The sequence below is a fragment of the Nostoc sp. genome, assembly GCF_036919675.1.
In the GTDB taxonomy this organism is placed as follows: domain Bacteria; phylum Cyanobacteriota; class Cyanobacteriia; order Cyanobacteriales; family Nostocaceae; genus Nostoc.
The window spans coordinates 1-57,671 of sequence record NZ_JBALCP010000102.1; the positions used below are offsets into that span (position 1 = coordinate 1).

The following is a 57,671-nucleotide window of genomic DNA, read 5'->3' on the forward strand; positions in this document are numbered from 1 at the left end:
TCTTACCCTAGCCTGGATAGTGCCACTTTGTTTCTAACTTGATTGCTGATCAGGTAAGTCCGCTTGTCAATAGGGTTTGAGACGCGCTAACCCTGTAACGTAGCTGACTCTAAATTAATATTTACTTTCTAAACAACTATTAACTATTGACTAATAGGTGAGGGTAACAAAAATATGGCTGCAAAAAAACTTTTGATGCTTATTGGGGACTATGTAGAAGATTATGAAGTAATGGTTCCTTTCCAGGCATTGCAAATGGTGGGACACACTGTCCATGCAGTTTGCCCCGACAAAAAAGCTGGAGACAAGGTGCGGACAGCAGTTCACGACTTTGAAGGAGACCAGACTTACAGCGAAAAACCCGGTCACAATTTCACTTTAAATGCTACGTTTGCAGAAGTAGAAGCGGCAACCTATGATGCTTTAGTCATTCCTGGAGGACGAGCACCAGAATATATCCGTCTGAATCAGCAGGTGCTAGAAATCACCCGTCACTTTGCCCAAACTAATAAACCTATTGCTGCCATCTGCCACGGCTTGCAGTTATTGGCAGCTGCTGATGTACTGCAAGGCAAGAGATGTACTGGTTACCCTGCTTGTAGCCCAGATGTCAAGAGTGCTGGAGGTATCTACGTTGATATCCCTGCTGATCAGGCAATAGTTGACGGTAACTTGGTGACAGCACCAGCTTGGCCTGCTCACCCCCATTGGCTGGCAGAATTCCTCACAGTACTTGGAACTAAGATTGAACACCCAGAACTGGCTACAGTTGCTTGAGGCAAGATACCGAAAATCTTTTGGTTCGATCTTCAGGGCAGTTTCTTTCCCTACTCCCTGCCCCGAGGGAGCTTAGTCAATTATCAGTGGCAAAAACAACTCACAACAGACAACCGAAAATTATATAGTTTTTTGATAAAACTAAATGCAATAAAAACTACTATTTTTTGATAAATTGCCGTGGGTTTAATTTGCAACTAGTACGCCACGGCGTAAATAGAGCAACCATTTAAAATCCCTAAAGAGCTTATTCCATAATACTTTTGACTTTTGACTTTTGACTTTTGACTTCCGCCTTGCGGTACTAGGATGTCAAGAGTACAGCACCGATACAATCTGATTTATCCGCCTAGCAAGCCAGGTTTAGGACAAACTCTCAGCAAATCGAATGCTTATTTACATTAGGTGAAACAATTTGAAATTTTGCATCGGAAATTTTAAATTTCTTAGCAGGAAGTGAAGCTATAGTGGATTTAGCAATGCTGCTGTTAATGTGGCTAAGGTTAGTCCTGCTGCCAAATTATATGAAGAAGAATTAGTTTAGAAACGCACTCTAACTCGATGACAGGCAAAAACGCAAGACATAATGCATTTCTGCGGCTAGTGTCTGGTAATGGGGCAGCTTTTGGAGCAGAATCTCGCTACTCGCTGCCCCCCAGTAAAGAGATGGTAATTGGACGCGACCCCAGCTGCCAAGTTGTCTTGGATGCCATGACGTATCGAATGGTATCTCGTCGTCATGCAGTGGTTCGTCCCCTCTCTGTATCCCCAGATAACAAATTCAGCTGGGTGCTTTGTGATTTAAATAGCGCTAATGGCACTTATTTGAATGGACAACGCTTGTATGAATGTCAGGAATTGCACCCAGGCGATCGCTTTTCTCTAGGTGCTGATGGTCCACAATACGTTTTTGAGTACGAGTTTACCTACCAAACCCCGGCCACAACAGTTAACCAAGTTACACCATTACCTTCGGCAACAAACTACCATAACCACACGCAATTAAAGCAGCCAGATTCTGTTAGCTTCACCCAGCTTTTTCCGATTATTTCTACTGGTAAAGATTTAACTCGTAAAGCTTACCTCATACCGGGAATACTGACCGTAATTTTTGTAGTGCTAATGTTTGCTACAGTTGGTCAGCCCCGAGCTAATCAAGTGATCGTAGCAAGTTACATCGCCTTCGCTGCCTACTATTTTGTTTACCAACTTTGCGGTAAACAGAAGCCTTGGTGGGTGCTAATGAGTGCGGCATTGGGTACAACGCTGATTTTACTCAGTCCGTTGTTGGATTTATTTATCTTTGTGTTTCGCATCCTACCTAGAAGCTTGCCCTTACCCCAAGAATCTATTACCTTCACAGAGTTGCTGGTGCGGATGTTTTTTGGGGCTGGGTTGATGGAGGAATTACTCAAGGCATTGCCTGTATTAGCGGCGTTTGCCATCGGTAGAATGTTGTCTTCACCTTGGCGGGAACGGATAGGCGTCTGGGAACCTCTAGATGGTATTCTCCTGGGAACAGCTTCTGCTGTGGGTTTCACTCTATTGGAAACTCTCGGTCAATATGTACCGGATATCACTCAAAATGTCGCGCAACAAGTGGGTACAGGCTCTGCTGGTCAACTGGCGGGTTTACAGCTGCTAATTCCGCGAATTTTAGGCTCTGTAGCCGGACACATGGCTTATAGTGGCTACCTGGGTTATTTTATCGGGTTGGCTGTCCTCAAACCCAGTAGAAGTTGGCAAATTCTTTCTATTGGTTATCTTAGTGCCTCTGCTCTCCATGCCCTGTGGAATGCTACAGGATCAATCAATGCCTTGCTGTTGGTAGTTGTAGGGGTGTTATCTTACGCCTTTTTGATGGCGGCAATTCTCAAGGCACGGGCGCTGTCACCGACGCGATCGCAAAATTTTGCTACCCGATTTCTGGGCCCAAAATAAGAGGGGAGGGAGGGAGGGAGGGAGGGAGTGAGGAAGAAATAATCAATGTCTAATGATTATTGAATATTTATCTCTTGGGATAGATGGCCTAGTTTGAAAATCAGCCCACTGTAAATTTATACTGGCATAACTCTACCTAAAAAATAAAAATCATTAAACTTCTTACAAAAGTCTTGATTTTCGACTCTTTCTTTGCGCCTCTGCGTAAGACAAACCAACATCTTTCCAAGAGACGCCTCTGAACAGAGTGAGTACAAAGGGCGGGCTACGCGAATACAGCGCCCGATGAAAAAAATTTAGCTTTCTCTACTTTTCTATTCCCTGTCACCTGTCACCTGTTCCCTATTTATGGTTCAGACTGAGACTTGTTGAGTTGAGTAAAAGCATAGTAAGCGATCGCTAAACTAATCTTTGCTTTTTCTACTTCTGATAAAGCTGTCCACTCACTATTGTTAAGATTACTAATCGCAGATGACGCGTTTTGTGATTCGCTACTCCGCATCGCGTAAGCAAAAGGACGAGCCAAAACTAAAAGATCCTCTGTTCCCCAAGTTGGTAGTACTGTCTGAACGCACTCAACCAGTTGCTCACCCATTGATTGCTGGGCAGCAAAAATTTCAGCAGCTTTGGTGGCGATGGTGTTGAGCAATCCTTGGGGGATACAGGCGGCAAAAGTAGTGCGTAATGTTTCTTGAAGATTAAGCACTACTATCTGTTGTAGGTTGCTATTGTAGTCTGGGGTAGAAGCAATACCAGACCAAAGTGTGTCTAGATGGCTATAAAAATCTTGCGATCGCGTTGTCAGTTCTTCCTCAAGCAAATCTTGCATTCCAAACTGTTGTTCTAACTCGTGAAAATAAGCTTCTGACTCTTCATCCGCTGGATTCCAGGGATAAGTAGCATCGTCTGGTTCCAGTAACGCTTCCAATAACTCTAAATCTATTTGAGACGGCAAGGAAGAGTAAGTGTCTGAGCCGTTACTTTTATTAGCCATTTTTTCTTACCTCACAAATATTTGGTGGTATTGACAGCTACAATTCCCAAGAGGAGATTTCCGCAAAAACAATTGATTTTTTATCTATTAAAAATAGATTATTTTAAAGGCTGATGCTAAAGACCAAAATGCATTTATGCAATAGCTCTGCTAGGAGTTTTCAATAATAAACTCCCAGATTTCACCTCTAGCACTTCCAAACTTTAACTGCATTCCTGATTTCAAAGGGACTTCCTCTCGGAGGATTTGTTGCCAGCCATTAGATCCTAAAAACCAGGTTGTCCCGTAGGTGGAAAAATCCTGCAAGTAATAAGTTCGCACCAGTGTAGCATCAGTAAGAGTGTTGCGGCAGAAGATTTCGGCGTGTCGTTTAGATACTGATGGTTCGGGGATGACAATCTCATTATCTCTCGTGCGGCCGATGCGGGTGACTCCATAAGGCAGTAACCAGGTTTTACCTTGTGAGGTGAGCGATCGCAAAGAAGCAGTCAAAAGCGCGGAACCTACATCAGGAATGGCTGTGTCTGGTAGTTCGGTAATCCCTTCATCCAGATTTTTAATGAGTTCGCCGTCAAAATCTGGATGCAGGTAGAGAACAGGCAAAGTCCAAGCAGGTTGATTAAATTTATACAATGTTAATAACTCTTGCCTAGCCTGTGCTACGGCTTCATCAATTGGTTTGTGCGATCGCAAAGCTTCGGTAAAGGCTTGAATAAAACTGTGGCTTTCGTGGTCAGCGATTTCATCGCGCATCCCCAAAACCGCAGGCACACCATGACGAATCAGTACTTCTGCTAAACTGCTAGCAGGTATAGCTTGATGATTGATAGCAGCTGGTTGTGCGCCCCAACAGGCGTTGAAAACCGCTAATTTCACACCTGTACGGGTCAATACTTGCGCCAATTCTATCCCATTCAGGGGCATGTCTGACCGCAAAAATAGTAACCCCCCGTCTGGGTCTGGCAAACCATGTCCAGCATAAAAGAAAACATTGTATGCTCTGGTTTCTAATTCTTGAATCAACTCCTGTGGAGTTGGTTGTATGAGTTGATTCACTATACAAGGTGCATATCTTTGGGAATTACCACCCACAGGCGTATCTGCAAGAGTTTGCTGTAAGATAGCAGCTTCTTGTTGCAGTTCCAGGTTTTCATCATGACCTAAAACCAGCAGGATACTTAAAGCCTGGTCAGTTCGCAAATACGGTAATGCATCAACTTCACTGCTGGTGCGACTAAATAGCAAATCTGGGGAGAGAGACATAGCCGATTGACCAGGCTGACGCTGCATAATTTCCCAAGGCAGAGCAATCAGATCCGGGTCACGAATTTCTAGTCGAAAGCGCAAACGTGTATGCTGACCCATAGCAATACCGCGACTGCGTTCCAGGCTACCAAGAATTTGCCCGTCGAATACCCAGCGCCATAAATTCATTCCCAAGTATTGCATCAGACGACTGCTGTAGGGGCCAGTGATTTGACCTGAAGGTGGTGAAATCCAATCTATGGGGAATGGGTTGGACTTTTGAGATGTTGAGTTTGGGGAAATATCTAGGCGACTATGACCAGCAAACATCTGCTGCCATTCTTGCCAGACTTGATTGACTTCAACAGGCCATACACAGTCACGTAAAACGTAGCCACTGGGATAGGGAGCCTTGACCACCCAAATGGCGAAGTTGTCAGTGCCAGTGTTTAGGAGACGGGCGATCGCCAAATTCAGGGATGGCATGGATTCATTAAACTAAAAGCTAAAACAAATAATTTAAAATAACAATTCTTCAAGATGAAAATTTTCTACTTTTTGACCTTGTAAGTTTTTATTTTGGTAGTTACCTGTTATTATTCCAGGTTTTTACCAGTTTATCGAGTATTTGACTAAGTTGGACTAGTGTCAGGTGCAGGTGATGGAATCGCTGGCGGTTGGGTGACGGTTCTACATGGATTTGGTGCGTCTGATTGTAAAACTAAGACCCCAGAGCGTTTCAGTTGGGATAAGTCCAGCAATACTGTTTTCTCTGTTGACGGCAAAGGTTTTGAATTTGGTGGAATTGAGGAAGTTACTGTTGGGTTACTAGTATTAGCTGGAGTTTGCGTGCTTTTATTGGCACAGACTCGCATAGACACCGAAAAATTACCAGAACCAGGTTTGGGATTTGGTTTTGTGTTGATAACTTCTAAAAAAGCTCCAGGGAGAAGCGATTGATTGTTTCCCAAAGAGATTTGATTGTTGGTTTTAATTACCCAGCCAGGAGAAAGGTTAGCAAGCGATCGCGGTACAGGTGTCGCTTTGATGGTAGGGTTTGGAGTTGTTGTCGGATTGGAAAAAAATGGAAATTGCCATGATTGCGATCGCAGTTGCTTCACAAACAATCCTAAAGAACCTGCTGCTACCACAACTATTAACAGAACTATCCACTGTAGCGGTAAACTGCGAGTTTTAGCAGGCTCAGTGTCTGGAATGACCTGAGTTTTGTGGTTGGGGCGATCTAAAAGTGTCGGATCTGCCACTCTCGAAGTAAAATCAACAGTTTTAGCAGAAAAACTCTCTGGAATGACGACTTTGATCGTGATTTCTGGTTCCCAGTACTGGACTTGATAGTGGACTAAAGCGACGGTGACATTATCGTGTCCATTTTTAGTATTAGCGATTTCGACTAATCTATCCGCAACATTTGCTATATTTGTTTCCCCAACTAAAATCGGCAAGATTTCTGTTTCCCAATATTCTTCCACCCGATCAAAATCACTCAAACCATCAGATGTGAGCAGAAAAACAGCATCTTCGTCGAGCATAAACCGTCCAGATGTGGGATGCAATGAAGTGCTCGGTCCCATGCCCAAAGCTTGAACTAGAGAGCCAGCAGCACTCTGTTGTACAGCCTCACGATAAATGGCATAACCTAGCCGCACCTCGCGGGAAGCAACATCATCGTCGAGGGTAACTTGATAACAGCCGTGGCGGGTAATCCAGTAAGCACGACTATCGCCAACGTGGGTAATGTACATTTCATGTGCAACTGGCAATGCCATTACTAAAGTCGTACCCATGCGTTGACGCCCTTGACGATTTTCACCGTCATTGCGCTGACTAATTTTGTCATTGGCAATTGCCACTGCCTTTTCTAGGTCATTAAGCAGGAGTGAGGGGTCTATGTGGTCATAGGGAACTTTTGTTAGTTGCTGTACCTGCTGCTGGATCGTTTCAATCGCTAAATTTGAGGCGACATTGCCACCCTCGTGTCCACCGATGCCATCACAGACAATTGCTAAGGCTGTTGGCTGGGGTGGTTTGCTGACAAGAGTTCCACTGGGTGGGCTACAGGCATCTTCGTTCCGTTGGCGACTTGGCCCAGTGTCGGTTTTGGTGATAATTTGGATCGTGGGGGTTTGCGATCGCCCTAACCCAGCCAGTCCCCCATCTAAAACTCCGATTAATTGATCGGTTGAATTGATCTCTCCCTGAATTAAGGAAAGGCTAACGTGATCAACAAATTCAGCTATGGCTGGTTTAGCATCACTAACCAACTGCTGCCAGAATCCACCTAATTGGGGCAATTCTGGTGATGTTGCGGCATCAAAACGCAATTCCAACAAACGGACTAATGATCCTTCTACCCGTAATACATAAGAGTCAAGCAAGCTAGAGGCGACACCTTCACTCACAAGAGGTTGCCACAGATGAGCTATTTGCCATAACCAATTGAGTTGGCGCATCGATGTAGCATCACGCCAAGCGGTGGTTAACTCGCTGCCCAAATGCACTTGTTGGATTGTGTCATTTACTAATAGTGGCGGTTTTTCTAAGAGTAATATTTCTCGATCGGGGAGGCCATCAGCTAGAAATAGCACTCCATATACCTGCGGTACGTGTAAACGGTAGGGAATGAGTCTCAAATAAGCTTTTAGAGGCTGTAAATTATCTAACTCAGGCGTTAGCGCTAATAAACCAGGCTTCGTATCTAAAAGAACAGATTTCTCAAGGACTAAATAGCGATCGGCTAATATTTCTCCAGGGCTACCCACACTCGGGCCATCTACCACAGCCCAGAGGTAATTTTTCGGTAGGGGCGTTGAGCATCGCTGGCAAAACTTGTGAGTCAGGGGGTTAGCAGCCTGACAATTTTCATTTGGACAGTAGAGCGTTGCCGCGTCATTTTCCATAGTTTTCGCACCGATCAGCGATTGGCAATTTCTTTAACAGCATTAGTAGGGACAATCTAGACCGCTCATCTTCTTAAACTTGACATACCCAGACTTTAGATGATGATTTTAGCTGGTGGATATCAGCAGGTGCAAATACTTACTTATCCAAAAAATACGCTCCCAAGTCAACCCTACAGCCTCATCATAGCTTCTATTGCTCTGTGACTCTCTATCGCCAAAGCAACTAACTCCAACCCTGTTACCAAAGCATAACCCAAGCATAACTGCGCTATTTGCTTTTGCTGAATTACCCCATCATCAAGAAGCAGATGATGTTGGTATTTATTTAGTTTATAAGTAGGATAGCAACAATTAACTTTAATTAAGAATTAAGAATAGCAAATATAATAATTTTGGCAAAAGTACCTGACGAATCAAGAAAACCTCACTTCTATTTCTCTCTCCTACCAGGAGGAGCCACTGCGTTGGGGAGCCAGCGCTCTGGAGAGGGGGTTTCGACGTCACTTGACGGCAGTTGCTTCAAGATAGTCGAAGAAACCGCAAAGGTGCACTGCCTCCTTTATGCCAACCCGTCTACCGCAGTGGCTCCCCATGAGCGACTGGCGTCTGGCGAGCCACTCGTGGCGTCAGAGATTTGAATTTTCCCCCTTAGAGCGTCGGCAAGGGGGTTAGGGGGCTAGGTTTTTTGTGGGCTTCTCCAGATGACCTGAATTGTCAAAATGGTTCAGCCAGCCAGCCTGCTACTAACTCATTCGCTTATTGTTTGTCGTTAATTGCAACTTGGGGGACTCCCATGCTGTAGTTGGTAACGCGGGCAGAAAGATTGTAGCTGAGTTCGCCGAGTTGCAGGAGCGATCGCAGATAATGCTCTAAGTCTGACCCCACACGGCGCAAGTTATAGTCTGTGAGGTCTGCGCCACTAGATGCTTCTACTAGTTCATCAAATTTTCGATAAACTTTTTGCAGCGCATCTTCATTCCAGTTAAATTCGTTATCTGGGTCAATATCTAACGTTAAGACCTGTTGACTGGGAATCAGTTCGCCATCCCGGTCAATTTCGCCTGCAAAAATGCGGACATGCCGGGTTGTGGACTTGAGCAGCATCGGGTTAGCCATAAAAGGGTGTAAGATTTGGGTGGATTACACTGAAATTATTGTAGCCGCTATCTCTGAGCTTGAATGCTCTCAATTTACAAGCTTTGAACGCAGTTTCAAAAGGGTATATTGAATGGGCATAAGTAAAAATATCACCTGTACTGATTAACTTACTACTTCTGTTAGGAGTTGAAGACGCAGTTAGCTGCTAGTACTGACAGTAGTCCAATTATTTTCCTGTAAAAATTATTGGAGAGAGTGTTTTCATTTGAGGTATACAAACAAGTCAAAGCGGTCTACTAATCTTACCTACTGCTAAGATTTTTGTACTCCTCAAGCCCAAAAGCCAGTAGGGAAAAGCACTCACCAGGAATAATTTGATCTGTGTACGTTTTTTTATGGAGAACAAAAGTTTTTACCTTAATAATTATGCTCATCAATTTCTTCGGAATTTTCTATTGCAAAAAACGTACATCAAGTAATTTTACTGAATAGTGCTACATCGACCTCTGGCTTTAGTAAATTACAAAAAGTTAAGCGGTTTTACTTACGTATAAACACCAAATTTAGAGTAACAAGTAAACATGTTATTGACGTTAACATAAAGTTGATGTAAAAAGCTTTAAAAAGGTTGCACAACTTCTTACAGAAACTTTATTGTGTAGAATCTTAAAAACTGAATAATAGTTATGGCTTACCATAAGCTACATCTGGCACAGTTACATCAAAATCTAGACAGTGAAAATTTAGCTTGTAAATACAACACAGGAGAGTGAAATGGAATACAAAGGTGATTGATGAAGAAAAATTCTTAATTCAAGCACTTTGGATTCAAAAGAGATATAAAGAATTTTTGCTGGATATCTACCTCCTTACCCTCATGACAACCAAGTAAAGGAATCTCAATAGCTATGAACTCCAAAGTATTACCACGCCAGATAAATAATCTCGAAGTAGGTGTTTATGAGTGCGAAATCCATCTCAAATTCCGGTTGATTGAGGAAAAGAGTCTATTAGGCGATCGCGAGCAACTCTTACAGGTGCTACTTGATGCCTTGACTGTGGGTTCGGACGACTTTCTAGAGACGCTGCAAGCATCCGTTAAAGCGCAGGAAGTGTCTGAATTCAAAGCCTCACCTCAAATGCGACGCCAGCTGATGCGCTTGCGTAATGCTGCTGAAAACTCCCCAGATTAAAGGTATAATTTAAGCAGTTAAAAACATGAGTTGGGCATCAAATCAAATGTTGATCTCACACCCCAGTTGCAATAAAAACTAATCAGTAAGTAGAATTCATAAAATATTATGATTTCTACTTTGTGAAAGTCTTATTTAGCAGCACAAAGTCCCAGGAATAGTTTCCTCGATTAAAAACTTTGTAGCAAAGGGTACTGGTAGAATCAGAGAGCAAATTCAGCCGGGTGCATTTTACCGAGTTTTTATTAAAACATTGCAGGAATAACAAAACCCTGTGTCTTTACAGATGGCAAATTGGAGAACAGGCGCGAATCCAATGAAAACCTAAAAGACCAAAGTAAAAATAAATAACCTTTCTTTTAGCTTTTTGCTTTAGCTAAGTGCCTGATTTGCTGAAATACTTATGTTTTATCTATTACTGGTAATAGGTGATGGTTTAGCGCCCAGTTACCTATTACCAATTACCCACAGTCAAAAAACCTCTAAGAGGTTTTGCCACGCAAAATTGTCCCTCTCTGAATCCCAGAGGTACAGACTTGAACTAAAGTTCAAAGCAGCGAGAGGTTCGTCGAACTTACGTTGACGAAGTGGACGCGGGGAATACCAGAAGCGGAAGCTAAAAAAAAGGACAAGGGGAGCAAAAAAAGATGAGGGAGTGGGGGAGAAGATTACAGCTATTTTCAGGTAAATAGACCACGCGGTAGGGGCGCAAGGCCTTGCGCCCCTACGACAAATGTGGTTCAAATACTTGAATTCTGCTGTAATAACCAATGACACCAGTTGCTTCTCCTGTCGGAGACGCTACACGAACAACGGATAGCGTCCCTTGCGCGTCTGGTAGAGAAGCGGTAGCGAGTCAGACGCTCCTACGGACGCTCGTTCCTCGCTACCGCTTCGCTAACGCTAACGCAATGCTTACGAGCGTCGGGAACCTCCGCAACGCACTGGCTCCTCAATGTCTATTTAGCCAGACCGTGTTCTAGAGCAAAACGAACTAACTCTGTACGGCTATTGGTGCCAGTTTTACTAAACAAGCGGCTGACGTACTTTTCTACATTGCGGACGCTGGTTTCCAAACGACGGGCGATTTCTTTGTTCATCAACCCTTCAGCGACCAAGTTTAAAACACTTTGTTCTCTGGGAGTCAAATCAATTTTGAAAGGGGCTGGCGATTGGGAAATGGCATTTCTTTGAGTTAACAATGCCTTAATTTGGGCAATCTGATTGGCTAGTTCAGCAAGATCGGGGGTTTCAGCGTCATCTCCGGTAGTTGCAGCCTTAGCGGCGCGGCGGGCTAGCAAATTTTCGACTATAGCCACTAACTCGTCTGGATCGAAGGGTTTGGGTAGATAGGCATCAACACCAGCATGATAGCCTTGGATGCGATCGCCTGTCATACCTTTAGCAGTTAAAAATACTACCGGGAGTGCTTGGAAGCGGGGGTCTTCTCGCAGTTGCTTCAGGAACTGATAGCCATCCACCTGGGGCATCATGACATCGGAAATCACCAAGTCAGGTGTATTCATCTGCATCCATTCCCAACCTTCAAGGGCGTTACTGGCGACTTGAACGCTGAAACCGCTCTCTTGCAAATAGTCTTTCACGGCTTCCCGTATCCCTGGTTCATCATCCACCAGTAACAATTGTGCTGACATTTAAAATTCCCTTAAGTTTACCTTTTTCCAATTTAGCTTAATCCAAAAGAAGCCTCTCACTCACCTGCAAGGGGAGTGATGAGATAGACAGTCCGCTCAAGTCGGAAAACTCGCCCACACCGCTGTCCTCATGAATTTTGGGGCGATGAATCGCTAAACTTCTAATGCATTCACGAATGATATCCGTTTTGGATGACAATAGTACAAACCCAAGCTGCTAGTTATCAAAAAACGCCTATTTCTAAGTCCCAAAGTTGACATGCATTGAACAACCTGAATTCACCTCTACTGCCCCCAAAGCTTTTAAAGTTGACACCTCAGCCTCGGTCAACCCTGTCGCCGCATTAATGATCATGCCTTCATAGGAACCGGCTGGCCGTAAAGTTGTCCAGCATTCCCCTGTAGCAAGATCCCAGCAATTGATTGTTTCATCCTGGCTACCGCGCTATTGCTGATCAGAGTTTTGCCGTCTGGGCTAAAAGCGATCGCTAGCACACAACCAGGATGTCCCGGCAATGTTTGCAGACATTCACCAGAATGCACATCCCAAATCTTAACTGTGTGGTCATAGCTGCCACTAGCAAGGAAGTTACTATCTGGACTGAATGCGATCGCCCAGACCCAACTACCATGACCATACAAGGTTTTGAGGCATTGTCCTGTATGAGGACTCCAGAGTTTAATGGTGCGATCTGCACTGACACTAGCAAGGAGGTTTTGTTGCCCACAGTGGGGGATCGCGTAAATAATTCGGCGACGCTAGAAACAATATCCTCATTGGGTTGGGCGGCAATGACCTAATTTACGGTGAAGCTGGCGACGATTGGCTCGATGGCGGTACAGGAAGCGATAGCCTTTACGGTGGAGACGGCAACGATCAACTTTAAGGTCAAGATGGCAACGATACCTTAAATGGCGATGCTGGCAATGACTATCTCGAAGGTGGCACAGGCGATGACCTCCTCAATGGCAGCGAGAGCAATAAATTGCTTACTACGAACCGCGCAAAACTCATAACACAGACCACTAGTATTTTTACAGCCGATCAATTATCTTGGCATTCTCTGGCAACTTGGCGTTTCGTTGCCCAGCAGTCCGCGCCCTAGCAGTGAACAGACCAATGGGAGTATTTAATAAATCTACAAGGGTGGCTTGACCTGCGATGCCTGCGGCGGGCTGCGCCAACGCCTTTTTAATATCCCTTGGAACTTCCTTCAATAACCAACGTCCTAAGCGATAGCCGTATTCTTTGGGTGTCAGATCTCGCATCAAATCTACACCGTGCAGTTCGTGTAGATAGCGATTTGAGCGTCCATAGCGCCGCCATTGACTTTGCAGTTCTTTAAGTGTGGCGCGGTGGCGATGCCCAACGATCGCATTTGCGGCAAATTCCAAACGCCCGATGTTTTCCCCCAAAATCCGCCAGCAAATGTCTGCATCGCCACCAGTGGTAAGATAGGGACGAAATAAACCCGCTTTTTCTAAGGCAATGCGTCGAATCGCCAAATTAGCGGTTTGACCATAGGGACGAAAGGGATGGTCAAGGGTATGCTTTTGGGACAAAGTTTCTTGACGGTCTGCGTGAAGTTCTAGCAGAGTTGTGCCTGGTAGTGCCAAAATTTCACCAGGGACAATTACCACTTCTGAGTTGACAAAAGGCTGGATTAATGCATTTAACCATTGCGGTTGCGGACGGCAATCAGCATCGGTAAAAACGAGAATTTCGCCCACAGCGGCGCGAATCCCAGTATTACGAGCAGCATAGGAGCTTTGAATTTGGTTTTCGCTCAATGGGTGAATTGTAATTGGGCAATTTTCGGCAGATGTTTTGAGGATACTGAGAGTGCGATCGCTACTGTTATTATCCACCAACAAGTATTCTACCCGGTCTTTTGGGTAGGTTTGAGACAACAAACAATTGATTAACTCTGGTAAATCTGTCTCACCGTTATAAATAGGAACAACCACCGACACCATTGGTAAAAAGCTGGTGGTGGTGGTTGCATCAACTGGCTGATGATTCATAAATCTGAGATTTTGGAGATGGGATTAGTAGCTAGTATTCCCAATCCAAAATCCTAGAACGGTATATCAAGCAGTTTTCATAACTCCAAAAATCTGGATTTGGGAATGACGTGGGATGAATTTTTGTTTTAGCTAAAATTTCAGGTTATCAGCGCTACTCATGGGTCGAGTGGGTCGAGTTGCTGGCGGCTGGGCAAAGTTGTTACTTGATAGAATTGTGATTGCCCGGGCATATTGCGGATCACTCTTAGTTCCGATTAAATCTGGATTAGAAGCCAACTGACGCTCTTGTGCCTCTGTCAAGTCTAGCTTGATATCTGGTGTAATCCCTTTATGGTTAATATCCGTTCCCGCAGGGGTGTAGTAATGGGCAATGGTAACTGCCAAGCCGGAACCATCTGCGAGTTTATGAACTGACTGCACTAAGGCCTTACCAAAGGTTTGACCACCTACGACTACCGCCCGCTTATTATCCTTGAGTGCCCCTGTGAGGATTTCGCTAGCACTAGCTGAATTTCCATCTACTAATACCGCCAAGGGACGATTTGTCAGAGAAGTGCGATTGGCTTTAGTTTCTTCACTGCTGCCCACACGGTCTACTGTCTTGACAATCGCGCCGTTATCATACCACATCCGGGCAATTTCAATGCTCGCGTTCAACAACCCGCCAGGATTTCCCCGCAAATCCAAGACATAAGAATCTACTTTCTTATTGTTCAAATCGCGGATGGCTCGTTGCATTTGATCTGCGGCGTGGGCGCTAAATTCCCGCAAACGGATATAGCCAACGCGGCGATTCCCTTCTTGCCTAAGGGTATAACGTACTGTTGGCACTTCAATCTTTGCCCTTGTCAGCTTCAAATCAAAGGCATTTAGCCCTGTCCGTCCCACCCGTAGCTTGATGGGAGTACCCACTTCGCCACGAATTAACTTGGAGGCGTCATCCACTTTCATTTTGAGAGTGGGTTTGCCATCAATTGCCAAAATTTCATCGCCTGCTTTGATCCCAGCTTTCAGTGCTGGAGAATTTTCTATGGCTTCGACAACAGTGAGCCGCTGAGTTTTTTGGTTCACTTCCATCCGAATGCCAATCCCAGAGACTTCCCCGTCTGTTTGGCTAGTCAGGGCTTCAAACTGTTTGGGGTCCATAAATCGAGTGTAAGGATCTCCCAACTTTTGTAAAGCTTCGCGGATGGCAGTATAAGCTTCTTCCCGAGTAGAATAGTCTTTGCTCAACAGGCTTTGTCTGGTTGCTTGCCAATCTTGTTGATTAAATTTGGCATCAACATATTCACGATTTACCACTTGCCAAACTTGGTCAACTATCACTTTCGGGCTGTCTTGTAGGGCTAGAGCAGCACGGACACCACGAGTCCAAACGGGGCCGAACACAGACATAATAGCAGTCGTGGCGATCGCTCCACCAATCAAGGCTACTTGGAGCGGTGAGTAACTTTTCGGAGATTTGTTCATGTATATTAGCTGGAATAATTGTGTTGTTGACAGTTTAGCAATCAGGCTTTCCAGAAAATTTTAAGTTTTTATACCCCAAACTAAGCTATGCTTCCTTCATCATTTTTATCGTTGAATGATGCCGAAAATACTGCATTATTAACAACCATTTCTCGGTTTGTTAGCCTTCTCCGGAAGGCTCTTCTGACCATGTGACACTTTGATTAGCGTCATGTTTACACTTATTCATTACTTTTATAAGATAGCACTTTGTTCACTCAGTTGCAGTACTGTTAGACAGCTATTAAATCAGCTTTTCTTACCTAAGTCATGAAACGCAAATTTACCATCAAATCGTTAATTTCTATTAAAAAAAATTTTGCTAATCTGTGGCAACTGTTACAAAAACTAACTGGTATATTGTACTTTGTCTTGGGCACTTGGCTGATTTTTACCACTATAACCTTAGTTTTTGCTTCTTCGCAGCCAGTAGATGCCTTCTTGGTGCTTGGTGGCAGTGTTCATCGAGAAACTTATGTTGCCCAACAAGCAAAACAATACCCGCAAACCCCAATTTTAATTTCTCATGGTTCCCCAGACCCCTGTATATGGTTAATTTTTCAGGACGAATTAGCAAGCTTACAAAACGTTTGGTTAGAAAAGTGCGCGAATTCTACCTTTGAAAATTTTTATTATGGTATACCGATTCTGCGGCGTTGGGGAGTGCATAAAGTCATGTTGATTACCTCGCCAAGTCACTTACCCAGAGCTAAATGGATGGCACAGATTCTTTTAGGCGCTCATGGTATTTGGGTAGAGTCAGAGATTGTTCAGGAGTTGGGTATTCCTGGTAATCGTGAATCTTGGCCCAAAACTGGATTAGATTTAACACGCAGCCTATTTTGGGCGATTGTAAGTCAAATTATTCAACCGCAATGCTCAAATGTGACAAGACTTACCCAAGTAGATATGCAAGCTTGGAAGAATCGAGGTTTTCATTGTGAACACCAAGTGGCGTGGGTTGAGGAGATAACAACAGATGAGAGTTCCAAACTATAGACCCCTAGTTATTAAGCTTCTTTCTTCCTGTTAGAGGAAATTGTGCAAAAAATTTGGTGCTTGTAGATGATGCGATCGCCGTAATACCCGTAACACTCTATCGGCTTTAACTTTACAAGCACCTTACTAATTTTTTCATCTATGTCTGGTGCAACTGGCTTCGGCGATTGGCAGGCATTCCGTTGATTGCATCCAAAGGAGAATTAATGCAAAAGTTCCCAATCTTGCAGCATCAAAATAGCATCTCTATACAAAGACAAATCCACCTGGTGAACTTCTATTCCCTGTCCGATTCCTTGTAGAAGAGTGATTGTCAATTTTCCTCCCAAGTGCTCACGGAATTCGGTAAGCCCCCTAAATAGACAATGCGGATGGTCTAGTTGATCTAATTGCTCTGTCAGCGCTGATACATACAAGGTAAAGCCTAATTTCTTTAGTGTACTTATAACCCTTTGCCACTCAGATTGTAAGAGTTGCCCTGTTAAATATGAATAGGTCGTATCTAAAGCAATGCCGATCGCTACAGCTTCACCGTGACGTAGGCTGTAATTAGTTAAATGCTCCAGTTTGTGAGCAGCCCAGTGTCCAAAATCCAAAGGACGCGATGAACCCATTTCAAAGGGGTCGCCGCTACCAGCAATATGCTCTAAGTGCAATTGGGAACAGCGATAGATCAGCCTTTCCATGATGTCCATGTCTCGATTAGCCAATTTCTCGGCATTAGTCATAATGAAGTCGAAGAAATCTGCATCTTTAATCAACGCTACTTTCACAGCTTCTGCAATACCCGATCGCCAATCTCGATCATCAAGGCTAGTAAGAAAATCAAAGTCATTCAAGACACCATAAGGTGGCATGAATGTACCCAAAAAGTTTTTCTTGCCAAAGGCATTAATTCCGTTTTTTACCCCTACACCCGAATCGTTTTGCCCTAATACTGTTGTCGGTACTCGTAATAGCCGAATTCCTCGGTGAGCCGTTGTTGCTGCGTATCCTGCCATGTCTAGGACGGCTCCACCTCCAATTGCTAAGACGTAGGAGTGACGGCACAATCCAGTTGCATTGATCCGCTGATGAATTTGCTCTATAAATCTAGAATCGTTCTTGACTGCTTCTCCACCTGGAACTACTATTGGCTCACCGCTCAGTGTTAGTACATCTTCATAACACTGGGCATAGACTGATAATTTTTTTAGCAACCCATCCTGGTACTGTAAAAATCCTGCATCTACCACTGCTAGTACTTGTTTTGGGGTTGTCTCCCCATCTGCGGCAATCACTTGTGCCAATAAAGGATTATCTAACTGAAACAAACCTCTAGTGAAGTGAACATCATAATTGAAGGTGACGCGGACACATTGGTTAATTGGTTGCAGATTAAAAGCTGTTTTTTGTTGAATAGCCATTTGAATATTATTATTTTTTAAGTACCTGTAAATAGATGCGCTACTACAATTAAAATTAACAGTCAAATTAACCCAATAAGTCCATTAAAAACTTTAAGTTTAAAATGATTTACTAAATGAATAGACTTGTTAAATGAATCATACTTCTAAAGTTTTTCACTTGAGCAGATAAAATTAAAAATAATATTAATTTACAACTTTATTGATGCCTAGTCTTTATTTTGGAGGTTGGCAATAGATATCAGGATTAGATAAGATTTTAATTTTTTCCGTAAGATAATTTTATAACTTATCTAATCAAAATGATATCTTTACAGTATCTTATTTAAAGTCGGAAGATTTTTATAGATTCAGTGAAGTTATGATCTCAGTAGTATATGATCTAGCTGCTTTAATCACAAAGTATCAAGTTTAGTGGTAGATTTTATACTTGGTTGCCACAAAACAGTTGGGCAACTTCTCCTGAATTCATCATGAGTAAAGTAAACAAGCTACTGCATCACTGGCTGTTAAAGTCTGTTTCAGAGAAAGCTTTTGCTTGGCTGGAACAGAAGCAGGCACAAATTGCTAGCGGCGCTGCTGAGAGAGTGTTTTTTACAGCATTTAGTGCTGTGCCGCGTTATTTAGGTAAACAGGATTTGCAGCTAACATTCCAGGACTTGGAAGCAGCACAGGATGTGATTCCCGGTTGGTATCCTGGTCATTGGAGTGTAGATCAAGCAGGGCGCAAACTCTTGCTTCTAGCTTTACCCCACGATGATGCTCAGGGGTATGTGCGATCGCTTGATCAAGTCTTCTCCACTGCCGATATGGGGGAGTTAGTTGTCCTTTATCAAAGTTTGCCGCTTTTACCACATCCAGAGTTACATCGCAACCGCGCTGCTGAGGGAATTCGCAGCAATATGAGTAATGTATTCCAAGCGATAGCACTACGTAACCCTTATCCAGCGGATTATTTAGATAATGCTGCTTGGAATCAGATGGTGCTGAAGGCTGTGTTTGTCGGCAGTCCGTTGCATCTAATTTGGGGTTTGGATCGGCGTGCTAACCCAGAATTGGCGAGGATGTTGGCAGACTATGCCCATGAACGTTGGGCAGCTAAACGCTCAGTTACGCCAGAACTTTGGCGACCGGTAGGGCGGTTTGCGGATAGCGCAATCATCACAGATTTGGAAAAAGTACTGGCTAATGGGGATATAGACGAACAACAAGCAGCAGCGTTAGCTTGTGCCCAATCGCCTTTACCCCAAGCAGAAGCATTACTTTCCCGTTACCCAGATTTACAGTCATCCATTCAACAAGGTAATCTGACTTGGAGTAATTTTAGCCGCGATCGCCTCTTTGGTTACAAATAAAAGGAACTGGGGACTAGTACCGCAAGGCGGAAGTCAAAAGTCACTTGTACTGAGCGGCTTGTGCCGAGCGGAGCCGAGGTAAGCCGAAGTAAAAGTCAAAAGTCAAAAGTATTATGGAAGGGCTTTTTAGGGATTTTAAATGGTTGCTCTATTTACGCCGTGACGTACTAGGGAGATGAGGAAAATAACCTATGCCCAATGCCCAATGCCCAATGCCCAATGCCCAATCATTAAACCACACTATGATGTTCATCGATCCTCACATTCACATGTGTTCCCGTACTACTTACGATTACTTAGTAATGCGGGAATATGGCATTGTTGCCGTTATTGAACCAGCCTTTTGGTTAGGACAACCCCGAACCAACGCTGGCACATTTAAAGACTACTTCAGCAGTCTTGTGGGCTGGGAACGGTTTCGTGCTAGTCAGTTTGGTATCGAACACTATTGCACAATTGGCCTAAATCCGAAAGAAGCTAACAATGAGGCGCTAGCAGCAGAAGTTTTAGAACTGTTACCACTTTATGCTTGTAAAGAGGGAGTTGTTGCCATTGGTGAAATTGGCTATGACGACATGACAGAAGCAGAGGATAAATACTTTTGTCAACAGTTAGCATTAGCCAAAGAACTCGATATGTTGGTGCTAATTCATACCCCTCACCGCAATAAAAAGGCGGGTGCTAGTCGGAGTATGGATCGCTGCATTGAATATGGCTTAGATCCCTCACAAGTAGTTATTGATCACAACAATGAGGAAACTGTTGAGGAAGTATTAGGACGGGGTTTTTGGGCAGCTTTCACGATTTATCCACAGACGAAGATGGGTAACGCCAGGATGGTAGAAGTTGTCCGCAAGTATGGATGCGATCGGATCATTGTAGATAGTAGCGCTGATTGGGGTATTAGCGATCCCTTAGCAGTACCAAAAACTGCTCAGTTGATGTTAGACAGGGGCATTCCTGAAGAACATGTGCGAGCAGTTTGTTATGAAAATGCCCTAGCTGCTTACAGTCAAACTGGGCAGATGAAAGCATCAGCCTGGCTCAATCCCCAATCTGTTGATCAGCGTCAAATGTTCAGTGGTAATTCTGTATTACGGGGACAGGAACCAGGAATCAAATCAGTTTCAGATTATGTGTTGATTGAGTAGAAAATTGGGAGTGGGGAGTGGGAAAGAGGAATTGCATAAATATCTGATTCATCTATAATACGCGGTTTATTTTGATAAGTTACTCGGCAATGAGGCAGACGAATGAATGTTGCAAGCTTAAATTTTCAAGGCTGGAGGGGTTATCTAGAATTGATGCGTCCTGCTAATATTGTTACTGCTTGGGCAGATATTCTTGTTGGCTTTGCTGCTTCTGGCTCTGGGATGATTTTTACGAAATTAATCAATGGAGAAGTAGGTTTTTCCACATTAATTCCATTAGCTTGGTTGTTATTGTCCACAACTGGTTTATACGGTGGCGGTATAGTTTTTAATGATGTTTTTGATGCTGAATTAGATGCAAAAGAGCGACCAAATAGAGCAATTCCTAGTGGTCGCGTATCTCCTCAAAATGCTACTTTATTGGGGAGTATACTGTTTGCAATTGGAATTATAGCTGCTTTTCAAGTATCCTGGTTAAGTGCTGCGATCGCTATATCTATCACTCTTTCATGCCTCCTGTATGACGCACTCGCCAAACATCATCCTTTTTTTGGCCCACTTAATATGGGTTTGTGCCGTGGTAGTAACTTATTGTTAGGCGTAAGTGCTGTACCCGTAATAATAGGAGAACGTTGGTATTTAACGCTGATTCCTATTCTTTACATTGCTGCTATCACCGCAATTAGTCAGGGTGAAGTTCACGGAGGTAAGAAGATTACGGGAGTCCTAGCACTACTGCTAATTGCAATAGTTTTGACGGCAGTTTTAGCTTTAGGATTATTAGGAGAGTATACAGCGATCGCAGCCTTACCATTTGCTGTTCTATTAGCTATCCGAGTGTTACCTAATTTTATCAAAGCTGCGCGTCAACCAGTAGCCGAAAATATCCGAAATGCTGTGAAAATAGGCGTGTTATCTCTAATTGTCTTAGATGCAACCGTTGCATCTGGTTTTGCTGGTTTGTATTACGGTTTATTAGTTCTAATCTTGCTGCCAATTTCGATGAAATTAGCACAACTATTTGCCGTAACTTAAATTTGAATGTACACACCCAGTAATACCATGAATCGGCTGTATGAGTGCATAGATGTGCATTAGTGTCAACTTAAGGTGAAAGCCTCTCTAGAACAAGGTTTTAGAGATTGTCTCGTCGTCTCGTTCCCAGTCAGAGACTGGGAATGCCTAAGAGGCTCCGCCTCGAGACTAGCGGCAGAACCGCAATGAAAGAGCATTTCCAGCCAGAGGCTGAAAACGAGATTTTAAAGGGGTTGTAGCTTAAGTTGACACCAATGATAGATGTGCGCCCATACCCATGAATATGTAGCGGGTATTTTTTGAAATTGTCTAAATCCAAGAAAACAGATTCTTAGCATATATAGGGGATAAAGCTAGAAAATGAAAATTACAAAAGACAGCAACTTTCATTTAACTTATTGCAGCAATATTCATCCTGGTGAAAGTTGGCTAGAGGTTTTCGCCAATTTAGAAAAATATGTTCCCAATCTCAAGTCAAGTTTATCACCTACAGAACCTTTTGGGATTGGTTTAAGGTTAGCAGATGCAGCCGCCAAACAACTTTTAGAAAGTAATAATTTAGCTCAATTCCAAGATTGGCTGACTCAAGAAAATTTATATGTTTTCACCTTAAATGGATTTCCTTATGGCGGATTCCATCGACAGGTGGTAAAAGACCAAGTTTATGCACCAGATTGGTCTACACAAGAAAGGGTAAATTATACATTAAACTTAATACAAATTTTAGCTATTCTGTTACCAGAAGGACTGGATGGCGGAATTTCTACACTGCCATTATCCTATAAACCTTGGTGCAAAGAAGACCAAGCAACTTTTGAAACAGTTATGAAAAAGAGTTGTTTGAATATAGCATCAGTTGTCACAGAAATGATTCGCATCTGCGAAGAAACAGGAAAGATACTCCATATTGATTTAGAACCTGAGCCTGATGGATTAATTGAAAATACCTCAGAAGTAATTGATTTCTATCACAATTGGTTATTGCCAATTGGTGGGAATTACTTATCAGAAAAATTAAATATTGAGCAGAGTTTAGCAGAGACTAAATTGCTAGAACATGTTCGGGTTTGCTATGACACCTGCCATTTTTCAGTTGAATATGAGCAGCCTCAGTCTGTATTTGGACGTTTGCAATCGGCAGGAATTAAGATTGGCAAAATTCAAATCAGTGCCGCAATTAAAGTAAAAATACCTGCTGAGATTGAGAAACGTAGTTTGATAGTTGAGCGTTTACGTCCTTTTGCTGAATCTACTTATCTTCACCAGGTAATAGAACGTCGGAGTGACGGTACACTGGATCACTATCCTGACTTAATAACTGCATTACCACACGTAGAAAAATCTCTAGCTGAAGAATGGCGCACTCACTTCCATGTGCCAATTTTTATTCATGATTATCAAATTTTGCAGTCTACGCAAGATGACATTGCTACTGTTTTGCATCTACTTCAAACAAACAATGCTTGCCAACATTTAGAAATTGAGACTTATACCTGGGATATATTGCCATCAGAAATGAAGATAGATTTGCTGACTTCTATTCAGCGGGAATATGAGTGGGTATTAAAAGAATTTGCCGCCAATTAAGAGGAGATTAATTTTATGCAGAAAACGGTTGTTCTAAATGTCGTGGGATTAGCGCCCAGTTTACTAGGAGAAAATACGCCGTTTTTATCTTCTTGGGCGGCTAAAGGGCAGGTAGTTCCGATCGCAACAGTGTTACCTGCTGTGACTTGTTCAGTTCAGGCTACTTATTTAACAGGAAAATTGCCTGATGAGCATGGAATTGTCGCTAATGGTTGGTACTTCCGCGATGAATGTGAGGTTAAATTTTGGCGACAATCTAATAAACTAGTGCAGGCTCCTAAAGTTTGGGAAATAGCTAAATCAATAGATCCAAACTTCAGTTGTGCTAACCTTTTTTGGTGGTACAATATGTATTCTTCAGTAAATTATGCAATTACACCGCGCCCAATGTATCCCGCAGATGGCAGAAAATTACCTGATATTTATACCCATCCTAGTGATGTGCGATCGCAAATTCAATCTGATTTAGGTAACTTCCCTCTGTTCGATTTTTGGGGACCAAAAACTTCTATTAGTTCTAGTCAATGGATTGCCAATTCCGCAAAATGGATTGAGGAACGCTACAGCCCCACTTTATCATTAGTTTATCTGCCACATTTAGATTACTGTTTGCAACGATTTGGTAATAATGAAACACAAATCCAAGCTGATTTGCGAGAAATTGATGCTGTTTGTGGCAATTTAATTAAATATTATCAAGCACGAAATATTCAGGTAATTATTCTTTCTGAGTATGGCATCACGCCAGTCTCCAAAGCAGTGGATATCAACCGCGTATTAAGGGAAAACGGTTTAATCGCTGTGCGGGAGGAATTGGGGCGAGAACTGCTCGATTTTGGTGCTAGCATTGCCTTTGCTGTTGCCGATCACCAAATTGCTCATGTATATGTGAATGATCCAGCGTACATCCCAAAAGTGCGATCGCTTTTAGAAGCAACTGAAGGCGTGGCGCAGGTATTGGATGAAGAAGGTAAGCAAGCCTACCATCTTGCTCATCCTAGATCGGGAGAGTTGGTGGCGATCGCTCAACCTGACGCTTGGTTTACCTATTATTATTGGCTCGATGATGCCAAAGCGCCTGATTTTGCTAGAACTGTCGATATCCACCGCAAACCTGGTTACGATCCTGTAGAACTTTTCCTCGATCCGCAGATGAAATTGCCTCAAGTAAAAGTTGCTCTCAAGTTACTTAAGAAACAACTAGGTTTTCGCTACTTAATGGATGTGATTCCTCTCGATGCTTCCTTAGTACGTGGCTCTCATGGTCACATTACCACTTCTTTAGCCGAAGGGCCTCTATTTATCACCCATCAAACTCACCTAGTTGATGAAAATCAAATTGAGCCTACAGATGTTTGCTCGTTGATTCTCAAACATTTAAATCAGGAGTGCTGACGGTATCCCTGTTGCCAACAACCAAAACTCCCTCACCGCCGGCCCCCGTGGCCCTCTATTAATACAGGATTTCCACCTGATAGAAAAGCTGGCTCATTTCAATCGGGAACGTATCCCTGAGCGCGTTGTCCATGCCAAAGGTGCTGCGGCTCATGGTACTTTTACTGTTACCAATGACATCACCAGGTATACGAAAGCGAAACTTTTTTCTGAGATTGGCAAAAAAACCGAAGTCTTGCTGCGCTTTTCTACAGTTGGGGGAGAAAAGGGTTCAGCAGATGCCGAACGTGACCCTAGAGGCTTTGCCATCAAGTTTTATACTGAAGAGGGCAACTGGGATATTACAGGCAACAATACCCCTATTTTCTTCATCCGTGACCCTCTCAAATTTCCTGATTTCATCCATACCCAAAAGCGCAATCCTCAAACCAATTGCAAAGACCAGAATGCAAAGTGGGATTTTTGGTCACTCAGTCCAGAATCGCTCCACCAGGTGACAATCCTGTATTCAGACCGAGGAATTCCGAAAACCTTTCGACACATGGACGGTTTCGGTAGCCACACCTTCAGTTTGATTAATGCTCAGGGCGATCGCGTCTGGTGCAAATTTCATTTTAAGACTCTGCAAGGGCATCAAACCTTGACAGAGAAAGAATCGACCCAGATCAAAGGAGAAGATCCCGATCATGCAACTCATGATCTGTTTGAAGCGATCGCTAACAAAGATTATCCCAAATGGCGGATGTGTATTCAAGTGATGACCGAGGAGCAAGCGGAAAAACATCCTGATAATCCTTTTGACTTGACGAAAGTTTGGAAGCAAGGTGAATATCCCTTAATCGAAGTCGGGATATTAGAACTAAATCGTAACCCTGAGAATTATTTCGCCGAAGTTGAGCAAGCCGCTTTTAGCCCTAGTGCGGTAGTCCCAGGTGTTAGTTTCTCTCCAGACAAAATGCTTCAAGCTCGCATTATCTCTTACTCAGATGCTCAACGATATCGCTTGGGTGGTAACTATCAGCAACTACCCGTCAACCAGCCCAAATGTCCAGTGATGCATTACCAGCGAGATGGCTTTATGGCGTCAGGAAATAACGGTGGTAGCACTCCTAACTATGAACCGAATAGTGCTGAGGGTACGCCTAAAGAAAATCCAGCCTATGCAGAGCCATCTACCCATCTGGGTGATGTCACCGTTGATCGTTACAATCATCGTGAAGGAAACGACGATTACACCCAAGCAGGTAATCTCTATCGGTTACTGACTCCTGACCAGCAAGAGCGTCTTGCTGATAATATCGTCGGCAGTCTCAGTCAAGCAAGGCTGGACATCCAGATGCGTCAACTTTGCCACTTCTTCCGGGCGGATGTTTCCTATGGTCGTCGTGTAGCTGAGGGGTTAGGCATTTCAATTGATCCGTCAATGCTGGGTGCTACTGCTCAACCTGTAGCTATCTAGTACCACTAGGCAAAAGTTAATTAGAGGCAGGGGCTTGTACTGAAAATCGTTTTTCTCCTTTGCCCCCTTGCCTCTTTTTGTCAAGAATTTAGTACAACATTTCACTAATTCGTAGCGAATTAAATTTGGCAATACCTTGCATTGTTAATGCGTCTCAATGCAATGCCAATGCATTCCCTTGAAATGTTAATGCGTTCCCCTGCATTAAAAACGCTACGCTTTTACACAAAACTGTACTTAGTCAGCTTAAGCTGACTTGAGCTATGAGCCTCAGAATTCGTTCTGAGGCGGACTTGTAGTCTAGCCAATATTCCGCAATTATTTAAATACAGATGGATTTCCAATCTCGCGCCTGAACCATCACCCGCCATAGGTTAAAAACCTACGGCTAATAGCGAAAGTCATCTCAAAGATGACTAAATCAATAGTAACTACTAAAGAAAAGCTTTGTAGGGGCGCAAGGCCTTGCGCCCCTACAAATATACAAATAATTTTGGATAATTTATTTTTTGTTAGTCCCTAAAGTCATACAAGAGTTAATTCGCCGACCATTAACTAAAATAGTATATGCATCACATTCACCGCGATCGCAAGCTTTTTTAATGCCCATCAGACCTAGCTTTTCCCGAAGCGCATCCAGTAAAGTAACACGAGATTGTAGCTTCAGGCTGTAGGAGATATTATTAACGTTCAGTGATAAGTCTACTTCCTGTGAACCCAATATTTTCAATTTCTGGGTAAGTGAGTTTGAAGTTATTTTATTTGAGTCCTAAAATTATGACAAGTAAGATTTGACTCACACCTGACGATTAGAAATCGCGCCTTTTTATTATGGAAATAACCTAAGTAAAATCACCCAAATCTAGTCCTTAACCCGAACTGACGTTACATTATATTTTATCCATCCAGCGCCAAATTTGGTCAATAATTCCTCATCAAGTTTTCAACTAGAAATCCGCTTCTCAACTATTAACGTTATGCCTTTTAATTTTCCATCTTCTGTAAAAATTTGGCTAGTGCGACATCTATTATCGTTATTTACAAGATTAATCATTTCCGTTATCAATAATTGTCCCGTCGCTTTATTCCAGGTATTAAAAAGGATAATGCTATCTCCATGTTCACGAGCAATAGCGGTGATATTTTCCCATGAGGGAACATTTATTGCTTCTATTTCTATTTCATCATTACTAATTACCTTACCAACAAAACTGTGGGTGACAATTTTACCATCGGCATAATGGTAACTATTGGTTTGTAACCATTGATTGTCAACTATCTTTTGTGTAATTTCTGCTTCAAAACGTTCTGTTTCTTGAGCATTATTATCCATTCTTGTCAAGTAACCTGACCAAGTGCCAATATGTTTGGGGAAAATCTGAAAATCGCTCAATTGTTTTGGCATATTGCTAATACAAAAAAAAGTTTTTCTACCAGTTTTTACTTTATACATTAAAGAGCGGCACTCATGGAAAAATATTTTATATTTCTTCACTCACAGAGTTTCACAAAACTAGCACAGCCATATTCCGTATTCCACAAGCTAATCGGGCGTGTTGGCAAATTCTCATACACAAGTTTTAACAAAGTTTAGGGGTTTAAGTCCCCTGTCTCTTGTGGCAGCACGTTTTGTGTCGGGGTTAAATCCCCGTTACAAAATATAATTGCGAATTGCGAATTGCGAATTGCGAATTGGTTTAATTGTGCAGATTGAAGCTGGGATGGCAATTGTATTGTGGATTATGATTGTGGCTCAAAGCTTTACAGCCACCCCGTCACGTAGTAAAGCTATAATTGGGATGCAAGAGAAGCCGGATACACTTCGGAGTGATCGCAATGGCAGAATTAATGATTCATAGTAATGTTAGAGGTAGGCTCTAAATACATTTGGATCATATCCAAAAATTTTATATTTGAAAATCTCTATTCAAGATTTGATATAATTCCCTATTAAATATTGTTTTAGCCCATCTAATTAACCTAATAACATGGAAAATCTAATTCAGAAATTATCCAAACCGATAGTAGAAAAAGTTGCCATTGTCGGTGCTGGCCCAGGTGGTTTGGCTGCTGCTATAGCATTGAGAAGCCAAGGGATAGACGTTCAAGTTTATGAAAAAGCACAAGAATTTCGTCCGGCTGGAACTGGACTAGGACTGGCTCCTAACGGCTTGAATTTTTTAGATGCGATCGCGCCGGGAATAGTCGAAACCCTCAAAAGTTCAGGATGTGAGGTTCACCACACGGTTTTAAAGAATATTCAGGGAGAAACAATCCGAACTAATGCAACCAAATACTTGGAGCAATACGGACAGCCATTATTGACTATTTGGTGGTATCGTTTGCAGCAAGTTCTAGCCTCTAGATTGCCATCTGACATCATTCACCTCAATCATCGCTGTATCAGCTTTGATCAAGATGAAAAAGGTGTGGAAATTCATTTTGATGGCGAAAAACCTGTATATGCAGATTTGCTGATTGGGGCTGATGGCGTCAACTCTGTAATTAGAGAAACTTTATTTGGCGAGGGTAAGCCTAATTATATTGGTAGTATGTGTTGGCGTGCCGTCATCAAGTATCACCACGAGCTATTTAATGATTATGAACTAGTTTTTGTTAAAGGCAATAAACAGTTCATGTACATTCTCAATGTGGGCGGCGGCTATACCAGTTGGATTAGTCGGAAATTATCACCTGAGTACTCTCTTTCCAACAGTGCTGATCAAGTGAAATCTCGTATTCTCCATGAATTAGCCGACTGGGATCAATCCTTTCGGGCGGTGGTCCAAGCGACACCAGCCGAGCAAATTTGGGAGGGGCCGATTTGCGATCGCTCTCCGTTAACTCACTGGAGCCAAGGCAGAGTCACACTTTTAGGCGATGCTGCTCATCCAATGGCACCTGCGATGGCACAGGGAGCAAATACCACTTTTGAAGATGCATACGAACTGGGAGAATGTTTTTCCCAGTCAGCTAATCTTCAAGAAGCTCTCACTAACTACGAACAGCGTCGCCTTGAGCGGACAAAAATCATCCAAGCTCGTAGTGGCTGGGGTGAGATGCGCTACTACGACGACACATCAACATCTCCTGGACAGACAGAGCAACGTCAAATAACGCTCAATGAAGATTTTTCTAAATGGTTGTATAATTACAAGCCATCTATAAGAAGTTAAATTTTAGTATTATTAAGTTGGATTGCGGAAGGCATTGCTACTTTTTTTCAAAGTAGTAACAAAAACCTCGACAATTAGCTGAAAAAGTTATAGCAGGTGCTAATCTTATCGAGTAATTTGAGGATATCAAAAGTGACTGTTTTTAGTCAAGTCCTCAAACACAACAAATTCGTTACCTAGTTGAGAATTATTCGCATAAGCTTAATCTAACTTAATCAAAATATTAATTTTTATTAGATAATAAATTTATATTCTATATTTCACAGGGTATGCAGATAAATTATTATTGTGTATCCGATGTCCATCTTTTAAGAATACCCGTCCATAGTCCAATCCTGAAGAGATAAATTAGGAACTTTGCTAAAGTCTCTGTGATTACGCGTAACGAGAATTGCCTGGTTAGCGAGAGCGATCGCAGCAATTCTTAAGTCTTGTGTACCTACCTGGATTTTTTGCTGGCGCAAACTCTGGTAGGAATTGTATGCCGGGTCATCAAAATCCAACAAATTCATACTACAAAAGTAAATCTGAGTTATTCGCAAATTTCGATAAGCAACAGCTAGCAGTTCTGGTTTAGTAGCACATTTGCTGATAGAAGCTAGTCTGCCTTTCAATTGTTCTTCGAGTGTGACTGTTGTAATAAATATGTTGGAACTTCCGACAGTTTGAGCGCGTTGCAGAATTTTAGAATTACCATGTTGAGAAAGAGTAACATGATCGGTATCGAGGATATATAGGCTCAAGCTGACTGATTCTCCTCTAAAGAAGCTTCATAAGCAGCGACTTCTGCATTTAATTCACGTCGATTTGCAGCCATATTTTCTACAAAATCATCAAAAAGTGGGTCATCTTTGAAAATACTATCAAATTTAACCCAAGGATTGGACTCTTCAACCTGCTGTTCATGTTTCAACATTGGCAAACAACAAAGCCGTAATGTGACCCACCATAAGTAAGACATGATAGGGCTGTTGAACTCACTATCATTAATTAAACCATGAGCCATACGGTTTCTTAAATTTGAACCTGAACGCTCAATTAGCAAGCCTTGAATATCAAAAAGTGCATCTTCATTAAAAATTGAGTTTATTTCTGAATAATTGCGGGGGAAAAGAGTAGTATTCAAATCACGCTCATCTTCAATTCCCTTATCAATATCAATTTTTGAGGGTAACGCACCCTGCCTTCGGAGTAAATAACGGATAGAATTTTCAATTTGAGGAATGAGAATATGAGTGGATGTGAAGAAGTCTCCGATTAGTCCAGCGTAAAGCCCTTTTGCAAACTGATATTCTCTCCCTGGTGGTACAAAGGGGTTGTTTGAAACTATTGCAAATAAGTCTTTTAGTTGTACATTATGTTCCAGGTTTATTTGCTCCCTGGCTGGCTCAATATAAGCTAGGGTGTGAAGTTTTTGATAGTCAACTGCAATCCTGTACATCTCGAAACGAATTTCTTTCTCTGCTTCATCTGGATCACTAGATTGACGTGCTACAACCTTACCCATCTCATTCATAATTGTTATTGGCGTAAACCGGGACAACCAAGCTGTCTCCTGCACCTTTTGTCGAAGGTGTGAAACTTTAGATGGAATCCCCAAAAGAGCCAAGGTTAATATTGCATCTTGAAATTTTTTGCCCTTAACATAGGCTTTGGCTTGTTCCACCTCAGTGCTGATATTAAACTGAGAAGATATTGTTATTAACTCATTCAAGGATTGTTTTTGATACTGTGGCAGAAGCTTACGAACTTCCTCGGATCTAGCTTTTGCTGCTGCTTTTTCTTCCTCTGTACCTTGGCTTTTTAATTTTTCAAATGCTTCAAACGCCTTTTGTAAATCATCTGATGCCTTCAAATAAGGCTGAGGGTGTTTTGTCAATGAATCTTCAGCTTCCTTTATATAAGTTTCAGCAGCAAGCATTCGCGCTGCGTGTGTCTGTTCAGCATTTTTGTCAATGCGATGCCATTCTGCTTTAATTTCCCAGTAGTTTCTTGCCTTATCCCAATCTTGGGAAGATTCCGCTATAATTGCTGCTTTTTCAGCAAGAGCAGCATATTTAGTTGGATTACCAAGTTTGTATTCTTGTAAAAGCTCCATAAGCTTTACTGACAGCCACAGTGGATCTTCTCCGTTGTAGCGAGCAAGGACTGCCTCTATGTGTGCAAGAACTAATTCAGCTTGATAATTAATTTTGCGTGCTAGCCGAAGTGCCCGTTCAATCCTCTCGAAACACCAACTCCACTTTTCAGGATCTTCTAACTCTGTAGCAGATTGTAAGTAGGCTGTAACTGCTAACTGTGCCATTCGATAATTGCGCTTTTTGACCCAAAGAATGTCCGCAATTCGTGCTTGAAGTTCTGGCTCTGAGACTTCAGGAGCAATTTCAGTAAGAAAATTTAAATGTTCATCAGTAAGATTTTGGAAAACTTCAGCAAAAAACTCCTCTGTTGATTCTGGCTTGATTGCAGCACCAGTTACGAACGCCAGAGTCTCAAAGACGGCCTGTTCTCTGATATTACCTACCTCTTTTGCTTCCTGTGCTTTGTTCCAAAAGACTCTGTTGTAAGCAAGACACTCTTTTGTTTCGCTGCTATTAATTACTTCTAGCCAACGAGTGTTAATGAAATCTTCTTTAGTGAGAGGAGGGTTTATTAATGGCATAGTCTAGAATTACTTAGCTCTATATCTACTATGCCAAATCTGAAATAAATCAGGCTATTGTTAGTCTTTAGCTCAATAATTTAGGCAAAATCTATAAATTAGCATTCCCCGGCAGAACCAGGGAACGAGAGAATACTAACTCGCGGCTAAATTGCCCCAACCGACATAGGGTAATTTTGCCGCTGTTGCCCGAACTTGGTCAGCATTCGCCACCAACTGACCGCAAGCATCCCAAGTCCCAGAAATAAATGTGCTTCTAGTCCCTTCTTCGATCGCAACTGCGGCAGTGTAATCACCAATCTGCACTTGCAAAGTTTCCAGATTTACTGTCACGGCAGCTTGAGGATTGGCAGCCACTAACTCTTGCAGTTGTTTAACAGTAACAGCATCGCCTGTCAGACAAGGTATGCCCATTGCCACACAGTTACCGAAAAAGATTTCGGCGAAGCTTTCACCGATTAAAGCTTGGATTCCCCATTTGGCGATCGCTTGGGGTGCATGTTCCCGTGATGAACCACAACCAAAGTTGCGGTTGACTATTAAAATATTCGCGCCTTGGTACTGGGGTTGGTCAAAGGCATGTTCACCTTTAAGTGCTGTCCGGTCATCAATAAACGCACCTTCACCTAACCCATCAAAGGTAACGGCTTTCAAATAACGGGCGGGAATTATGCGATCGGTATCTATATCATTGCCCACTAAGGGTATACCGCGCCCTGAAACTGTTTTAACTTCACTCACCATATATTTTTATAAAAAACGAACCGCAAAGAACACAAAGGAAGGAAGGAAAGAAAGAAAGAGAAGTTTAAGAGACTTCTCAATGCCACGAAGTAGGGTTACAGTAACTCACGTACATCAGAGACTTCGCCTTTAATCGCAGCAGTGGCGACCATCGCCGGACTCATTAACAATGTCCGACCGGAGGATGAACCCTGTCTTCCTTTAAAGTTACGGTTAGAGGAGGAAGCACTGATTTGTCTTCCTTGTAGCTTATCGGGGTTCATGGCCAGGCACATGGAACATCCCGGTTCACGCCACTCAAATCCGGCTTCCTCAAAGATTTTGTCCAGTCCTTCAGCTTCCGCCTCCTCCTTCACCCTTTCAGAACCAGGGACAACGAAGGCTTTGATTCCCTCTGCAACGTGGCGACCTTTGGCGATTTTCGCAGCTTCCCGTAAATCACTAATTCTGCCGTTGGTGCAACTACCAATAAAGCAGACATCTATTTTGGTGCCCTTGATGGGTTGACCAGGATATAAATCCATGTAGCGGTAAGCTTCTTCGGCAATAAATCGGTCTTCTTCAAGCAGTTCTTCAGGTTGAGGCACTGACTGGTTGACACCGATACCTTGGCCGGGAGTAATCCCCCAGGTAACGGTAGGAGAAATTTCAGCAGCGTCGAATACGACTACATCATCGTACTGGGCATCAGCATCGCTCTTGATGGATTCCCACCAAGCCACTGCTTTATCCCAATCTGCATCTTTAGGTGCAAAATCTCTGCCTTTGAGGTAATCGTATGTGACTTGATCAGGATTGACATAGCCGCATCTAGCACCGCCTTCGATCGCCATATTGCAAACTGTCATCCTCTCTTCCATATTCATTTGTTCAAATGTCGTACCTGCAAATTCGTAACCATAGCCCACGCCACCTTTAACGCCAAGGGTGCGGATGATATGCAGGATGACATCTTTGGCGAAAACTCCTGGGTTGAGAGTGCCGTTAACTTCAATTTTGCGGACTTTCAGTTTAGAAAGGGCGAGAGTTTGGGAAGCGAGAACATCCCGGACTTGGCTAGTACCAATACCAAATGCGATCGCACCAAATGCCCCATGACTGGAAGTGTGACTATCTCCACAAGCGATCGTCATTCCTGGTTGGGTGATTCCTAGTTCTGGAGCGATCACATGAACTATACCCTGACTGCCAGAACCAATATTGTAAAAAGTTATGTTATTTTCTTGACAGTTATTTTCCAGCGCCTGGATCATTTCCTCTGCCAAGCTATCGGCAAAGGGACGTGCCTGGTTTTCTGTGGGCACAATATGATCGACTGTGGCAACGGTACGCTCTGCAAACAGTACTTTTAGGCCCCTCTCGCGTAACATCGCAAAAGCCTGGGGACTGGTGACTTCATGAATTAGGTGAAGCCCAATAAATAGTTGCGTCAGCCCTGAGGGAAGTGTACCAACGGTGTGTAAGTCCCAAACTTTATCAAACAGGGTACCTTTGCTCATACGTCAATCAATATTTAAAGAGTCCGGTCTTAAATAGTATCAAAAAAGAGTCTAGGTTTTTGCAGATCACTTAATATTACTTACATCTTTACACTCTTATTTCTCTGTGCGCTCTGTGCCTCTGTGGTTTCAATCTTCCTTAACTAACCGCAGAGGCGCTGAGAACACAGAGGAAGAGAGAAGAGAGGTAATATCACCTTTGAACCAATAAAAGCAAAAATTCTCCGAAATATTGAGATGCAAAGATGTAAATAACTTTATCCTCTTGAACAAGGATATCTAGGACAATACGAGATAATTGCACTACCAGGATTATGCCCATAGATTTACGGGAATTTTATCAGGCTAGCGATCCCAGCAGAACTCTGTTTGTCAACAATAGCTCTGATGGCAAGTATTACATCGATTTTTCCTCAGTCCGAGGTGGTGATATTCTTGGCAAGTTGAAGCAGAAAATTACTTTTTTTAAGCCCAATGAACCCACCTGCACTTTATTTACTGGGCATATTGGTTGTGGGAAATCGACAGAACTATTACGGTTACAGGCAGAACTGGAAAAGTTAGGTTTCCATGTGGTTTATTTTGAGTCCAGTGATGACCTGGAAATGACTGATGTTGATATTGCTGATGTGCTGTTAGCGATCGCTCGTCGGGTGAGTCAAAGTCTGGATAAAATTACACTGGAGTCACCCAATAAGTTTAATGAGTTGCTGCAAGGGGCTTGGAAGGTCTTAAACTCCGAGGTGACGGGGGTAAAAGTTAAGGTTCCCCATGTCGGCGATTTTGGTGTCACCTCTGAAAAAGAAAAGCTTTCTCTATCTGTGGGTATTGGTGAAATCACAACCAAGATGAAAAATGACCCAACGCTACGAGAAAAACTCAATCAGTATTTGGCACCGCAAAAAACTAAACTGCTGGAAGCGATTAATCAAGAATTGTTGGAACCTGCGATCGCTAAACTCAAACAGCAGGGTAAAAATGGTCTGGTGGTAATTGTCGATAATCTTGACCGCATAGATAATCGTGCCAAACCTTGGGGTCGTCCGCAGCAGGAATATTTATTTGTCGATCAGGGTGAGTTTTTGACGAAGCTTAATTGTCATCTCCTCTACACCATGCCCTTGGCTTTGAAGTTTTCCAATGATTACGGAATGCTGACTCAGCGTTTCCCAGAAGATCCCAAGGTGTTACCAATGGTACCTGTACAAAGGACTGATGGTAGTGTTCATGTAGAGGGAATGGCACTGATGCAGCAGATGGTATTAGCGAGAGCTTTTCCTGACTTGACACCAGAGGAGCGTTTAAATCAAGCTACCGAGATTTTTGATAGTGCTGCTAGCCTAGAGCGGTTATGTAAAATGAGCGGTGGTCATGTGCGGGACGTGCTGAGGCTGCTGAATACCTGGATTATGGAAGAAATGAGTCTTCCCCTAACCCGTGCAACCTTAGAGCAAGTTATTCGTTCTCGGCGGAATGAAATAATGTTGCCGATTTCTGATGATGAGTGGCAATTGTTACGTCATGTCAAGGAAAGGAAAAAAGTGAGTGATGACCACGGATATCAAAAACTGATCCGCAGTCGGTTTGTGTTTGAATATCGGGATGGTAGCGAGTCTTGGTTTGATGTTAATCCCATTTTGGCTGAAGCAAGGGAGTTGCAATGAGGAATCAGGGAATCGATGAATAATTAGATGATGAAACCAGAAACCAAAAATGTTTTGTTAAAAGCTTATGCACAACTGCACCAAATCACAGAAGAATTGTATTCAGCCTCGGATAAAGCCGTAGAAAACAACGATTTTGAAGACGCTAGTACCGCAAGGCGGAAATCAAAAGTCAAAAGTCAAAAGTCAAAATGAATACAGCGTAAGCGTTTCGTTGATTTGGAATGGGTTGTTTATTTCCGCCGCGCTGTACTAGTTTACTAGCTAGTAGAGCAGATAGACTTTATGAAGAGATAGAAAATTTAGAGATTGTAATTTCAGAACAGGAGAAAATATGAAAACAGTCCCAGAGTTAAAGACTCGTATTAAAGAACTCAGTAAACAAGCTGTTGAATTTAGTATAAAAGCATATGAAGTGTGTTTAAGTGACCGTCAGCAAGCTAAGTATTTTAGACAACAAGCAAGAGAAGCTAGCAAACGCGCTCAAGTATTGATACAGGAGTTAAAACGCCAGGAAGTTTAACTTGTAGTCTTTAATTCTTCCTTTGCCTCCTAAACTCTAGATTTACGTCAGCTTATGACTTAGGTGATTTCTGATGAAAAAAATACCTATGTTGACGAGTTTCGACTTCTCTGCGAGACGCTACGCGAACGCTCAACTCTCGATTACTCAGTTGGTTGAGCGAAGTCGAAACCAACGGCTATGGTAATTTTATTACTAGAATTCACCTTATGACAGACTCGCAACCATCAGAAGATGACCATGTAAATAACGATCGCTCTCTGGCACAATTAGCTTGGGCGATTGAGTCCTCTGTGGGACAGTTTAAGCTGATTTTGGCCCGGTGTAATTATGCTAGTTTGCGCGATCGCTTAATCTCCAGATTGCGAGAAATTTGTCAAGTCGAAATTCGTGTTTTGGCGGTGCAGCAATCTCGCAAAACTCTTTATACTGCGATTCAGGAAGAATTCGGGGAAGAAATACCAGGCTGTGTGATGGTTGTGGGTTTGGAATCAGTGCAGAATTTGTCTGTGATGTTAACTTCTGCTAATCAGGTGCGGGAAGAGTTTCGCAAGAATTTTGCTTTTCCCTTAGTGTTGTGGATTGACGATGAAATCTATAAGCAACTAATCCAGTTTTCACCAGATTTGGAAAGCTGGGCAACTACAAGAAATTTTGCCATATCAACACAGGAATTAGTAGATTTTATTATCGAAACGGCTAATCAATGGTTTAGTAATAACTTAAGCTTTGGCGTAGATGTATATATTAAACTGGAAAACGAGTTAGAAGCGGCGCAAAGATATTTACTCAACAAGCCAGATGTTTATAATTTAGAAATTCAAGCTAATTTAGAATCTTTATTAGGTTTTATCAAACAGATAAATAATCAAAAAGATTCTGCTTTAGAGCATTATCAGAAAGCTTTAAAGCTTTGGAAGCAAGGTAATAATTTAGAGCGGCAGGCAATAATCCTCGGTGAGATTGGCTTTTGTTATTATCTCAAAGCTTTTAAACATCAAGATATCAATCATGTAGATTGGTATACAACTTGGCATTATATTCAAGAATATATAAATTTTATTAAACAGTTTTCCAGTCCAGATTTAATTGCTAATTCAGTAGTTAAATTCGGTGATATCTTGCGAGACTTGCAAAAGTGGGAAATTTTGCAGAGTCTTGCAGAACAAGCTTTAGTAGTACATCAAACGAATAACCAGCTAAGGGAATTAGCCAAAGATTACGGTTTTTTAGCTGAGGTGGCTTTAGCTAAAAAAAACTGGGTTGAAGCAAATCAGCATGTTCAGCAAGCCTTAAAAGTTTTTGCTGCAATTCCCAATCTGGAATCAGAGGGTATATCAGGGGTTGTATCTGAGATTTCCGAAAGAGATGTTAAATCAAAAGATTTGAGCTTATATGAGTTTATTTTAAGTCGTTCTCAATACCATTTAGGTGAAATTAAACAGGCAACTTTCAGCTTAGAAACTGCTAGGCATGTGGGTAATTCCCTAGAAGATTTCAGGCTTTACTTGGATATTCTCAGTTTTTTGCAGCAGCTTTACTTTGAACAAAAAGAATATCTTAAAGCATACAAAATAAAACAGCAGCAGCGTTCCATTGAACAGCAATTTGGCTTACGGGCGTTTATTGGTGCAGGGAGGTTAGAAGCAACAAAACAGGCATTTGTAGAAACATTGCGCTCAAACTCTCCCCAAGCAAATATTGCCCCAGAAATTGCTGCATCTGGTCGCCTATTGGATGTAGAACGTTTGATTGAACGCATGGGTCGCCATGATTATAAGCTGATAGTAATTCATGGGCAATCGGGTGTCGGCAAAAGTTCCCTGGTGAATGCGGGACTGATACCAGCTTTAAAGAATAAAGCGATCGGTACTAAAGATAATTTGCCGGTGGTAATGCGCGTTTACACCAACTGGGTGGAAGAGTTGGGGAAGCTTTTGGGAAATGGGAGAGATGAGGGAGAGTTAGAACTTCAAGTTTCGACCTCAGAAGCTCAACATTCGACCTTTGAACTCGGAACTTCGACCTCAGAAGCTCAACGTTCGACCTCTGAACTCGGAACTTCGACCTCAGAAGCTCAACGTTCGACCTCTGAACTCGGAACTTCGACCTCAGAAGCTCAACGTTCGACCTTTGAACTCGGAACTTCGACCTCAGAAGCTCAACGTTTGACCTCTGAACTCGAAATTTCGACCTCAGAGGCTCAACGTTTGACCTCTGAACTCGAAACTCCGCAATATTTAATATCCAGACTTAAAGAAAACGAACAGCACAACCTCCGCACAGTGCTAATTTTTGATCAATTTGAGGAATTTTTCTTTGTTTACACCGAACCTGCACAAAGGAAGCAATTCTTTGAGTTTCTGGGAGAGTGTCTGAATGTTCTATCGGTGAAAGTTATCTTATCGTTGCGGGTAGATTACATCCATTACTTGCTGGAGTGCAATGATTTGTCCAGCCTGAAGATTATTGGCAATGACATTCTCAGTAATAATGTGCTTTACAAGTTGGGGAATTTCTCACCTGCTGATGCGAAGTCAATTATTCAGCGTTTAACTGAAAATACTAGTTTTCGCTTAGAGCCTGCTTTAGTTGAAGAACTGGTGCAAGATTTAGCCGGAGAATTGGGCGAAGTTCGTCCCATTGAGTTGCAGGTTGTGGGGGCGCAACTGCAAACAGAGAATATTACAACTCTGGCAGAATATCGGCAGCGTGGCACTAAGGACGAATTGGTTAAGCGTTACTTGGATGAAGTTGTTAATGATTGTGGTGTTGAGAATCAGCAAGCAGCAGAAATATTACTGTATTTGCTGACGGATGAAAAAGGAACTCGCCCTCTGAAGACTCGCGCTGAGATGGAACGCGATTTACAGGAGTACTTTTCAGTTAGTAGTTTTCAGCTTTCAGAGATCCCCCCAACCCCCCTTAAAAAGGGGGGCTATATTCTTTCTACCCCCTTAAAAAGGGGGTCGCCGCAGGCGGGGGGATCAGAAACTAGGGGGGATAAAGCTTTTGACATCAGCTAATTAGATTTGATTTTAGAGATTTTTGTCCAATCCGGCTTGGTGGTTTTGCTACCAGAAAACCCGGCTGACCGTTATCAACTGGTACATGACTACATCGCCGCCTTTATCCGCCAGCAACAGGAACCGAAGTTAAAGCAGGTGATGGCGGAACTAGAAAAAGAACGAGAAGAAAGAAAACTGAGTGACGCGAAACTAAATAACTTTCTCAAACGCGCCCTTTTTGGTTCCGTGACCGCAGGATTAGTATTAGCTGGGCTAGCATTTACAGCCTGGGATGCTGCACAAAGGGCAGATGAGCAAAGAAAACAAGCTGCAATTAGTGAAATTAACGCCCTTACTAATTCTTCAGAGACGTTTTTTGTCTCTGGGCAAAACTCCGATGCCTTAATAGAAGCCTTAAAAGCTGGGGGAAAACTCAAACTGACGCCTTGGGCAAATACAGATACCAAAATGCGGACTATGGCAACGTTAAGGCAAGCAGTTTATTTGCAGCCACAAGAGCATAAAGAGAATAAAGCTTTTGAAGTTAACACTTTAGAAGGGCATAGCAGTTCGGTCTATAGCGTCGGATTCAGCCCCGATGGCAAGACACTGGCTTCTGGCAGTGATGACAAGACTGTGATTTTATGGGACTTGGATATCGATAATTTATTACACAGTAGTTGCAACTTGCTGAATAATTACTTCATTGCCCATCCAGAAGTGTTAGAAGAGTTGCAATCATGCCAAACTTTATCACAGAAGGCGCTGGGGGCGACAGTGTTAGTCATCCAAGGTGAGAAGTTAGCGCGAAATGATGATATTAATGGTGCTGTTGAAAAGTTCCGCCAAGCACAGCAGTGGGATAATAAATTAAATTTTGATTTCCAGGCCAGAGCAAAAGAGTTTGTCAACAAAGGCAAGGCTGAACGCTCAGTTGATGAAGGAAACAGCCGCTTAGAAGAGAAAAAGTTTAAGGAAGCGTTAGCAGATTATACCGAAGCTCTAAAGTTTGATCCAAAAGTCGAAATTTCTGTTGATTCTTGGAATACACTATGTCGCCAAGCTAGTCTGCAAGAAGGTAATGGTATGGAACTAATGATTTTCCGCTTGCCAGTTTTTATAGAGCCAGCGTTGCAGTCTCTAACATCGCTATCTATTTACTACTATCTACAAAAACAAGCCGCTGATGTGTTATCAGCCTGTGAACAAGCTGTTGCATTTGCACCTGAAGATAGCAACATTCGTAATAGTCGTGGCTTGGCTAGAGCGCTGACAGGCAACTATCAAGGGGCAATTGAGGACTTTGAAGCATACATTGCCCAGACTGACGATAAAGATAGTAAAGCACAACGGCAGCGCTGGGTGAAAGATTTACGGGCGGGGAAGAATCCGTTCACAGATGCAGAGCTTGAAAAGTTACGAAATTTAGTTAAAAGAGGCGGTTAGAAACCGCGTCTACACGAGGCTTTACCCACCTCCGTGGGTTAAAAAACCTTAATTTTCTCTTAGTCTGCGGAGGCGGACGAGAGTTTGTGTAGCCGCGAATTCCATTGCCCTGGCTTTGTAGCTGCGATGCTCCCATTCAATAAGGCTAAGATTGAGTTGCATCAATATATATATATAGACGAAATAGATAATCACAAGGTGGAAGGATGGCATACAGCGATTTTAGTCTAGCTAAAGTGAAAAAGAGTTTTGACTTAACCCTCGATGAAACTCGTAATTTATTTGCTGATACCAAACCTGTTACACCATCAGAAACTCTCAGAACGATTTTAATAGATTACATTCCTTTAGCAACTGCAATTTCAACCGAAAAAGCCAGATCAGAGTTTTTAATTGCACCAATCCTGGCGGAGGTCAGACGATTATTAAATAATAAAATCTCACTGTTTTCGGGGAATGAATTTAATGTTGATACTACTCAAGGCTTGCAAGGTTTTTGCGATTACATCATCAGTAATTCCCAAGAGCAATTATTTGTTTCTGCTCCGGTAATGTTTATTTTTGAAGCAAAAAAAGAAGATATTATCGGCGGTCTTGGTCAATGTGTAGCGGCGATGATTGCGGCGCAGTTGTTCAATCAAAATCAAGGCAATGAAGTTGGGCGGATTTATGGAGCGGTTACTAGTGGAACTAACTGGAAGTTTTTATTTTTAGAAGAAACGACTGTTTATATAGATTCGACTGAATACTATATTAAAGAAGTTGATAAAATTTTGGGTATTTTATTGCAACCTTTTCAGCCTGTTTTAACTGCTGTTTGAATAAATGGGATAAGATTTAATTATTTCAATATATAAGAGAGATTAAAGATGCTAAGTGCAGTTGAGTTTCAAGCAAAGATTCAAAATAGTTTAATTCAGATTCCCGATGAGTACAAACAAGAACTGGGAGCATCCCACTTTTTTGCATGTCATTGCGAGCGAAACGAAGTGAAGCAAAGCAATCGCAAAATCTCCAACTAAGCGCGAGTCCATGCGATTGCTTGTCTGCGACACGCTGCGCGAACGTCGTTCCTCCTCTCTACGAGACGCTACACAAACGCAATGACAGTTATTCTTTCATTGCAAAATAAAAAGTGGGATGCACCCCAAGAACTCGGTGAAAGAGATGATATTAAAGTAATCGTTTTGGTGAAGAAAAAATCATCTAAAAAAAGAGACATAGTTGATGAATTAACAGAGAATCCTGTTCAAGTGAATGGTGTATTCAGCCGTGAGGAAATTTATAATCTTTAATTCTTCAATTCTTCAATCCAAAATTGGCACGGTCAATTAAAGATTGTGAATCCATTTAAAAAAGGCTAGAAACCGCATTTAAGCTGTTTCTAGCCTTAATTTACTTAATGGGCAGTACCAGACTCGAACTGATGACGTCCTGCTTGTAAGGCAGGCGCTCTACCAACTGAGCTAACCGCCCTTTTTACTGATCCTTAACTAATATAGCAAAATATTTCGCGTGGCGCTAGTAGTTTTGGGAAAATCTTTTTTTCTCTTATACTGACTCAGTATTCAGTTACTCAGCACGGGCTAAACGCCCCGCTATCGCTAACAGGATTTAGGATGCCCTCTGGTCGAACGCACGATCGCATTACTATGTATGCTCTGCCGTTAGTGGCGGGCGTTACTTTCTGGCAAACTCGCAGTAGCAATGCGACTTTGTTGGTCGCAGGCGGGTTTCTCTTTGGAGGGCTGATGTTTGGCCCGGATTTGGATATTTACTCTGTGCAATTTCAACGCTGGGGTTTCTTGCGCTGGATTTGGCTACCTTATCAAAAAAGTCTCCGTCATCGTTCTTTTTTATCCCACGGGCCAATTATTGGCACGATCCTGCGGATACTTTATCTCGGCTGCTTGCTAGCTATCTTGGCAATTTTCGTTTTGGCAATTGCCCAAAAGTTATGGAATCTGAGTTTTACTTGGCAGGATTTGGGACAAACTGTGGGGCGATCGCTCGTACAATACGATACTGAATATATCGCCCTCTTTTTGGGGTTGGAACTCGGTGCAATGAGTCATTCTCTCAGCGATTGGGGCGGTTCGGCATACAAGCGCTTTCAAAAACAGGGGGTTCGGGGGTTGCTTCCTAGTGGCAAAATCAAGAAGCGGAAAGTGAACAGGAGTGGTAGTCGTCGGCCGAAGCCAAAGAAATGATTTTTTAAACGCAAAGGGACGCAGAGGTACGTAGAGGTATAGAAGTGAATCAAAATGAGAGTTTGGCGGCGTTGCAGGAATTGATTGAGGTGGTAGCGAAGTTGCGATCGCCTGATGGGGGTTGTCCTTGGGATTTGGCGCAAACTGCCGAAACGCTAACGCCTTATGTGATTGAGGAAGCTTATGAGGTGGTAGACGCGATTAGGAGTGGGGATAAGGAGGCGATCGCTGAGGAGTTAGGCGATTTATTATTACAAGTGGTACTGCAAGCCCAAATCGCTAGCGAATCTGGGCAATTTTCCCTCAAAGAAATAACTCAAGGAATTTCCCAAAAGTTGATTCGCCGTCATCCCCATGTGTTTGGTGATGTGTCGGTTGCAAGTGTGGATGAGGTGCGGCAAAATTGGGAACAAATTAAAGCTGCGGAAAAAGGCGAAGTATCTCCAGACGCCCAAAAACTTAGTGCTAAACTCGGTCGTTATGGGCGCACCCTTCCCCCACTGACGGCGGCGATGAAGATTTCTCAAAAGGCTGCGGTGATCGGGTTTGAATGGGAAAATATTCAGGGTGTCTGGGATAAGTTTCATGAGGAGTTGGCGGAGTTTCAACAGGCTTTGGCTGAGGAAACACTAGAACGACAACAAGCAGAATTAGGCGATTTACTGTTTGCAGCTATTCAGCTAGCCCGTTGGCATAATCTTGACCCTAGCGCCGCTTTGCAAGGCACAAATCAGCGATTTGTCCAGCGATTAGAAAAAATGGAGGCAGTTGTTGACCGTCCCCTTTCTGATTACAGTTTGGATGAGTTAGAAAACTTGTGGCAACAGGCAAAAGCGCAACTTGCCAAAGAAGGCTCATAAGTTAAAGCCCCTTGGCTAGGGTAAAGGGCAGTATAAATTATTTCCTTAATAAAAAGACTAGAGAAACATAACTCACTTTGTCTCTCTAGTCTCGGTACGCATAAATCATATTTAAGACTTTCAAATAATCCCTGTACTAATACTTAAAATATTTGTATAGCTGTGAAGTTCTTACCTCTGGTTTTTCTGTGTTCGATAATTACAGAATAAATGTTTTAAACCAAGTCTTGCTTCACCCGATTAGAGTAATTATTGATTACCCACATGGTTCACCCGATTGGAGGAAGACGATAAGGGAGGAGCGGGGAAAATAACTAATAACTAATGATTAATGATTAACTCAGTGTTGATAAGATGAGGAAAAGGTAAAGATTTGTGCTATGACTATTCTTAACATTGCTTCTCCCCTAATTACGATCGCAGGGCAAACCCGCCAAGCTGCAAGTAAGCTAGCGATTCTCTCCACTGAAGCCAAAAATCAAGCGCTTGTTGCGATCGCTCAAGCTTTAGAATCAGCTAGAGATGAAATTTTACAAGCAAATGTTGCTGATTGTGAAGCTGCTACTTCTGAAGGAATTGCCAAACCACTTTATAAACGCTTGCAGTTAGATGAACATAAGTTAAGAGATGCGATCGCTGGGGTACGAGATGTTGGTAAGCTAGCTGATCCAGTCGGGAAAGTGCAGATTCACCGCGAATTAGACACTGGTTTGACTCTCAAGCGGATTACTTGTCCTTTAGGTGTTTTGGGGATTATTTTTGAAGCCCGTCCAGAGGCGGCAATTCAAATTGTTTCTTTGGCTATTAAATCGGGTAATGGTGTAATCCTCAAATGTGGAAAGGAAGCGGTGCGTTCTTGTGAAGCAATAGTTAAGGCAATTAAGCAAGGATTATCTCATACTGCTGTTAATCCTGATGCGGTGCAATTGCTAACAACTAGAGAAGAAACTCTAGAACTTTTGAAGTTAGATAAATATGTAGATTTAATTATTCCTAGAGGTTCTAATTCATTTGTCCGGTTTGTGCAGGAAAATACGCGGATTCCGGTACTAGGCCACGCCGATGGAATTTGTCATCTTTATATAGATAAAGCCGCTGATATTTCTAAAGCAGTTCCGATTACTGTCGATGCTAAAGCGCAATATCCTGCTGTTTGTAATGCCATTGAAACTTTGCTAGTTCACTCCTCTATTGCTACAGAGTTTTTACCAAAAGTTGCTGAGGCTTTGCAAGAACGCCATGTGGAATTAAGAGGTGATAAACGTACCTTAAAGATTTTACCTAACATTGCAACTGCAACAGAAATAGACTGGGAAACAGAATACAGCAATTTTATTTTGTCGATTAAGATTGTAGACTCTTTAGAAGATGCGATCGCTCATATTAATGAATATGGTTCTCGTCATACTGACGCGATTATTACTGAAGATTCAGCATCTGTTGAAACTTTCTTTGGACTGGTAAATTCAGCCAATATATTCCACAATTGTTCCACCCGCTTTGCTGATGGCTTCCGCTATGGTTTTGGTGCAGAAGTAGGGATTAGTACGCAACAAATGCCTCCCCGTGGCCCTGTTGGTTTAGAAGGATTAGTCACATACAAATATCAAATGACTGGCGATGGCCATATTGTAGCTACTTACACCGGGGCAAATGCTAAAGCTTTCACTCATCAGGATTTAGTTTAAAACTAAAATATAAGCTCTCATACAGAGAAATATTTGGATGTTTTTTAATTTGAAAGTCTCTTTAAACTAACGCTTTGAGTAACGCCTGAAGCTTAAGCTGCACCTCTGCAAACTCCTTATCAGGATTAGATCCTGCGACAATACCAGCACCAGCATACAATCTCGCGCGATCGCCATAGACCAATGCTGAACGAATTCCCACAATAAACTCGCAGTTCCCCTGAGAATCTATCCAACCTAGAGGCGCAGCATACAAACCTCTTTCAAAGTTTTCGTAACGACGAATTTCGGCACAGGCTACATCTCGTGCTGCACCGGCAACAGCTGGTGTAGGATGCAATTGGGCGACAATCTTTAATGGATGGATGTTAGTAGGAACCATAGCGCTGATTGGTGTCCATAAATGCTGGATATTCGATAATTGTCGCAGGCGGGGTGCTGATATTTGGGGTAATAAACCTAGCTGGCATAGGCGTTGTGTAATGAAATCAAGTACCAGCGAGTGTTCGTGCTTTTCTTTTGCACTATTAAGTAAGCGATTGGCATTAACCGCATCTTCAGCAGGGGTTTTACCTCGTGGTGCAGAACCAGCCAAAGCATCGGTGATTAACTGTTGATTATTAATACTAATTAATCGTTCTGGACTTGCACCAATAAAGTTTTGTCCCTTGCCATTACTTGTAGAAAAAATATAACAGTTAGGATGTATTTGCCTAAGATTATTTAAGGATTTAACTAAGTCAAAGTGATTGCTTGACTTGACGTCTAATATATCTGCTAGCACAATCTTACTTAAATGACTAGACCTAATTTTTTCCAAAACAGATACTACTGAACGTTTAAACTGAGCAGCATTCGTGACAGATTTATTGGAGAATTTTGCCGGAAAACTATCAATATTAGCAGAGTAATATTCTAAAGATTGGAGAAATTCAATTTTATTTTGCACAGTCTCCAACAATCTTTGAATATTTACATTTTCATTGATAATTATATTTGTTACTAATATACAACGCTGATTTTTCACAGCTACTTGCCAACGGGGGAGAAAAATGGTGGCAGATGGAAATGGGTAATCTACTTGAGAATTTTTATCAAAAAAGCTGAAATAACAAAAAAAGTGAGGGCCAGAAAAAGGTTGATTAACGTTACCAAAATTAATTATATTTTTTAGACAAGATTTGATAAAATTTTCCGCTTTAGTAAAACGGTCTGCTCCATCAATTTGTAATTTTGTCACAGCATCAATTGCCGCGATCGCTTCTCCTTTACCTTTGTCCTCAAAGTAAAAATTTATTTCATTTGCTTGTGTAAGTTTGTCCAATACAAGTAAAGGGTCAACTAAATCAATCTCCTGGGAGATACTGACAATTTGCCTGCAATTATTGTTGACGCACTTTTCTTGCACTGCTACCAGAAATTGATATAAATCTTTGTGTTCTACAAATAAGTTGTTACGACATGGTAAAACTGTCATGGATCTTCTAACGATAGTAAATTTTTTTTAAGTTAACTTCCTAAAGTGTAATTAATCGTGGTCGTATTCTTACAGTTAACATATTAAGTTGCCATTTTACCAGCGTAGGGTTTGCCTTGTTTGTGGTGTTCTCAGAACATGATAAGCCAGTTTCAGCCTTAGATTGCAACGTCAGGGTGAGTGTTAACAACACAAGGTTAACAAGCCACAGTAAAAGTGACAGTTATTTGTACATCACCTATATCTGGAGTCTCTTTAAATCATAAAATCGAAAGTGTAAGTAATATTCCGGCAATTTAATTAATCACAACTGATGACTACCAAGCAGATTTTATATCCCAACACTAAGTTATGGATGGCAGCGATTAAACCGCCAATGTACAGCGTTGCCATTATGCCCATTTGGGTAGGAACAGCAGTAGCATTTGCAGAAACTAAAATGTTCAATAGTGCAGTATTTTCTACTTTTGTAACTGCGGCAATTTTAATTCTTGCCTGGGAAAATATCAGTAATGATGTCTTTGATTCGGAAACAGGTATTGATCAAAATAAGCACCATTCTTTGGTGAACTTAACAGGCAATAAGCTATTAATATTTTGGTTAGGAAATTTGTGTTTAGGTTTGGGGTTGCTGGGTATACTAGCGATCGCCTTTTGGCAACAAGACCTAACTGTCATCGCCATAATTCTGCTGTGCTGCGGTTTGGGCTATATGTACCAAGGGCCTCCCTTTCGTTTAGGATATCAGGGTTTAGGCGAAATTCTTTGCTTTTTTGCCTTTGGCCCCTTAGCAGTGGAGGCAGCATATTACAGCCAAACTCAAACTTGGTCAATAACAAGTTTAGCAGCCTCAGTCATTGTGGGGATTGCCACAACCTTAATTTTGTTTTGCTCACACTTTCACCAAGTTAAGGATGACATAGCCGCAGGTAAGCGATCGCCTATCGTCCGTCTGGGAACAGCAAAAGGGGCCCAACTTCTAGTTTGGTTCACTAGTAGCATTTATCCCCTCACCCTGCTGTTTGTCCTGTGGGGAATTTCTCCAGCTTGGACATTGTTGAGTTGGGTAAGTTTGCCCTTTGCTGTCAAATTATGCCGCCACGTCCAAGAAAATCACAACCAGCCCGACAGAGTTAGTAACTGTAAATTCATCGCTGTAGCTGTGCATTTCTGGGCTTGCTTGCTGTTGGGCTTGGGATTTATGCTTTAGCAATTACTAATTGATGCGTTATCAATTTAAATTTCGTCCCTATCAGCGAAGGTTTGGGCGAACACTGACTACCAATCATGGTAATTGGGATATTCGTGAGGGCATTATCCTCCGTCTCACCGATGAAACTCTTAGAGTCGGTTGGGGAGAAATTGCCCCCATTAGCTGGTTCGGTTCCGAAACCCTAGAACAAGCCTTAGATTTTTGTCGTCAACTCCCAGAAGAAATCACAGACAACACAATTTTCTCCATCCCAGATGACTTACCAACTTGTCAATTTGGCTTTGAGTCAGCCTGCGAGTGGGGGAGTGGAAAGTGGGGAGTAGGAAGTAAGGGGGATAAAGAAAATAATTTCCTAACTCCTAACTCCTCACTCCTCCCCTACAGCGGCTTATTACCAGCGGGGGAAGCGGCTTTAAATCAATGGGAAACCCTATGGCAGCAGGGATATCGCACTTTTAAGTGGAAAATTGGTGTAGATGCGATCGCTCATGAACTAGAAATTTTTGAGTTAATGATACACACCTTACCTGCTTCTACGAAACTGCGATTAGATGCCAACGGTGGACTCACCTATGAAGAAGCTAACTTATGGCTGTGGACTTGCGACAATCTCAAGGCAAATGGAGAACTACCCCTAGAAATTGAATTTATTGAACAACCACTACCCATTGAGCAATTTCAGGGAATGTTGGAATTGAGTATGAGTTATGAAACTGCGATCGCTTTAGATGAATCTGTCGCCACACTTGGACAACTCGCCGCCTGTTATCAACAAGGTTGGCGAGGGATTTTTGTCATAAAGCCTGGGATAGTTGGATCACCATCTCGTCTGAGAAAGTTTTGCCACCAGCATGAAATTGATGCTGTATTTTCATCAGTATTTGAAACTGCGATCGCAAGACTTGCAGCACTCCAGCTAGCAGCCGAATTATCCCGAAACAACAGGGCAGTTGGTTTTGGCATCGACCATTTTTTTGAACAAGAGGAGACGTGGCTTCAAAGTTTATGCAAAGAGCTTTAGACTGTCTTAATAATCTGGCTCAGGATGATTGGCTTATCGGTTATAACAGCCGTGAATTTAATCAAATAGCTCAAGAATTATATTTTGAACTAACACAGTTATCAGCGTGGAGAACACCACCAAAAATTATCTTAGCTGAACGCGAACCATTACGATTTTTAGCCAGTTTTATTGCCGCTTGTGCAGCTAATTGTCCAGTTTTTCTTTGTAACCCCGACTGGGGAACACAAGAATGGCAACAAGTGTTTGACTTAGTACAACCAGATATTATTTGGGGAGTAGGGAATAGGGCATGGAAAATGGAAAATGGCGATAATTACCAATGCCCAATACTTCGGCTTACCTCGACTTCGCTCGGTACAAGTCGCTCAGTACAAGTGCCCAATCGTATTATGATTCCCACAGGTGGTTCATCGGGGCAGATTAAGTTTGCCATTCACACTTGGGAAACTTTGATAGCATCTGTACAAGGATTTACAGAATACTTTCAACTAAAACAAGTCAATTCTTTTTGTGTGTTACCGCTATATCACGTTAGCGGTTTAATGCAATTTCTGCGCTCTTTCACCACCGGAGGTAAACTAGCTATTCAACTATTTAAAGCCTTAGAATCAAGTCAAATATTAAATATTAAACAATCAGAGTTTTTCATATCTTTAGTACCAACACAGTTACAAAGACTTCTGCAAAATCCAGAATTAACTGAATGGCTAATCCAATTTAATACTGTACTTTTGGGAGGTGCGCCAGCATGGAACGAACTATTAGAAAAAGCCAGATTTCATCGTATCCGGTTATCACCTACCTATGGGATGACAGAAACCGCCTCTCAAATTGCTACCCTCAAACCAGATGATTTTCTTGGTGGTAAAATGAGCAGTGGTCAGATTCTTCCCCATGTTAAGGTAACTATTCGCAATCAGCAAGACGAGATTTTAAATGCCAATCAAATAGGAAATATCACCATTCATGCTCAATCTTTATCCCTTGGTTATTATCCTAAAACCAGAGAAAATCAGGATATTTTCCAAGTAGATGATTTGGGTTTTTTAGACGACCAAGGTTATTTAAATATTATCGGACGTAACAGCGATAAAATTATTACAGGTGGGGAAAATATTTACCCAGCAGAGATTGAATCAGCTATACAAGCAACTCAAATGGTTGCCGATATTTGTGTCATCGGCATCCCAGATAAACACTGGGGACAAGCCTTAACAGCAATTTACATTCCCAAACAATCAAATACCTCTGCCTTAAAAATCCAAACTCTACTCAAAGATAAACTCAGCAAATTTAAAATCCCTAAACATTGGATTCCCCAGCAAAACTTACCCCGCAACTCCCAAGGTAAAATTAACCGCCAACAATTACAGCAAATAGCCACAGAATTCCTCCAAAATCCCATCACATAATCTCTCTCGATTTTCTTCTCTCTGCGCCGCGCCAGTTGCTTCAAGTCGGGGAACCCGCCCAACGCACTGGCTTCTCTGCGTCTGGGCGGTTCGTTTCCAACCACTGGATTATCTCTTCAGGTAATTCTTGCTTACTTCTACTACTCGCATCAATACAAACATGCCTAGTAATAGCCTTAGCAACTACCACCTTAGCCACCGTAATTTCGTAAGTAATTTCAAACTTATCAACACCTATTTTTTGCGGTATTAAACTAATCAGCAACTTGTCCCCGACAAACATAGGGCGTAAAAAATCAACACTAGTATGAACAATGGGGAAAGCTACAGACGGATTAATAAAAAAATCTTTGAGATTAATAGTTGATGCTTCTAGAGATTCTTCATAAGCTTCATGGCAAATACCCAAAACGTTAGCAAAATAAACTACCCCAGCAGCATCAGTATCTTGAAAGCGAACCGTGCGATTATAAGTAAAAGGCATTTTTGACAATTAAATATTAAAAACAAAAAACAGTAGGTTGATTGCTTGCTCTACAAACTAATTTTATTTCAACTAAGTAAGTCAGCGAGAAAAATTCAATTTCCCCAATTCTGAGTTTGTATCGAGATGTTTAGTCTTATCTAATGCTTTGGAATTGAATATAGGGTAAGAAAGAGTGATCGCTTCTACATTGACTCCAACGGCGGAACCTCGAAGTCATTAAACGAGGAAATATTGGAAGACGAAGCGGTTATTGCCCTCACAAGCTTACCGTCAAGAATCAGCAAAGTAGCACCTACCTGCTGGGAAAGTGCAACATAAGAGCCATCGTAGGCGGAGATTCCATAATTTAAGGCGATCGTAACTGCATCCGCCATCAAGTCAACTGTGGAGACAACACACAAAGGAAAAGCTTTGAGACTAGCTAAATTCCCCTGAATCAAAGAAACATCGTAACGACCTGCATGAGCATACTTCCACAAAACGTTTGCACACTCAATGTAAAATAAGTCAGGTACAAAGATTTCTGTCTGGGGATAGGCAAGGTGAGCAAACAGTTGATTAACCTTGGCTGTTAGCGGATCAGGAATAAATTGCTTAAGGGACACACTGGTATCCACGACGCACCTAAAAGGAATTGTCATCTGTCCCGATCTTCTCTAATCATGGCAGTGCTATCAGGCCATCCAATATCAGTTGGTAGCTGTTCACGGCGAAGACGGATTTCCTCTAAAAGTTTTGGGACATTTTTTCGTCTTTCGTCTTCTGTTTGCTGTGTTTCAGTTTTTAAAGCTTCTTCTAACAGAGTTATAACTTGGGCGTTAATTGAACGGTGCTGAGATACCGCTAACTCTTGCAGCTTTGCATACAAATCATCGGGTAAATTTCTTACATAAAGGGTAGCCATCGCTTTACCTCAAAGTATAATTTATCAAAATGATAGCACTATGCAAGCAAAAGGGGAGCGATCGCTTTCTCTCAATTATCTACTTTTTTTTGATTTCCCTTTAGGTTGATATTCAACTCCTCGCAGAAAGTTACCTAAATCTGAATTCTTGCTAATATCGTAGTTCCCTTCGCCAAACGTCTGTTTTAATTCCTTTTTATATTTATCAATTTCTTGCGGTGCAGAACTGTTAGATTTAATATATGCTTTTGCAATAAAATTTAGTGATGGTTCAGACTGTTTCAAGAATTTTTTAAAATATGTATATGTAGTCATGACTTGCTCTGTAGCTGTTTTTACATCACCACCTTTCAATTCTACAAAGCAAATTATTCTTTTACTCTCTTTTGCATAGAAGACAATTAGATCACAGATTTTCATCCCTTCTTGCTCTAATCCTAATAGTTGACGCAATTTACAATTAGGATTTGACTGATTGTCTATAAGAAAAAAGAGAATTGTTTCACCGCTAGATGGTTTTATATTTATCTCTACTCCATTTTCTGTATAACTTGTTTTTCCTGGTAGCAAACAACTTGATAACAATAAATTATTTAAAGGCATTCTTAAATTACTTTTAAGCTAAAAAGTGACTATGGGAATATATGGGAAATATCATCAGATACATCACCAAACGTACCCCAATCTATATGCCCTTCTTCATTTAAGATATTCTTAGCTATACCATCCTCAAACAGATATACAGAAACTTTTTCTTGAGGAATAAAAGCTTCTGTTCGTTCTAAATAAAATTTCTCTTTTATACTTTCTTTATCTTTATATTTAGCAGCTTTCATCAAATTCGATAGATGATCCAAAATATAAGGACTATGAGTTGTAATTAATACTTTTAGACCAGCTTGGACTAACATTGCTAAAAATTCAGTAATTGCTACTTGTACTGATGGGTGTAAATTCATTTCTGGTTCATCAATAATTAGCAACTCATCCGGTTCAGCCAGATAGCGTAACCAAAGTACTAAAGGTGCTAGTCCTTTAACCAGAGATGAAGCATCTGTTATTTCCAATTTGATTTTTTCTGATGGCTGAAAGATTATTTCATTTTCTAATCCAGGCTCATTAAAATCTATTCTACCTTGCAAAACTTGCTTTTCTAATAATTCTGCTAATTCAGCATAAATGGCAATTTCTGTTCTTTTTTTTATTTTTTCTTCTCTTTCATCTGTTGCCTTTATATATGCATTAGCTAATATTTCTATTAAACCTTGTACTGACTCACTTGGTTTTTTAGTTTTTGGTTTATCCGAGTGTTCAGATATTATTTTTTTAATATTTAAATCAACATCAGAGGTTTCATCAAAACTATCATAATTTACATTTTCAAATTTCAATATTTCTTTTTTAAGAGAAAAAGGAAAAGTTATCAAAGTAGTTCTTTGTGTAGGAAATATATAAACATCTGAATAAAAAGACCTATGAAGTATCTGGAAAATCTCTTGAAGTAAAAGTTCTTTAAATAACCTCATAGGGATTTTTTTTAAAAAGCTACCTTTGGAAATTATGTTAAAATAAATATTATTTTCACCAATTTCCTTTAATATATTTAAATACTCTTTACCTTGTGAGCCAAAAGAAATTTTTCTTTCTAAGCTATATTTTTTGACATTCTCAAGTATTTCTTGTTTTACCGTAGCTAAATCAAAGCTTATCTTCCTTGATTTAAAATCACTACGTTCAGTACTCAAAAATGTTTTCATCAAGCTAGGAGATGACTGAGCGACATCATTAATATATACTTCCGCATACTCCTCAACAAAATTGATTAAGTCAATACTAACATTTCCTTCTTGCAGAAATTGCTCAATAGCATTATCTATAATCGGATATTTTTGCTGAGTTTTGCCATTAATGTAACTTTTCAAATACCTCTCAAATCCATGTTTACCTAATATAGATGCTAAAGTATAAGCTGTCCAAGTTTTTCCAGTGTTATTTCTTCCAATAAAAACAGTAAGAGGTTTTAAGTCAATTTTTAGTTCTTCGATAACACCTAAGTTATGAATTTCTACTTTCATAGCACCGTTTTATTTTAATTACTCAAGGTTCATTTCATATAATAATATACTCAACTAAACCTACTATGCTTTGTAAATTCAGCAAATCATAATTTGTTGCTGAATGACATATCTGAATCCTAATATCTTGAATGATAGCAGGGCTATCTTTAGGCTTACTGTTATATACAATATAACTTTGATTCACTCTCATAAACTTGAATTTGTTAGTCAGAGAGTTTATCTGTAATGTATCATACACAAATCATTCAACGGAGAGGGGGAGATTCGAACTCCCGGAGGTTTTAGCCTCATCCGATTTCAAGTCGGACGCAATCGACCACTCTGCCACCTCTCCAGTAAATCTGTCAAACTTGTGATTTCCCTACTTTCAGACGCTATTCAGGCGCTTTTGTTGGTTAGCACTAAAGCTGACAGATCATACTATATCGTATCATCTACGCAGATTGCACTAGTAGATGCCAATATCTACGACACACTACGCGATCGCTCATACAAAATTTCCTCTGAAGCCACCTGGAAGTCATTGCCCACCCAAACTAGGGAAACCTGCGAAACCATACCTGCCTCTAGGGAGACAATGGAAAAATTACGCAACTTCTCGCTGCCATTTTCCACAATCCTGGGCACTGTGGCTGCATTCAAGTAAATTGTCCCCTCTGGACTTCTAAAGATGGGCTTGCGCTGCACCTTCTTGGTATGGCGTAAATCTCGGTGCATATGACCAAATGTCACCAGGGGAATGGTTTTACCAGCAGTCATGGCTTGAGAAATCGCCTCGCCAAAATCTGGATCACCAAAATCGCCCCCAATTGGGTGCCAGTCTTTGCCGCAGGGGTCTTCGGGGCGATCGCCTAACCCACTAGGCCCATTGTGACCCAAAAATATAATCGTCTCGTAAGCGGCGCTTTTCACCGCTTTAACGATGCGATCGGCAGATTCTTCCAAACTCGTCACACCGTAACGTTGTTTACAGATTTCCGCGAATTTCCACTCTGGACCACCCCAGGTAAAGGGACGACCCCCCACTACAGTTAAATTCCAATCGGGAAAATCTAGCTTACCGTAACCGACATGGGACGCGCCTAATAAATCGAGTTGTTCCTGTACCCAGTCCTCCTTAGAGCGGTCATAAGGAGCCTTTTTGCGTCCCCATTCGGTGGCGGTGTACCAAGCATCGTGGTTGCCCATCACGGCTGCTTTGGGAATATCGAGAGTGGCGATCGCTCTGACCACTTCTACCGATTCATTGCCAAAATCCCCCACAAACAGCACTAAGTCAACACCCAGATGCTTGAGTGCAATACCATCTTCCACTTCCCATTGGTCGTGAACATCTCCAACTACAGCAATTTTGAGGGTTATCAATTGAGTTTTCTGACTGGTCATGCCACTTTCCTTGCCGTCTATCTCCAGGATATGAAACTCAGCCCGATTTGGACACAACCCGAAAATATCAACCGCCCACTATTTTTGGTAAAAACTACTATAATTGATTCCACAGGACATAAATTTGCAACTTAGAGCACCCCCTAACTGTGTTTACTACTGCACTAGCTCAACGAGAAAAAACCCAACCGGGTGAACTACCACTAGATTTGTTTGCCGCCATTGAGAGTCTCAAAAAAGAACTCAATGCAGTTATTCTGGCGCATTATTATCAAGAGCCAGATATTCAGGATATTGCAGACTTTATTGGGGATTCATTACAACTGGCGAAAGCAGCAGAAAAAACCAATGCGGATGTGATCGTCTTTGCTGGTGTTCACTTCATGGCAGAAACAGCAAAGATACTTAATCCTGATAAATTAGTACTTTTACCAGATTTGAATGCTGGTTGTTCTTTAGCCGACAGTTGTCCACCAGAGGCGTTTGCAGCTTTTAAGGCAGCGCATCCAGATCATCTGGTGGTGTCTTACATCAACTGCTCTGCTGATATTAAGGCGATGAGCGATATTATTTGTACTAGTTCCAATGCTGTGAAAATTGTGGAGCAGATACCGAAGGAACAGCCGATTATTTTTGCCCCAGATCGGAATTTGGGGCGGTATGTCATGGAGCAGACTGGACGAGATTTAGTGCTATGGCAAGGTAGCTGTGTTGTCCATGAAACCTTTTCGGAAAAGAAAATTGTCCAGTTAAAAATTGCCCACCCAGAAGCAGAGGCGATCGCCCACCCAGAATGTGAAAGTAGTGTATTGCGCCACGCCAGCTTTATTGGCTCCACGGCAGCTTTACTCAACTATTGTCAAAACAGCCCTGCTAGAGAATTTATCGTTGCTACGGAGCCTGGAATCATTCACCAAATGCAAAAACTAGCTCCTGACAAGCATTTTATTCCTGCACCGCCGATGAATAACTGCGCTTGCAACGAATGTCCATTTATGCGGTTAAACACTCTAGAAAAACTCTACTGGGCAATGAAAAATCGTACTCCCGAAATTACCATGTCAGAGGATATCCGCCTTGCTGCACTGCGACCAATGCAACGAATGCTGGAGATGAGTATGTAATTAGTATTTTTTATCCAGATGGTAGAGACGCAACAAAACTGCGTCTCTACCCACAAGTTATTTTTCTAAGCACTTGCAATTTATAAAAGATGGTGCTAATATTTTAAATCGTGAGACAAATTGGGTCGGTGTCCGAGTGGTTAATGGAGACGGACTGTAAATCCGTTGGCTAGCGCCTACGCTGGTTCAAATCCAGCCCGGCCCACCACTTACGAAGTTATAAGTTATAATGACTGGGTGAGCATCAAAACTCCCAGCATTCTAACTTACAACAAAAATTATATTTCGCCCGTGTGGCTCAGTGGTAGAGCACACCCTTGGTAAGGGTGAGGTCACGAGTTCAATCCTCGTCACGGGCTTATTTTGATAGTAAAAATCAAAGTTTTTATGAAATATGCAGCCTGAAAGCTACTGATAATTTTTCCAGCTTACAAAATTTTGCTGGTTGATTCTTTTAAGATACATAAATTAAGTAGTGGTAGTGTGGGCGATGCCTACGGCAGGCTGCGCCAATGCACCAAAATTGATTTAGTTTATGGGGCTTGCTGCAAATGAGTTTATCCTGGGTTTACAATACTCATGAGCAATGAAATGAGTCGTAATTAGAAGCCTCTGCCTGACTTAGAATGGGTTAATTATATTTATTGAGGAGCCATATATTCGTGAGTATGCTGCTGGGAGCATGGACCCGATATATGGGTGCAGACAGATTTGAAGCTGTGCGATCGCAGGAAGTATGGTGGATACATCAAGTAACTAGCGGCGTTAAACTGATCACAACTGAAAATATCCGCGAGTCCACTCCGACATCAATAGATAATAATGATTTGAAGGGAATAGGATCTTTAGCGTTTGGCATAATGGCATGAGTTTAAAGGCAGTTCTCTTTGATTTTAATGGTGTGATCATTAACGATGAACCAATCCACCTGCAACTGATAGATGAGATTCTCATGGAAGAAAATCTCCAACCCCAACGCGTCGATGAGCGTCAAGCTTCTCTTGGACGCAGCGATCGCGCTTGTTTTCAGCAATTACTCGCAAATCGTGGTAGAGTAGATAATGAAAACTATTTAACTCAGTTGCTGTACCGTAAAGCCCAAGCCTATGTGGTGGAACTAGAGAAAATAGAGAAACTGCCTTTATATCCAGGCGTAGAAGATTTAATATTTCAGGTGCGATCGCGGAATCTGAAACTAGGATTAGTCAGTGGCGCTTTTCGTAAAGAAATAGAACTGGTACTCCAGCGAGCTAAACTAGCCGAACATTTTAAAATTATCGTCGCGGGTGATGACATCACCACCAGTAAACCAGAACCTGATGGTTATTTACTGGCAGT

The 57,671-nt window shown here is 41.8% G+C and carries 50 protein-coding genes, 4 tRNA genes and 3 pseudogenes (1 of these 57 running past the window's edge); 33 read left to right on the forward strand and 24 right to left on the reverse strand.

Annotated features, from left to right (window positions below):
* Positions 1-174: 174 nt before the first annotated feature.
* Both V7K49_RS22315 and V7K49_RS22320 read left to right on the forward strand, forming a co-directional pair.
* A complete protein-coding gene (locus V7K49_RS22315) occupies positions 175-777 on the forward strand; it encodes a DJ-1/PfpI family protein (RefSeq protein WP_335207524.1) in 603 nt (200 codons plus the stop codon).
* A 561-nt stretch (positions 778-1,338) separates the two neighbouring features.
* Positions 1,339-2,718, forward strand: a complete 1,380-nt coding sequence (locus V7K49_RS22320; RefSeq protein WP_334866856.1) for a PrsW family glutamic-type intramembrane protease — start codon at positions 1,339-1,341, stop codon at positions 2,716-2,718.
* Positions 2,719-3,064: 346 nt separating this feature from the next.
* Here V7K49_RS22320 and V7K49_RS22325 read toward each other — a convergent pair whose 3' ends face one another.
* The 4 genes from V7K49_RS22325 to V7K49_RS22340 form a co-directional block, all read right to left on the reverse strand.
* Positions 3,065-3,712, reverse strand: coding sequence for a hypothetical protein (locus V7K49_RS22325; protein ID WP_334866858.1), 648 nt, complete (start codon positions 3,710-3,712; stop codon positions 3,065-3,067).
* Between the two features lie 150 nt (positions 3,713-3,862).
* Positions 3,863-5,443 (reverse strand): CHAT domain-containing protein, encoded by a 1,581-nt coding sequence (locus tag V7K49_RS22330; protein WP_335207525.1) that lies wholly within the window; start codon positions 5,441-5,443, stop codon positions 3,863-3,865.
* A 146-nt stretch (positions 5,444-5,589) separates the two neighbouring features.
* The gene (locus V7K49_RS22335) at positions 5,590-7,875 is read right to left on the reverse strand and encodes a protein phosphatase 2C domain-containing protein (RefSeq protein WP_335207526.1); all 2,286 of its coding nucleotides are present in this window, start codon (positions 7,873-7,875) and stop codon (positions 5,590-5,592) included.
* A 759-nt stretch (positions 7,876-8,634) separates the two neighbouring features.
* A complete protein-coding gene (locus tag V7K49_RS22340; RefSeq protein WP_334866865.1) occupies positions 8,635-8,994 on the reverse strand; it encodes an NAD(P)H-quinone oxidoreductase subunit M in 360 nt (119 codons plus the stop codon).
* Positions 8,995-9,884: 890 nt separating this feature from the next.
* On the opposite strand from V7K49_RS22340, the gene V7K49_RS22345 reads away from it, so the two are divergent.
* Positions 9,885-10,169, forward strand: a complete 285-nt coding sequence (locus V7K49_RS22345) for an Npun_R1517 family heterocyst differentiation transcriptional regulator (RefSeq protein ID WP_335207527.1) — start codon at positions 9,885-9,887, stop codon at positions 10,167-10,169.
* A gap of 959 nt (positions 10,170-11,128) precedes the next feature.
* Here V7K49_RS22345 and V7K49_RS22350 read toward each other — a convergent pair.
* Positions 11,129-11,824: a response regulator transcription factor gene (locus tag V7K49_RS22350; RefSeq protein WP_273766533.1), complete on the reverse strand. Its 696-nt coding sequence runs from the start codon at positions 11,822-11,824 to the stop codon at positions 11,129-11,131.
* A 351-nt stretch (positions 11,825-12,175) separates the two neighbouring features.
* Positions 12,176-12,574 (reverse strand): WD40 repeat domain-containing protein, encoded by a 399-nt coding sequence (locus tag V7K49_RS22355; RefSeq protein WP_335207734.1) that lies wholly within the window; start codon positions 12,572-12,574, stop codon positions 12,176-12,178.
* 11 nt (positions 12,575-12,585) lie between these two features.
* Here V7K49_RS22355 and V7K49_RS22360 point away from each other — a divergent pair.
* Together V7K49_RS22360 and V7K49_RS22365 are read left to right on the forward strand one after the other, a co-directional pair.
* A pseudogene (locus V7K49_RS22360) lies at positions 12,586-12,711 on the forward strand (hypothetical protein); the annotation flags it as partial.
* 12 nt (positions 12,712-12,723) lie between these two features.
* Positions 12,724-12,930 (forward strand): annotated as a pseudogene (locus V7K49_RS22365) (hypothetical protein); the annotation flags it as partial.
* Here the strand turns inward: V7K49_RS22365 and V7K49_RS22370 are convergent.
* Complete coding sequence (locus V7K49_RS22370; protein WP_335207528.1) at positions 12,860-13,849, reverse strand: glycosyltransferase; 990 nt, start codon at positions 13,847-13,849, stop codon at positions 12,860-12,862. The pseudogene V7K49_RS22365 and the gene V7K49_RS22370 sit on opposite strands and share 71 nt — an antisense overlap.
* Before the next feature lie 132 nt (positions 13,850-13,981).
* Complete coding sequence (gene ctpB, locus V7K49_RS22375) at positions 13,982-15,322, reverse strand: carboxyl-terminal processing protease CtpB (RefSeq protein ID WP_335207529.1); 1,341 nt, start codon at positions 15,320-15,322, stop codon at positions 13,982-13,984.
* 309 nt (positions 15,323-15,631) lie between these two features.
* Between ctpB and V7K49_RS22380 the strand changes: the two genes are divergently transcribed.
* Complete coding sequence (locus V7K49_RS22380; RefSeq protein WP_334865433.1) at positions 15,632-16,360, forward strand: YdcF family protein; 729 nt, start codon at positions 15,632-15,634, stop codon at positions 16,358-16,360.
* Positions 16,361-16,563: 203 nt separating this feature from the next.
* On the opposite strand, the gene V7K49_RS22385 is transcribed toward V7K49_RS22380, so the two are convergent.
* Positions 16,564-17,766, reverse strand: a complete 1,203-nt coding sequence (locus V7K49_RS22385; protein WP_335207530.1) for a 3-dehydroquinate synthase — start codon at positions 17,764-17,766, stop codon at positions 16,564-16,566.
* A 473-nt stretch (positions 17,767-18,239) separates the two neighbouring features.
* Here V7K49_RS22385 and V7K49_RS22390 point away from each other — a divergent pair, with 473 nt between their 5' ends.
* From V7K49_RS22390 to V7K49_RS22415, 6 genes are all read left to right on the forward strand, one after another.
* Positions 18,240-19,121, forward strand: coding sequence for an EboA family metabolite traffic protein (locus V7K49_RS22390; RefSeq protein WP_335207531.1), 882 nt, complete (start codon positions 18,240-18,242; stop codon positions 19,119-19,121).
* Positions 19,122-19,312: 191 nt separating this feature from the next.
* Positions 19,313-20,272: a TatD family hydrolase gene (locus V7K49_RS22395; protein ID WP_335207532.1), complete on the forward strand. Its 960-nt coding sequence runs from the start codon at positions 19,313-19,315 to the stop codon at positions 20,270-20,272.
* A 102-nt stretch (positions 20,273-20,374) separates the two neighbouring features.
* Positions 20,375-21,307: a UbiA-like protein EboC gene (gene eboC / locus V7K49_RS22400; RefSeq protein ID WP_335207533.1), complete on the forward strand. Its 933-nt coding sequence runs from the start codon at positions 20,375-20,377 to the stop codon at positions 21,305-21,307.
* 360 nt (positions 21,308-21,667) lie between these two features.
* Positions 21,668-22,894 carry a metabolite traffic protein EboE gene (gene eboE / locus V7K49_RS22405; RefSeq protein WP_335207535.1) on the forward strand — a complete coding sequence of 409 codons (1,227 nt, stop codon included), beginning with the start codon at positions 21,668-21,670 and terminating at the stop codon, positions 22,892-22,894.
* A gap of 15 nt (positions 22,895-22,909) precedes the next feature.
* Entirely contained in the window at positions 22,910-24,289 is a 1,380-nt protein-coding gene (locus V7K49_RS22410; RefSeq protein WP_335207537.1) for an alkaline phosphatase family protein, read from the forward strand.
* A complete protein-coding gene (locus V7K49_RS22415; RefSeq protein WP_335207735.1) occupies positions 24,276-25,748 on the forward strand; it encodes a catalase in 1,473 nt (490 codons plus the stop codon). Before V7K49_RS22410 ends, V7K49_RS22415 begins: the two co-directional genes overlap by 14 nt.
* 502 nt (positions 25,749-26,250) lie before the next feature.
* Here the strand turns inward: V7K49_RS22415 and V7K49_RS22420 are convergent.
* Both V7K49_RS22420 and V7K49_RS22425 read right to left on the reverse strand, forming a co-directional pair.
* Entirely contained in the window at positions 26,251-26,469 is a 219-nt protein-coding gene (locus tag V7K49_RS22420) for a hypothetical protein (protein ID WP_335207539.1), read from the reverse strand.
* Positions 26,470-26,691: 222 nt separating this feature from the next.
* The gene (locus V7K49_RS22425) at positions 26,692-27,153 is read right to left on the reverse strand and encodes a DUF3598 family protein (RefSeq protein ID WP_335207541.1); all 462 of its coding nucleotides are present in this window, start codon (positions 27,151-27,153) and stop codon (positions 26,692-26,694) included.
* 259 nt (positions 27,154-27,412) lie between these two features.
* On the opposite strand from V7K49_RS22425, the gene V7K49_RS22430 reads away from it, so the two are divergent.
* Positions 27,413-27,607: a hypothetical protein gene (locus tag V7K49_RS22430; protein WP_335207542.1), complete on the forward strand. Its 195-nt coding sequence runs from the start codon at positions 27,413-27,415 to the stop codon at positions 27,605-27,607.
* A 129-nt stretch (positions 27,608-27,736) separates the two neighbouring features.
* The gene (locus V7K49_RS22435; protein WP_335207543.1) at positions 27,737-28,924 is read left to right on the forward strand and encodes an FAD-dependent monooxygenase; all 1,188 of its coding nucleotides are present in this window, start codon (positions 27,737-27,739) and stop codon (positions 28,922-28,924) included.
* 308 nt (positions 28,925-29,232) lie between these two features.
* Here V7K49_RS22435 and V7K49_RS22440 read toward each other — a convergent pair whose 3' ends face one another.
* The 4 genes from V7K49_RS22440 to leuC all read right to left on the reverse strand — a co-directional run bounded on the left by V7K49_RS22440 (position 29,233) and on the right by leuC (position 33,829).
* A complete protein-coding gene (locus V7K49_RS22440) occupies positions 29,233-29,667 on the reverse strand; it encodes a type II toxin-antitoxin system VapC family toxin (protein ID WP_334865415.1) in 435 nt (144 codons plus the stop codon).
* Positions 29,664-31,586, reverse strand: a complete 1,923-nt coding sequence (locus tag V7K49_RS22445; protein WP_335207544.1) for a DUF4209 domain-containing protein — start codon at positions 31,584-31,586, stop codon at positions 29,664-29,666. Before V7K49_RS22445 ends, V7K49_RS22440 begins: the two co-directional genes overlap by 4 nt.
* Before the next feature lie 135 nt (positions 31,587-31,721).
* Positions 31,722-32,330: a 3-isopropylmalate dehydratase small subunit gene (gene leuD, locus V7K49_RS22450; RefSeq protein WP_335207545.1), complete on the reverse strand. Its 609-nt coding sequence runs from the start codon at positions 32,328-32,330 to the stop codon at positions 31,722-31,724.
* Between the two features lie 95 nt (positions 32,331-32,425).
* Positions 32,426-33,829, reverse strand: a complete 1,404-nt coding sequence (gene leuC / locus V7K49_RS22455; protein WP_335207546.1) for a 3-isopropylmalate dehydratase large subunit — start codon at positions 33,827-33,829, stop codon at positions 32,426-32,428.
* 314 nt (positions 33,830-34,143) lie between these two features.
* Here leuC and V7K49_RS22460 point away from each other — a divergent pair, with 314 nt between their 5' ends.
* The 7 genes and pseudogenes from V7K49_RS22460 to V7K49_RS22490 all read left to right on the forward strand — a co-directional run bounded on the left by V7K49_RS22460 (position 34,144) and on the right by V7K49_RS22490 (position 41,765).
* Entirely contained in the window at positions 34,144-35,493 is a 1,350-nt protein-coding gene (locus tag V7K49_RS22460; RefSeq protein WP_335207547.1) for an ATP-binding protein, read from the forward strand.
* 27 nt (positions 35,494-35,520) lie between these two features.
* Complete coding sequence (locus V7K49_RS22465) at positions 35,521-35,688, forward strand: hypothetical protein (protein WP_335207548.1); 168 nt, start codon at positions 35,521-35,523, stop codon at positions 35,686-35,688.
* 139 nt (positions 35,689-35,827) lie between these two features.
* Entirely contained in the window at positions 35,828-36,016 is a 189-nt protein-coding gene (locus tag V7K49_RS22470) for a hypothetical protein (RefSeq protein WP_335207550.1), read from the forward strand.
* Positions 36,017-36,225: 209 nt separating this feature from the next.
* Positions 36,226-39,678 (forward strand): annotated as a pseudogene (locus V7K49_RS22475) (nSTAND1 domain-containing NTPase); the annotation flags it as partial.
* A 123-nt stretch (positions 39,679-39,801) separates the two neighbouring features.
* On the forward strand, positions 39,802-40,470 hold the full coding sequence (locus tag V7K49_RS34765) for a tetratricopeptide repeat protein (RefSeq protein WP_442948687.1): 669 nt from the start codon (positions 39,802-39,804) through the stop codon (positions 40,468-40,470).
* Positions 40,471-40,676: 206 nt separating this feature from the next.
* The gene (locus V7K49_RS22485) at positions 40,677-41,291 is read left to right on the forward strand and encodes a hypothetical protein (RefSeq protein WP_335207556.1); all 615 of its coding nucleotides are present in this window, start codon (positions 40,677-40,679) and stop codon (positions 41,289-41,291) included.
* A gap of 282 nt (positions 41,292-41,573) precedes the next feature.
* Positions 41,574-41,765 (forward strand): hypothetical protein, encoded by a 192-nt coding sequence (locus V7K49_RS22490; protein ID WP_335207559.1) that lies wholly within the window; start codon positions 41,574-41,576, stop codon positions 41,763-41,765.
* Positions 41,766-41,873: 108 nt separating this feature from the next.
* Here V7K49_RS22490 and V7K49_RS22495 read toward each other — a convergent pair.
* Positions 41,874-41,946: transfer RNA gene (locus V7K49_RS22495), tRNA-Val, on the reverse strand.
* Between the two features lie 143 nt (positions 41,947-42,089).
* Between V7K49_RS22495 and V7K49_RS22500 the strand changes: the two genes are divergently transcribed.
* The 3 genes from V7K49_RS22500 to V7K49_RS22510 all read left to right on the forward strand — a co-directional run bounded on the left by V7K49_RS22500 (position 42,090) and on the right by V7K49_RS22510 (position 45,228).
* Positions 42,090-42,680, forward strand: coding sequence for a metal-binding protein (locus V7K49_RS22500; RefSeq protein WP_335207560.1), 591 nt, complete (start codon positions 42,090-42,092; stop codon positions 42,678-42,680).
* A 38-nt stretch (positions 42,681-42,718) separates the two neighbouring features.
* Complete coding sequence (gene mazG / locus V7K49_RS22505; RefSeq protein WP_335207736.1) at positions 42,719-43,540, forward strand: nucleoside triphosphate pyrophosphohydrolase; 822 nt, start codon at positions 42,719-42,721, stop codon at positions 43,538-43,540.
* Between the two features lie 380 nt (positions 43,541-43,920).
* Positions 43,921-45,228, forward strand: coding sequence for a glutamate-5-semialdehyde dehydrogenase (locus V7K49_RS22510; RefSeq protein WP_335207562.1), 1,308 nt, complete (start codon positions 43,921-43,923; stop codon positions 45,226-45,228).
* 61 nt (positions 45,229-45,289) lie between these two features.
* Here V7K49_RS22510 and V7K49_RS22515 read toward each other — a convergent pair whose 3' ends face one another.
* Positions 45,290-46,705, reverse strand: a complete 1,416-nt coding sequence (locus tag V7K49_RS22515) for an isochorismate synthase (protein ID WP_334871150.1) — start codon at positions 46,703-46,705, stop codon at positions 45,290-45,292.
* Positions 46,706-47,018: 313 nt separating this feature from the next.
* Here V7K49_RS22515 and menA point away from each other — a divergent pair, with 313 nt between their 5' ends.
* Genes menA through V7K49_RS22530 form a run of 3 tightly spaced genes read left to right on the forward strand, consistent with a single transcriptional unit; the run spans position 47,019 to position 50,354 of the window.
* Positions 47,019-47,915 carry a 2-carboxy-1,4-naphthoquinone phytyltransferase gene (gene menA, locus V7K49_RS22520; protein ID WP_335207564.1) on the forward strand — a complete coding sequence of 299 codons (897 nt, stop codon included), beginning with the start codon at positions 47,019-47,021 and terminating at the stop codon, positions 47,913-47,915.
* A 13-nt stretch (positions 47,916-47,928) separates the two neighbouring features.
* Complete coding sequence (locus V7K49_RS22525) at positions 47,929-48,939, forward strand: o-succinylbenzoate synthase (RefSeq protein WP_335207566.1); 1,011 nt, start codon at positions 47,929-47,931, stop codon at positions 48,937-48,939.
* Entirely contained in the window at positions 48,924-50,354 is a 1,431-nt protein-coding gene (locus V7K49_RS22530; protein WP_335207737.1) for a 2-succinylbenzoate--CoA ligase, read from the forward strand. The genes V7K49_RS22525 and V7K49_RS22530 overlap by 16 nt, the downstream gene beginning before the upstream one ends.
* Positions 50,355-50,394: 40 nt before the next feature.
* On the opposite strand, the gene V7K49_RS22535 is transcribed toward V7K49_RS22530, so the two are convergent.
* The 7 genes from V7K49_RS22535 to V7K49_RS22565 form a co-directional block, all read right to left on the reverse strand.
* Positions 50,395-50,838 (reverse strand): acyl-CoA thioesterase, encoded by a 444-nt coding sequence (locus V7K49_RS22535; protein ID WP_335207568.1) that lies wholly within the window; start codon positions 50,836-50,838, stop codon positions 50,395-50,397.
* 185 nt (positions 50,839-51,023) lie between these two features.
* On the reverse strand, positions 51,024-51,482 hold the full coding sequence (locus V7K49_RS22540; protein WP_335207569.1) for a type II toxin-antitoxin system VapC family toxin: 459 nt from the start codon (positions 51,480-51,482) through the stop codon (positions 51,024-51,026).
* The gene (locus V7K49_RS22545) at positions 51,479-51,745 is read right to left on the reverse strand and encodes a FitA-like ribbon-helix-helix domain-containing protein (RefSeq protein WP_334871138.1); all 267 of its coding nucleotides are present in this window, start codon (positions 51,743-51,745) and stop codon (positions 51,479-51,481) included. The genes V7K49_RS22540 and V7K49_RS22545 overlap by 4 nt, the downstream gene beginning before the upstream one ends.
* 75 nt (positions 51,746-51,820) lie before the next feature.
* Positions 51,821-52,348 carry a hypothetical protein gene (locus tag V7K49_RS22550; protein ID WP_335207571.1) on the reverse strand — a complete coding sequence of 176 codons (528 nt, stop codon included), beginning with the start codon at positions 52,346-52,348 and terminating at the stop codon, positions 51,821-51,823.
* 29 nt (positions 52,349-52,377) lie between these two features.
* Entirely contained in the window at positions 52,378-53,820 is a 1,443-nt protein-coding gene (locus V7K49_RS22555) for an AAA family ATPase (RefSeq protein ID WP_335207573.1), read from the reverse strand.
* Between the two features lie 252 nt (positions 53,821-54,072).
* Positions 54,073-54,157 (reverse strand) — tRNA-Ser (locus V7K49_RS22560).
* Positions 54,158-54,288: 131 nt separating this feature from the next.
* A complete protein-coding gene (locus tag V7K49_RS22565) occupies positions 54,289-55,209 on the reverse strand; it encodes a TIGR04168 family protein (protein WP_335207575.1) in 921 nt (306 codons plus the stop codon).
* Here V7K49_RS22565 and V7K49_RS22570 point away from each other — a divergent pair.
* The 6 genes from V7K49_RS22570 to V7K49_RS22595 form a co-directional block, all read left to right on the forward strand.
* On the forward strand, positions 55,189-55,344 hold the full coding sequence (locus V7K49_RS22570; protein ID WP_157816437.1) for a hypothetical protein: 156 nt from the start codon (positions 55,189-55,191) through the stop codon (positions 55,342-55,344). The genes V7K49_RS22565 and V7K49_RS22570 overlap by 21 nt on opposite strands.
* A 14-nt stretch (positions 55,345-55,358) precedes the next feature.
* Positions 55,359-56,333, forward strand: coding sequence for a quinolinate synthase NadA (gene nadA / locus V7K49_RS22575; protein WP_334871128.1), 975 nt, complete (start codon positions 55,359-55,361; stop codon positions 56,331-56,333).
* Between the two features lie 122 nt (positions 56,334-56,455).
* A tRNA-Tyr gene (locus V7K49_RS22580) sits at positions 56,456-56,541 on the forward strand.
* Positions 56,542-56,620: 79 nt separating this feature from the next.
* Positions 56,621-56,692, forward strand: a tRNA-Thr gene (locus tag V7K49_RS22585).
* A gap of 336 nt (positions 56,693-57,028) precedes the next feature.
* Positions 57,029-57,202, forward strand: coding sequence for a hypothetical protein (locus tag V7K49_RS22590; protein WP_335207577.1), 174 nt, complete (start codon positions 57,029-57,031; stop codon positions 57,200-57,202).
* On the forward strand, positions 57,199-57,671 hold the 5' portion of the coding sequence (locus V7K49_RS22595) for an HAD family hydrolase (RefSeq protein ID WP_335207578.1). 256 nt of this gene lie beyond the right edge of the window; 473 of the gene's 729 nt are visible here — the first part of the coding sequence; its start codon is at positions 57,199-57,201; its stop codon lies off the right edge, out of view. The genes V7K49_RS22590 and V7K49_RS22595 overlap by 4 nt, the downstream gene beginning before the upstream one ends.

Excerpts from the sequence above, each read along its gene's own strand:
- V7K49_RS22380 (WP_334865433.1), top strand. The coding sequence starts at position 15,632 with ATGAAACGCAAATTTACCATCAAATCGTTAATTTCTATTAAAAAAAAT.
- V7K49_RS22395 (WP_335207532.1), top strand. The coding sequence starts at position 19,313 with ATGCCCAATGCCCAATGCCCAATGCCCAATGCCCAATCATTAAACCAC.
- V7K49_RS22410 (WP_335207537.1), top strand. The coding sequence starts at position 22,910 with ATGCAGAAAACGGTTGTTCTAAATGTCGTGGGATTAGCGCCCAGTTTA.
- V7K49_RS22390 (WP_335207531.1), top strand. The coding sequence starts at position 18,240 with ATGAGTAAAGTAAACAAGCTACTGCATCACTGGCTGTTAAAGTCTGTT.
- V7K49_RS22535 (WP_335207568.1), bottom strand. The coding sequence starts at position 50,838 with ATGCCTTTTACTTATAATCGCACGGTTCGCTTTCAAGATACTGATGCT.
- V7K49_RS22565 (WP_335207575.1), bottom strand. The coding sequence starts at position 55,209 with ATGACCAGTCAGAAAACTCAATTGATAACCCTCAAAATTGCTGTAGTT.
- V7K49_RS22545 (WP_334871138.1), bottom strand. The coding sequence starts at position 51,745 with ATGGCTACCCTTTATGTAAGAAATTTACCCGATGATTTGTATGCAAAG.
- V7K49_RS22465 (WP_335207548.1), top strand. The coding sequence starts at position 35,521 with ATGATGAAACCAGAAACCAAAAATGTTTTGTTAAAAGCTTATGCACAA.
- V7K49_RS22590 (WP_335207577.1), top strand. The coding sequence starts at position 57,029 with ATGGGTGCAGACAGATTTGAAGCTGTGCGATCGCAGGAAGTATGGTGG.
- eboC (WP_335207533.1), top strand. The coding sequence starts at position 20,375 with ATGAATGTTGCAAGCTTAAATTTTCAAGGCTGGAGGGGTTATCTAGAA.
- V7K49_RS22330 (WP_335207525.1), bottom strand. The coding sequence starts at position 5,443 with ATGCCATCCCTGAATTTGGCGATCGCCCGTCTCCTAAACACTGGCACT.
- V7K49_RS22340 (WP_334866865.1), bottom strand. The coding sequence starts at position 8,994 with ATGGCTAACCCGATGCTGCTCAAGTCCACAACCCGGCATGTCCGCATT.
- ctpB (WP_335207529.1), bottom strand. The coding sequence starts at position 15,322 with ATGAACAAATCTCCGAAAAGTTACTCACCGCTCCAAGTAGCCTTGATT.
- V7K49_RS22325 (WP_334866858.1), bottom strand. The coding sequence starts at position 3,712 with ATGGCTAATAAAAGTAACGGCTCAGACACTTACTCTTCCTTGCCGTCT.
- V7K49_RS22540 (WP_335207569.1), bottom strand. The coding sequence starts at position 51,482 with ATGACAATTCCTTTTAGGTGCGTCGTGGATACCAGTGTGTCCCTTAAG.
- V7K49_RS22345 (WP_335207527.1), top strand. The coding sequence starts at position 9,885 with ATGAACTCCAAAGTATTACCACGCCAGATAAATAATCTCGAAGTAGGT.
- V7K49_RS22460 (WP_335207547.1), top strand. The coding sequence starts at position 34,144 with ATGCCCATAGATTTACGGGAATTTTATCAGGCTAGCGATCCCAGCAGA.
- V7K49_RS22350 (WP_273766533.1), bottom strand. The coding sequence starts at position 11,824 with ATGTCAGCACAATTGTTACTGGTGGATGATGAACCAGGGATACGGGAA.
- V7K49_RS22490 (WP_335207559.1), top strand. The coding sequence starts at position 41,574 with ATGACAGTTATTCTTTCATTGCAAAATAAAAAGTGGGATGCACCCCAA.
- V7K49_RS22370 (WP_335207528.1), bottom strand. The coding sequence starts at position 13,849 with ATGAATCATCAGCCAGTTGATGCAACCACCACCACCAGCTTTTTACCA.
- V7K49_RS22320 (WP_334866856.1), top strand. The coding sequence starts at position 1,339 with ATGACAGGCAAAAACGCAAGACATAATGCATTTCTGCGGCTAGTGTCT.
- V7K49_RS22485 (WP_335207556.1), top strand. The coding sequence starts at position 40,677 with ATGGCATACAGCGATTTTAGTCTAGCTAAAGTGAAAAAGAGTTTTGAC.
- eboE (WP_335207535.1), top strand. The coding sequence starts at position 21,668 with ATGAAAATTACAAAAGACAGCAACTTTCATTTAACTTATTGCAGCAAT.
- V7K49_RS22385 (WP_335207530.1), bottom strand. The coding sequence starts at position 17,766 with ATGGCTATTCAACAAAAAACAGCTTTTAATCTGCAACCAATTAACCAA.
- V7K49_RS22470 (WP_335207550.1), top strand. The coding sequence starts at position 35,828 with ATGAAAACAGTCCCAGAGTTAAAGACTCGTATTAAAGAACTCAGTAAA.
- V7K49_RS22500 (WP_335207560.1), top strand. The coding sequence starts at position 42,090 with ATGCCCTCTGGTCGAACGCACGATCGCATTACTATGTATGCTCTGCCG.
- V7K49_RS22435 (WP_335207543.1), top strand. The coding sequence starts at position 27,737 with ATGGAAAATCTAATTCAGAAATTATCCAAACCGATAGTAGAAAAAGTT.
- V7K49_RS22335 (WP_335207526.1), bottom strand. The coding sequence starts at position 7,875 with ATGGAAAATGACGCGGCAACGCTCTACTGTCCAAATGAAAATTGTCAG.
- V7K49_RS22525 (WP_335207566.1), top strand. The coding sequence starts at position 47,929 with ATGCGTTATCAATTTAAATTTCGTCCCTATCAGCGAAGGTTTGGGCGA.
- V7K49_RS22315 (WP_335207524.1), top strand. The coding sequence starts at position 175 with ATGGCTGCAAAAAAACTTTTGATGCTTATTGGGGACTATGTAGAAGAT.
- V7K49_RS22445 (WP_335207544.1), bottom strand. The coding sequence starts at position 31,586 with ATGCCATTAATAAACCCTCCTCTCACTAAAGAAGATTTCATTAACACT.
- leuD (WP_335207545.1), bottom strand. The coding sequence starts at position 32,330 with ATGGTGAGTGAAGTTAAAACAGTTTCAGGGCGCGGTATACCCTTAGTG.
- V7K49_RS22425 (WP_335207541.1), bottom strand. The coding sequence starts at position 27,153 with ATGCCAAAACAATTGAGCGATTTTCAGATTTTCCCCAAACATATTGGC.
- leuC (WP_335207546.1), bottom strand. The coding sequence starts at position 33,829 with ATGAGCAAAGGTACCCTGTTTGATAAAGTTTGGGACTTACACACCGTT.
- V7K49_RS22555 (WP_335207573.1), bottom strand. The coding sequence starts at position 53,820 with ATGAAAGTAGAAATTCATAACTTAGGTGTTATCGAAGAACTAAAAATT.
- V7K49_RS22530 (WP_335207737.1), top strand. The coding sequence starts at position 48,924 with ATGCAAAGAGCTTTAGACTGTCTTAATAATCTGGCTCAGGATGATTGG.
- V7K49_RS22510 (WP_335207562.1), top strand. The coding sequence starts at position 43,921 with ATGACTATTCTTAACATTGCTTCTCCCCTAATTACGATCGCAGGGCAA.
- menA (WP_335207564.1), top strand. The coding sequence starts at position 47,019 with ATGACTACCAAGCAGATTTTATATCCCAACACTAAGTTATGGATGGCA.
- V7K49_RS22550 (WP_335207571.1), bottom strand. The coding sequence starts at position 52,348 with ATGCCTTTAAATAATTTATTGTTATCAAGTTGTTTGCTACCAGGAAAA.
- V7K49_RS22515 (WP_334871150.1), bottom strand. The coding sequence starts at position 46,705 with ATGACAGTTTTACCATGTCGTAACAACTTATTTGTAGAACACAAAGAT.